This window comes from Pseudomonas shirazica (genome assembly GCF_015168335.1).
GTDB lineage: Bacteria > Pseudomonadota > Gammaproteobacteria > Pseudomonadales > Pseudomonadaceae > Aquipseudomonas > Aquipseudomonas asiatica.
In genome coordinates, this window is sequence record NZ_CP063456.1 from 3,238,176 (window position 1) to 3,295,069 (window position 56,894).

Consider the following 56,894-nt stretch of genomic DNA (forward strand, 5'->3'; position numbering starts at 1 on the left):
TGCCTGCGCAACACCACCACCGACCAGTTCGCCGGTGTGGCCGCAGACGAAATCGTCGATCCGCGCCCGTGGTGCGAAATCGTCCGTCAGTGGACCACCTTCCACCCGGAATTCGCCTACCTGCCGCGCAAGTTCAAGATTGCCATCAACGGCTCGCAGGAAGACCGCGCCGCCATCGAAGTGCACGACATCGGCCTGGAGCCGGTGCGCAATGCCGCTGGCGAGCTGGGCTTCCGGGTACTGGTCGGTGGCGGCCTGGGCCGTACCCCGGTGGTGGGCTCGTTCATCAACGAGTTCCTGCCGTGGCAGGACCTGATCAGCTACCTCGACGCCATCCTGCGCGTGTACAACCGTTACGGTCGCCGTGACAACAAGTACAAGGCGCGGATCAAGATCCTGGTCAAGGCCCTTACCCCGGAAGTGTTCGCCGAGAAGGTCGAGGCCGAAATGGTCCACCTGCGTGGCGGCAGCACCACCCTGACCGAAGCCGAAGTGCAGCGTGTATCGCGCCACTTCGTCGACCCGGCCTACCTGGCCCTGGACAACGTCGACTACGCCGCGCAGGACGCCGAGTACCCAGGCTTCGCCCGCTGGCGCTCGCGCAACACCCGCGCCCACAAGCGCCCTGGCTACGTGGCCGTAACCCTGTCGCTGAAGCCCACCGGCGTTGCCCCGGGCGATGTGACCGACAAGCAGCTGGACGCCGTGGCCGACCTGGCAGAACGCTACAGCTTCGGTTTCCTGCGCACCTCGCACGAGCAGAACATCATTCTTGCCGACGTCGAGCAGCGTCAGTTGCATGCCCTGTGGCTGGAATTGCGCGAAAACGGCTTCGCCACGCCGAACATCGGCCTGCTGACCGACATCATCTGCTGCCCGGGCGGTGACTACTGCTCGCTGGCCAACGCCAAGTCGATCCCGATCGCCGAATCCATCCAGCGCCGCTTCGACGACCTGGACTACCTGTTCGATATCGGCGAGATCGACCTGAACATCTCCGGCTGCATGAACGCCTGCGGCCACCACCACGTGGGCCACATCGGCATCCTCGGCGTGGACAAGAAGGGTGAGGAGTTCTACCAGGTGTCGCTGGGCGGCAATGCCGCGCGTGGCGCGAGCCTTGGCAAGATCCTCGGCCCGTCCTTCGCCCAGGATGACATGGCCGATGTGATCGAGAAGCTGATCGCCGTGTACGTCGAGCAACGTACCGAGGAAGAGCGTTTCATCGACACCTACCAGCGTATCGGCATCGACCCCTTCAAGGAACGCGTCTATGCAGCGAATCATTAAGAACAACCAGATCGTCGACGAAACCTGGCATCTGCTGCCCAAGGAAACGTCCTTTGACGAGCTGACCAACTGCGACGACTACATCGTCCCGCTGCAGATGTGGCGCGACCATGCCCATGCGCTCAAAGCCCGTGACGGCGGGCTGGGCATATGGCTGGACAGTGACGAAGAAGCCGAAGAAATCGGCGAAGACGTGCAGCACTTCCAGGTCATCGCACTGAACTTCCCGGCGTTCACCGACGGGCGCAACTACTCCAATGCGCGCCTGCTGCGTGACCGCTACAAGTTCAAGGGCGAGCTGCGCGCCATTGGCGACGTGCTGCGCGACCAGCTGTTCTTCATGGCCCGTTGCGGCTTTGACGCGTTCGCCATCCGTGCCGACAAGGACCCGGAAGACGCGCTGCAAAGCCTGAAGGACTTCTCGGTGACCTACCAGGCCGCCACCGACGAGCCGCTGCCGCTGTTCCGCCGGCGCTGATCGTCACCTTGCAATGCCAGACGGCCCGCCTATATGGCGGGCCGTTTCGTTTTCCTGTACCGGCCTCTTCGCGGGCTTGCCCGCTCCCACAGGAATGCCACATTCCTTGAAGCCTGTGGTGTACCTGTGGGAGCGGGCAAGCCCGCGAAGAGGCCGGTACAGGAAGAATCTGCTATTCCAGCAACACAGTCACGACTTTGCCGCTGATTCTTGACTGTGAATCAAATGACCTTGGCCCCGCCCCATCTTAATCAATCCCCCTCAAAGCCGCACACTGCTCCCCCACACGAAGAGCGATCGAACCCGAGCGACCAAGCTCGATTCGGCCCACCCCCTCACTCACCAGGAGCAGATCCATGAGCGTTCCATCCTTCGGCCTCGGCACCTTTCGCCTAACCGGCCAAGCCGTCATCGATTCGGTCAAGTCGGCCCTGGAACTTGGCTACCGCGTCATCGACACCGCGCAGATCTACAAGAACGAAGCCGACGTCGGCCAGGCCATCGCCGAAAGCGGCGTCAAGCGCGGCGAGCTGTTCATCACCACCAAGATCTGGGTCGAAAACTACGCCGCCGACAAGCTGGTCCCCAGCCTGCGCGACAGCCTGCAAAAACTGGGCACCGACTACGTCGACCTGCTGCTGATCCACTGGCCAGCCCCAGGCAACGGCGTTGAGCTGCCCGAGTACATGGCCGCCCTGGCCGAAGCCAAGAAGCTGGGCCTGACCCGCCAGATCGGTGTATCCAACTTCAACATCGAACTGACACGCCAGGCCATCGAAGTGGTCGGCGAAGGCGAGATCGCCACCAACCAGATCGAACTCAGCCCCTACCTGCAGAACGGCAAGCTGACCGCGTTCCTCAAGGAGCAAGGCATCACCGTCACCTCGTACATGACCCTGGCCTACGGCAAGGTGCTGAAAGACCCGGTACTGGCCGACATCGCCGCCAAGCACAAGGCCACCGTGGCCCAGGTTGCCCTGGCTTGGGCCCTGCAGCTGGGCTACGCGGTGATCCCGTCGTCGACCAAGCGGGAAAACCTGGCCAGCAACCTGCTCGCACGTGACCTGAAGCTGGACGCTGACGACATGGCACGCATCGCCAAGCTCGAGCGCAACGGCCGTGAAGTCAGCCCTGACGGCCTGGCGCCAATCTGGGATTGATACCATGACCACGCCCCTCGAACGCCTGACCGCTGGCGGTTTCAGCATCGGCCTGGAAGCACCGCTGGACCACGACTGGACGCCCGCCGGCGACCAGGCGCGGCGCCGCGATGGCCGCCAGTTCGGCGAGCCGGACCTGGCCCGCCACGCAGAACTGGCACAACTGGCCGACCGCCTGGGCTACCGCGCCCTGTGGGTCCGCGATGTGCCGCTGTACGACCCGTCGTTCGGCGATGCCGCCCAGGTGTTCGAGGTATGACCCTGAAATCGGCCAACAGCTGGTAGCCGGCCTGACCCAGCAGAACCCGGAATGGATCGGCAGCAACCTCGACGGCTGCCTGGCCCACCCCGGCACACCGGACGACCACCGGCACCGGGTCGCCACCTGGCGCACGGTGGCGGGCAACAAGCCCTACAGCAGCTTCATCCGCCTGGACCTGGCGGACAACCCTGACGAACCGTTGCAACGCTGGCGTTTCGGTTTCCGCGGCGGCCGCAAGGCGCTGGCGGCCGAGCTCCGCGTCCTGCGTACGGGGGCTGGCCTCATCGATCAATGTCGGCGCGTTCAACCTGGGCAATGCCGTAGGCGCGGCGCTGGGTGGTGCGGTGATCAGCCTGGACCTGGACTATGCGGCCGTGCCGATGGCAGGTGGCGTGCTGGCGGCCACCGGGCTGCTGCTGGTGTGGCTGGGTGGGCGTAGCAAGGCTGCCGGGAAAACTGCAGCCGACGCAGCCTGATAGAGCCCCCTTGCCCCATCTCCAGCGGTCTTCATTGTTCCACGCACTGCAATTATGATGTGCCAGGCACACCCATTCTCTGTTCAGCCAGCGGCTACTACTCTCCTACCAGCCAATCGAACTGAGGAGAACCCCGATGTCCCGCCCACCCCTGCCGCCCTTCACCCGCGAAAGCGCCATCGAAAAGGTCCGCCTGGCCGAGGATGGCTGGAACGGCCGCGACCCGGCCAAGGTCGCGCTTGCCTATACCATCGACACCGTGTGGCGCAACCGCGTCGAGTTCCCGCGCGGTCGTGCCGAGGTCGAGGCGTTCCTGACGCGTAAATGGAACCATGAACTGGAGTACCGCCTGATCAAGGAGCTTTGGGCCTTCACCGGCAACCGCATTGCCGTGCGCTATGCCTACGAGTACCACGACGACAGTGGCCAGTGGTACCGCGCTTATGGCAACGAGAACTGGGAGTTTGCCGAGGACGGGTTGATGCAGAACCGCCATTCGAGCATCAACGAGAACCCTATCAGTGAAGCCGAGCGCAAGTTCCACTGGCCGCTGGGCCGGCGCCCGGATGATCACCCCGGGCTCAGCGAACTGGGGCTCTGATCAGCCCTGCGGCAGCATGATTCTGACTTCCAGCCCGCCACCCGGGCGGTTGCCCAGGGACATGCTGCCCCCCTGCTCCAGCACGATGGCACGTGCTGCGGGCAGGCCCAGCCCCACGCCACCGGTATTGCGGTTGCGTGAACCTTCGATACGGTAGAACGGCGCAAATACCTGCTCGTGCAGCTCGGGCGCGATGCCCGGCCCACGATCCTGCACGGTAATCTCGATCTGCCTGGCGTTTACCGCCAACACCACCGTGGGCTCGCAGCCGTATTTCGCTGCATTGTCGATCAAGTTGACCAGCACCCGCTTAATACCCACCGGCCGCCCCGTATACACACAGCGACGCGGCCCGCTGAGGCCGACCTCGACCCCCGCGTCCTTGAAGTCGTCCACCACGGTCAGCAGCAATTCGCCGAGGTCGAATACGGTCGTCTGTTCCAGCCGCGCGTCATCACGGAAGAACCCCAACGCCGCATCGACCATCGCCTGCATCTCGTCGACGTCCTTGAACAACCTGGCCTGTAGCTGGGCATCGTCGATGAACTCGGCGCGCAAGCGCATGCGCGTCAGCGGTGCACGCAAGTCATGGGAAATGGCCGCGAGCATCTGGGTGCGGTCGTTGAGAAAATGCTTGAGCTGCGCCTGGGTGGCATTGAACGCAAGAATGGTCTGACGCAGGTCGTGCGGGCCGACCACCGGAATGGGCGGGGCGTTGAAGTCCTTGCCAAAACGCCGCGCACCTTCGGCAAAGCGCTCCAGCGGCTTGGCCAGGTAGCGGGTGGCCAGCAGCGCGACGACAAGGCTGGAAACCAGCATCAGCCCGAGGATGATCAGGTTGCGCGGCAGTTCGTCCAGGCCCCAGCTACGGCTGGTGGCACGGAACAGTACCCAGGACTTGTCGGTCAGCTCGATCATCAGCGCATAACCACGTTCAGGTGCGTACTCCGGCATGTCGGACGGTGCGAAGGCCTCGACCCTGGCATCCGGGCGCTTGAGCAATGCGCGCAGGATAGGCGTGCCCTCGCTGAACTCGGCATCGACCAGCACGGGTACGCCCGCTTCGTCATGGCGGCGCAGCCAGCGCACGGAGTATGAGCCGTCGCCCGCCGCACTGGCGATGTTGGCGCGCTGCGCCATGGGCGCGACGTCGAGGATGCGAGTGACCGCTGCAACCTTCTCGATCACCCCGCTCTCCAGCAGCGGTGGCTGCGCCCAGACACTCAGCAACAGGCTGAACAGCCCCTTGAGCAGCAACAGGAACAGCATCGCCGTCAGGGTGGTCAGCGCGATCCAGCGGGCAATGGTGATCCTGGGCCGTGGCAGGGCCTGGCGAACCCTGGCGAGCAGCTTCATCGCTTCGCGACCGTGGGCGTGAACAGGTAACCGGCGTTGCGCAGGGTACGGATCAAGGGCTCGTTGCCGTTGTCGGTTTCAAGCTTGCGGCGCAGCCGGCTGACCTGGACGTCGATGCTGCGATCATAGGCGTCGTAGGCATCGCCACGGGCCATGTCCAGCAACTGCTGGCGGCTGAGCACCCGCCGCGGATGTTCGGCGAACACCAGCAGCAGCTCGAACTCACCGTTGGACAAGGGGATCATGACGTTGTCCGGCGAACGCAGCTCGCGCCGCACCACATCCAGCCGCCAGCCGGCAAACTCCAGGGTCGCGCAGGCATGGCCCGCCACGCTCCCGGCCGCTTCGCCGGCACGGCGCAGCACTGCCCTCACCCGGGCCAGCAGTTCACGGGCGGCGAACGGCTTCGTCAGGTAGTCGTCTGCCCCCAGCTCCAGGCCAACCACCCGGTCACTCAACTCGCCCATGGCGGTGAGCATGATCACTGCCACCTTGTGCTCGGCCAGCAAGCGCTGGCACAACACCAGGCCACTGTCGCCAGGTAGCATCACATCCAGAATGACCAGGTCCGGCACCCGCCGCTCGACGGCCTGCCACAGCGCCTTGCCATCCCTGGCCACGTCAACCTCGTAGCCATGCTGGCAGAGAAACTTCTGCAGCAGGTCGAGCACCTCGACATCATCGTCGACTATCAGCAAATGGCTCACAAAAAAGCACCGCAAAACAAGGTTATCAGGCCGTACTTTAAGGCCATCCCCACGTAGCCGTCATATATTTCAACCCGGAAACAAAGTGTCGACGCCGAGACAATCCGGACATTACCAGGCAAAGAAAACTGCGCAGCATCGCTGCCAGTTCTTGCCAGGAATGTATCTATGTCCCGTTCATCATCCGCCTCCCGCTCAGCGCGCTCAGCCGCGCTGGCCTTGTCGCTGCTTGCGGCGGGAGGCTGCAGCCAACGTGCACCGGCCACGGCGGCCTGCGGCAATGTCGCCTATCAGGTCAGTGACCCGGCGGAGCCCGCCAACCGCGCCGTATTCGCTTTCAACCGCACGGTCGACGACTATCTGCTGGCCCCCGTCGCACGGGGCTACACCGCGCTGCCCGGTTTTGCCCGGCAGGGCATGCACAACTTTGCCAGCAACTTCGGTGAGCCGAAGGTGTTCGTCAACGACCTGCTGCAGGGCAATGGCGAACGGGCGATGACCAGCCTCTCCCGCTTCATCTTCAACACCACCCTGGGTGTGGCAGGGCTGGTCGACGTGTCTGGCAAGATGGGGCTGAGCCAGCATCGCTCGGACTTTGGCCAGACTTTCGGGGTGTGGAACATCGCCTCTGGCCCCATCGTCGAGCTGCCGCTGCTGGGCACCCACAACCTGCGCGATGCTACCGGCACGCTGCTGGGTCTGGCACTGGACCCGTTTGGTGGCAACAGCGATACCGTCGAAACCATGGGCAACGTAGCCACGGCCGGCGGCATCGTCGATGCACGGGCCGAAGCACTGCCACTGACCGACCTGCTGCGCACCTGGCCTGACTACTACGTTGCGATGCGTGACTACACCGCGCAGCGGCGCAGCAACCGGCTGGCAGAAGGCAAGGCCGGCGAGCCGGGCACCTGGCCAGTGGATTGCGCAGGGGGTGCACATGAAGAATGATGCCCAAGGCGCCATGCTGCTGTTCAGGCGCCTGGAAGGCGCTGCCCGGCAACCGCTGTTGCTGCATGAACTGGAGGCCCGGGTTTCGGCCGATGGCCGGAGCCTGGTGCTGAGCCGCTATCGCGAACGCTTTACCGCCGAGGGCAAGCCCTACCGACACGAGGCTCACCGCAGCGTACCGATTGCAGCATTGCTGCGCTGGGTGGCGCGGCAGGGTCAATCGTTCTGAAAGGGACCGGCTTCTTCCACCCAGCGCGGGCCCTTGTAGGAGCGGCCTTGTGTCGCGAAAGGGCTGCGAAGCGGCCCCAGCAATTTGTGCATCTGCGCTGAAACTCTGGGGCTGCTTCGCAGCCCTTTCGCGACACAAGGCCGCTCCTACAAGGGATCGTGCATGTTCCTCTGACGGATGTCCGAAACGCGACAGTGGCTGCCTGTTCGGCGTGAGACAGGCAAACCGGGCACTGGCTACCCTTCTTCGGCAAATGCCTTGTTCCCTTTCGCCAGAAGAAGATCGCCCATGACGACCTCCACCGCCTCCATGGCCGCCACCACACCTGCCGACCAACCCCAGGGCTTTCTGGTCCGCATCGTCGGCGCTGCGGCATTCGCCCACCTGCTCAACGACCTGATCCAGGCCGTGCTGCCGTCCATCTACCCGATGCTCAAGAGCGATTTCGCACTCAGCTTTGCCCAGATCGGCTGGATCGCCCTCATCTACCAGGTGACCGCGTCCTTGCTGCAACCCTGGGTCGGCCTGTACACCGACAAGCGCCCGCAGCCCTACCTGCTGCCGGCCGGCATGCTGGTGACGCTGGTGGGCATCGCCCTGCTCGCCTTCGCCAGCAGCTATGAAATGCTGCTGGTGGCCGCCGCGGTGGTCGGCGTGGGCTCGGCGACCTTCCACCCCGAAGCCTCGCGAGTGGCCAGGATGGCCTCCGGCGGGCGCTTTGGCACCGCGCAATCGACCTTCCAGGTCGGTGGCAACACCGGCTCGGCCCTCGGCCCGCTGTTGACCGCTGCCATCGTCATTCCGCACGGCCAGCCGGCCATCGCCTGGTTCATGCTGGCGGCCGCGCTGGCGGTATTCGTGCTGCTGCGGGTGACCGGCTGGACCGTGCGTCACGGCCAGACCCGGCTCAAGACCTTCGCCGGCCAGCAGGCCCCCGGCCTGTCGCGTGGCGCCATGTGGCGCGCCGTGGCGGTCATCGCCGTGCTGATGTTCGCCAAGTTCGTCTACATCGCCTCGTTCACCAACTATTTCACCTTCTACCTGATCGAGCATTTCGGCCTGAGCGTGCAGCACAGCCAGCTGTACCTGTTTGTGTTCCTCGCGGCCGTGGCCCTGGGCACCTTCGCTGGTGGCCCGGTGGGTGACCGTATCGGGCGCAAGGCGGTGATCTGGGTCTCGTTCCTCGGCGTGGCGCCCTTCGCCCTCGCCCTGCCCTACGCCAACCTGGCCTGGACGGCGGTACTGGCGGTGGGCATCGGCCTGGTGATGTCCTCGGCCTTCGCCGCCCTGGTGGTGTATGCCCAGGAGGCCGTGCCGGGCCGGGTCGGCATGGTGTCGGGGGTGATGTTCGGGTTGATGTTCGGTATCAGCGGCATCGGCGCCGCCGGGCTTGGCGAACTGGCCGACCGGCATGGCATCGAGTGGGTGTACCAGATCATCTCGTTCCTGCCGCTGCTGGGGCTGGCCACCGCGCTGCTGCCGGCAACCCGCTCGCGAGCCCGCCCCAGCCGCTGCTGTTAAAGTGGGCGTGCCAGGCTGCCCGTACAAGAGGTCGAAATGCTGAAGCCGCAGCACGAATTGCTGGTGGAGGTGGATGAATGGAACTGGGAGGTGGGCAGCCGTGCGACGGACTACCCGACCGACTGGTTCATCGAGCCCCACAGCCATGCCAAACACCAACTGATCTATGCCACCAAAGGCCTGATGATCGTCGAGTCCGGTAACGAACGCTGGACCGTGCCCCCCAGCCGCGGCGTATGGATGCCTTGCGGCCAGGTGCACGCGATACGCTGCGTGGGCGATGTGAAAATGCGCAGTGTGTTCGTGCGCACCGACGCGGCAGTGCAGTTGCCCCTGCAGAGCAAGGCGATCAGCATCTCGCCATTGCTCAGCGAGCTGATCAAGGCCTCCGTAGGCTTTACCGCGCCGTTTGCCGAAGACTCGCGTGAAGCCCGGGTGATGCGCCTGATCCTCGACGAGATCTGCGTGCTGCCGACCTTGCCGCTGAAGCTGTCGCAGCCCGGCGACAAGCGCCTGCAGGCGATCTGCTCCGCGCTGCACGAGCGGCCTGACGATAACGCCACCGTGGCCGACTGGGGCCAGCAGCTGGGGGTGGACGAAAAGACCATCCAGCGCCTGTTCCGCAAGGAAACCGGCATGACCTTCGGCCAGTGGCGCCAGCAGGCGCGGCTGATGCAGGCACTGGAGCGGATCGCCCTGGGCGAGCGGATCATCGATGTGGCGGGGACGCTGGGGTATGACAGCCCCAGTGCCTTCGCCAGCATGTTCAAGCGCCAGTTCGGTATCACGCCGAGTCAGTTCTTCAAATAGCCTGTAGGAAACATATGAGATCGCCCCCGCGTCGCCTGATCTCGCACAGCAACCCTGTCAAGCCGTGTACAGTACCCTCACAACAAAGCCCCCAGAAGGAGCCCGGCACATGACAGTGACGCTGTCCCCCCTGCAGATCGACTGCGATTTCGACTCCGGCAACATTCAGGTGCTGGATGCCAGCAACCCGGCCCGGGTGCACCTGGCTATCCGCCCGGACACCCACAGCGGCCACTACCAGTGGTTCCACTTCAAGGTCAGCGGGCTGACGCCAGGCCAGGTCCATCGCTTCAGCCTCGACAATGCCTCCGGTTCCTCCTACAAGAACGCCTGGAGCGGCTACAACGCCGTGGCCTCCTACGACCAGCAAACCTGGTTCCGCGTCCCCAGCCAGTTCGACGGCACGGCGCTGTCGTTCGAGGTAAAGGCCGAACAGCCGCACATCTGGTTCGCCTACTTCGAGCCCTACCCGCGCGCTCGTCACAACCAGCTGATCGAACGTGCACGGCAACTGCCGGGGGTGGAATTGCTCGCCAGTGGCCGCAGCGTACAGGGCCGCGACATTCCCCTGCTGCGTGCCGGTGATGGTGCCGCAGGCAAGCGCAAGCTGTGGCTGATTGCCCAGCAACATCCGGGCGAACACATGGCCGAATGGTTCATGGAGGGCGTGATCGACCGCCTGCAGGCCAACGACGAGGTGATCCGGCAGTTGCTGGCCAAGGCCGACCTGTACCTGATCCCCAACATGAACCCCGACGGTGCCTTCCTCGGCCACCTGCGCACCAACTTCAAGGGCAAGGACCTCAACCGTGCCTGGCAGGACGCCAGCGTCGAGCTCAGCCCCGAGGTCTTCTTCGCCCAGGCACAGATGAAGCAACACGGCGTGGATGCGTTCATCGACGTGCATGGCGACGAAGAGATCCCCCATGTGTTCACCGCGGCCTGCGAGGGCAACCCGGGCTACACGCCGCGTCTGGCCAAACTGGAGGAGCAGTTCCGCAGCACCCTGTGCAGCCTGACCCGCGACTTCCAGACCGTGCATGGCTATACCCGCGACGAACCGGGGCAAGCCAACACGACGCTGGCCTGCAATGCGGTGGGGATGGCGCATGACTGCCTGTCACTGACCCTGGAAATGCCGTTCAAGGACCATGACGACGCGCCGGATGCCGTCACCGGGTGGTCGGGGGCACGTTCGAAGGCGTTGGCCGGGGCGGTGCTTGAGACCTTGGCGAAGATGGTTGGCGATTTGCGCTGAGGCCCCTGGCTGACGCGTCCCCTGTGGGAGCGGGCGTGCCCGCGAAGAATCCAATACGGTGTATGGCACCGGCTTCGCCGGTGTTCGCGGCGGTTCGACGCCTCGACACGCCCGCTCCCACAAGGTCCCTCGGCCGATAGCAATCCTGCGCTCAGAACTGCACATCCAGAATCACGCTGTCGGTATAGGTCGCAGCCGGTGGTGTAGCCTGGTCGGTGTAGACCTTGGCGTTGTAGTTGAACACCTGGCTACCGGTGCCGGTCCCCGTGCCGGGGTTCACATCGGCATCGGCGCTGGCCCGTCGCGCAGCCCCTGTCGAACCCCAGCGCACCGCACCGGCGCTCTTGAAAATGTCATAGGCCAGGTAGTTGTTGGCCGCCGACTTCATCCGCCGTCGACCATTGGCCACGTTCTGCCCGTCATCCAGGCCCACCGTGTAGTTGCTGCCCTTGGTGCACGACACGCTCAGGCTCTGGCTCACCGTGCCGAACCCCGCCACCACCGGCGCGCTGGCGAAGTTGATGCTGGGCGTGGTGATCTGGCAGTCGTTGGTCACCGTCATGCTTACCAGCAGGGTCCTGGTACCGGAGCCCTGGTCTCGCCCTATGCAAAGCCCGCCAACACCAATCCCGTCGCAATAGTCCCAGGCCCACTCGACATCGAGGAGTTCCTGATATAGCCCCGCCGATACGTTGCTGCCCACCTGCGTGCGCATGTAGATGGGCACGTTCTTCGGTGTACCGTTGAGCAACCCGAGCAAGTCGAGGATGCCGGTGGTCCTGAATTCGAAGGGGGTGCCACGGGTGATCGGATAGTTGGTTGTGGCGTCGGCATAGAGCGTGTAGGGGATCACATCCCCGGTAGGCCCTACCAGGCCGCTGGTGGTGGAGGTGATCTTGATCTTGAAGGAGTCGGTGCTACTGAGCACGCTGATCACCGAACCGTTGCACTGCAGGCCAGAGTTGGTGCTGGAAGCTGTCTGGACCGTGCCACGTACCTGAGTCGAGTTGAGCGAACCAAACGCCGCAGGCGCAGTCAACACTGACGTGCACTTGGCCCAGGCCGAGCCCGCCCACAACAACAAGGCGCATGCCCACAAACCACGCCAGCAGGCCTTCACTTGCACACCAACGGGCCAATCAACGGGATCGAGCCTTGCGACTCAGGCAGGTCGAACGCCACCTGGCAATGCCCGCCCCCCTCCAACTCAACCTGCAGTCGGTTATGCGGCGTCAGGTTCTCCAGATAAACCAGGCCATCCCAACCGACCACCGCCTGGCTGCCACTTTCTGCATGGGTGACACGGCTGCCCAGCTTGAGTGCCTGCTGTTCGGTGTCCACCAGTTCGACGCTGGCCGCCAGCACGCGCCTGAGCGGGAACTCCAGCAAGTAGCCGCTGCCTCGGCGCACCGCCACCCGCTGTTCCACTTCCGGCGCGAGGATGTCCGGCGGCAAGCCCATGGGGTCGATCTCGTACTTGCCGCGGTAGTAACCGCTGCTGTACGGCACCAGCAGGTGACCATCGGCATCGGTACGGCCGACCTCCTGGTTTTCATAGCGCACCGGCACGTCGGCGTAACCACTGGTGCTGACTAACACGAAGGCATCGTCGATACGGTTGGCAGCGAACAGCCCGGCATCCATCCAAACCAGCGAGCCACTGGCGTCGGCCCAGCGGGTCATCTCTCCACTGCTGCCATACAAACCGGCCTGCAACTGCACCGACTGCAGGCGCCAGGTGACATCGGCCTGGCGGTAGGCGTCGCGCTCGCTACCGGTGGCGTAGCCCAGGTTGTAACCGACACCGCCCCCCACCGGCGTCGCGCGGCTGTAGTTGACCCGCTGCAGGGTTTCGCCTTGCTGGCTGCGCTCCATGCCCAGGGCCAGGGTGCCGTGCAGGTCGAACGGGATCACCAGTTGCGCCTGCACTGCCCACTGGCTGTCCCCCACTTCACGGTTGGCCGACAGATAAACGCTGCTGTTGCCCCACAGCGGCCTGCTGTAGCTCAGGTTGATCAGCCGGGTACGTGTGCCGTCGCCGGCGCGCACATCGAAATAGCCGGCGCCGATGTTGCCGTATTCGTTCAGGTTCAGGCTCAGCGTGACCTGCTCGCTGCGCTGGCTCAGCTGTATGTCCCGGCTGTCGACCCGGGTCAGGTCGGCATAGTCGCCATGGCGTTGCAGGCGCTGGTAGCTGAAGCCGATGCGCTGGCTATTGTACTGGTAGCCGAGGGCGACCTGGTGGCCCTTGTCGCCGTCGAACCGGCTCTGCGCCAGCGCCGCATTGAGCACACCGAAGTTGCCCAGCCGCATGTTGCCACCCAGGCCTCCCAGCATCAGCGATTCGGCGCTTTCGGCATGGGTTTCCAGGGTGAAGATGTCGCTGACCCCGTAGCGCAGGCTGGCCGATGCGACCCCGGGGCCGTAGGCAAAATCGCGCACCCCGTAGTCACGCCGCAGGCTGCCGGCCGCTACCGAATAATCCGCCAGGCCCTGCTGCAGCAGGCTGCTGGTGACGTAGAACGGCAAGGTGGTCGACACCTGCCGGCCAAGGGCATCGGTGGTGACCACCACCGCCTCCCCGGCGCCGTTGATGAACGGCACGTTGGTCAAGGTGTAGGGGCCCGGCTGCAATTCGCTGGTGCTGGACTTGTAGCCATTGATGAACAGGTCCAGCGAGGTCGGTACCGCCGCTTCACCGGAGAACGCCGGCAGCGGATAGGTGACCAGGTCGGGGCGCGCAGCGAAATCGCGCGACAACTGCAGGCCACCGACCCGCACCGAGCTGGTCCAGGGCAAGGCCCCGGTCACCAGGTCACCGGCTTCGTAGGTCAGCAGGCGCTGCTCGTCGGTGAAACGCCAGGTGGTGTCGTAGCGCAAGAAGCCCTGGCGCGTGTCGTCGGTCGGCGCACCATTGAACGACTGGCGCCATTGCCCGGTGCTGGAGAACGTACCCCAGCTGTCGAACAGACGCAGTTCGTTCCAGGCCGCCAGGTAGCTGCCGCCGTCATCGGTGTCGTTCAGGTACAGGTCGTAGTTGAACAAGGCGCCGAAACTACTGCGCGCATCGCTGGCCGGGTACAGGTTGCGGTCGCCCAGCTGCTGGTCGGGCAGCCAGGCCGGCGGCACTTGCAGCAGCAGGCGCTGGTTCTGGCTGTCGTAGTCGGCATGCATCCCCACGATGGCCTCCAGGGCCACCTCGCCCTGCGGGTTGCCTGGCAGCGAGACGCCGGCCGCCCGCAACACCTCGCTGTCCAGGTACAACTGCCCGGCGCGCTGCTGCACCGGTACCAGCTCAGCCCTGGGCACCTGGTTCACCAGCAACTCGAGGTACAACGTGGCATCGGCGATAGCGGACATCTCCGTAGGTGGTGGCGGCAGGTCGTCGGCCAGCACCAGGCCAGGGCCGACCAGGGCGAGCCCCAGGCACCAACGGTGGGTCAGCCACATCACACATGGTTTCCAACCATTGCCGGGTTCTCCACGGCCTCTGCGCGGCATTCAGGCGCAGGCTCATTGGCTTTGGCGGATAGCGTCCGCGCTGCTCTGGCCGTTTACCCTCCCCTTCAGCACACTGCCGGCACTCGGTGTTAGCGGTGCCGGCCAGCGCATGCTGGCCCCCGGCAGCACATAACCCAGCAAGCCATCGGTCAGTGGTTTGCTCTGGCTGCCCTGCTGCACCACCACATCAGTCAGGCGTGCATGCACCGGGCCGGTGTTGCGCAGTTCCACGTACGGCTTGCCCTGCACGGTCACCGCGCGCCAGCTGAGTTGCGGCTTGCCGACGCCCTCGGCATTGCGCTTGCCCTCAGGGCCTGCCTTGCCCCACAGGCCTTCGCCGTATACGAACAGGGGTACCGAGTAGCGCATCTGCAGGCGGATCGCCGCGGTGGTGCCGGGCTCGGCCTTGTCGACCGGGATGGCGGGCGGGATTTCGTCGATGATGATGCGGTAGGCCTGCTCCTGGCCGACTGGCGAGGGGCCGGTGCGGGTCAGGCGGATCAATTGCTTCTGCCCGGGGGCGACGTTGGCCACCGGCGGGCTGCCAATGATCTCGCGCTGTGCCTGATACTGTTCCTGGTAATCACCTTGGCGCCAGGCGAACACCCGCACCTGCAGGTTGGCCGGTGCGGTTCCGCGGTTTTCCAGCCACAGTGCGCCAGCCTTCTGGTCAGCCTCCAACACCGGGTCGATCGGCCAGATCAGCACCGAGGTGGCCGCCCAGGCTGGCAGGCTCGCCAGCCACGATACCCCGATCAATCCTCGCGCCCACTTCGCGCCTGCCCCCATGAAGCTCTCCTTGGATACTGGTCATTGGTGCCGATGCATTCACCAGGTCACCGTCACTTGCACCACATCGGTGTAAGTCCCCGCCGGCATCGTGCCGGTCAGCTGAACCCGCCCGTACACCGGCAGCTTGATCGCCGTCGGGTCGGTATAGCCCACGGCCACGCTCTGGCCGATCCCCAGGCTCTGGCTGTATGCCGCGTCCCGGTACAACTGGTAGGCCAGCACCTGCGTGCCGCCCGTGCGTTTGAGGTTGCGTGTGCCACTGGCACTGTTCTGCCCGCCATCCACGCTCATGCTCAAGGCCACGCCCGGGGTGCACTGGAAGGTCACCGTGGTACCGCCCAACGAGGTGCCGAGAGTTCCGGTGGCCAGTGCCGACTGCGAGCCGTAGTCGAGCGTCCCGTAGCTGGTCACGCCGCCCACCACCAGGCACCCGGCGACGATCTGCGCCGTCACCTGGAAGCTGCTGGTGGTCGCCGCATCCAGAGGCGCGGCCAGCAGCACGCCGAGGCCGCTCAGGCCGCCCGCCAGCCAGCTGCGCATGGTTCAGAACGACAGCTCGACGGACACTGTGTCGGTGTACTCCCCCGCCGGCAGGCCGACCTTGCCGCGCGCCTGGCCATACAGGTTGACGGTCTGGGCCACACCACTGCTGAGCGGCAAGGTGATGGTGCCGTTGATGGCCAACACCTGCGTACGCCCGGCATCGGTGTAGAAGTCGTACGGCACGAAGTTGCCGACGCCATCCGCCAGCGCACGGCTGCCCCCGGCCGACTGGCCATCGTGGGAACCTGCACCCACGCGGATGACTGGTACCGTGCCAGCCGAACAGAGAATGCTGATCGCCCCACCGCCGCCGCCGATTACCTGGCCGTCGGCGGTGTTGAACAAGGCATCGTGAGTGCCGAAGTCCAAGGTACCGAAGTCGGTCCCCGATGTGGCTGAGCTGCCGTTGACCTGACACGCTGCGGTCAAGGTCAGCGTCGACTCGATAGTCCCGGTGGTGGCGGCCTGCGCCTGGTAAGTCAGCATCAGCCCCAGACCGGCGAGGATGCAGCGTGAAAGGTTCGTTCGCATCGAAGTCTCCTTGTGTCATTACCAGTCCAGGGTCACCCTCAGGGTGTCACGGTACAGGCCGGCTGGCAGCGCACGCGGTTGCGCCATTACCACACCGTAGATGGGGATCGGGATCTGCCGGGTACTGCTGATGGTGAAGGCACGCGCCTGGCCGATGCCGTAGCGGCTGTTACCACCTGGGTCGATCGCCAGTTGGTAGGGGATCAGCTCGCGGCCGTTGCTCAGCCGCCGTATGCCGTCACTGCCATTCAGGCCGCCGTTGATGCGCACGTTGAACGCCCGCACCTCGGGCGTACAACTGATCTGCAGGCTGCCTTCGCCGCTCACATCATCAACCCGGCTGCGCAGCGGCTGGTCCCAGTTCGGTCCGCGCTCGCCGAAGTCCATCACGCCGGGGTTACCCACCGTTGCCGGTTGCGTCTCGTTGCTGCTGATCTGGCAAGCGGTGCTGATCACCAGCCGCGCCTGGATGAAACCGGTGCTGGTGCCATGCGCGGCTCCACCGGGCACCAGCAACGGGCCCAGGGAAAGCAGCAGGATCGAGGTGCGGTTCATGGCGTCGCGTCCTTGAGCATGGTTGCATCCCTACCAGGTGACCGTGACTTTGAGCAGATCGGCGTACAGGCCTGCAGGCGGTACCCAGGCCAGCTTGTCGATCCGTGCGTACAACGGCAGCTCGACCGAGCCGCTGTCCGGCACCCGCGCCGAGTGCGCCACATTCACCGCCAGCGGCTCGCGCCAGGCAGCGTCGCGGTAGAGGCGATACGGGATGAGCCGGGCCGTGTCATCGTCACTGGCCAGAAAGCGCAACTCGCCGACGCCGCCATGCTGCCCACCATCGACGCGGACCTGATAGGGGGTGTGGGGATTGCATTCCAGGCGTGGCGGGCGCTGGCTCAGCAGCGCGCCGGTGAGCGGCGCACCAGGGCCATCCAGCCGTGCAGCAGCACCCAGATCGATGCGCCCCAGCGCCTGCGCCCCAGCATCGCGGGGCTGGTTGACCAGCATGCAGCCACGCTGCACCAGCACCCGTACCTCCACCAGGAAGTCCGCCGCCATGGCGCTGCTGCTCAACATAAGGCCCAACAGGGCGGCCAGGTAGCGCTCCTTCACCTTATTATCCTTGTCGATATCTGCTGCCTTGAGCGTAGCAGCGAGGTGGCATCACGATGCTGGCATCGAGCCATTTTTTTGTATTAGCCAAAAAGCGCTACCACTAAAAAAAAGCCGCACGACACAGAACGCATCGCCGACATTCTCCTCAAATGGCCAAAGGCCGTTATCCGGACCGATATTCTGTTAGGGTGTATCCCTTTCATCCTGCCTAGACTCATGCGGCATGCATGGAAGGACACGACAGGAGCGTTTTCATAGATGATTGCAGACAGCACGCTCACCCAAGCCCTCGAGCGCTGCGCCCAGGAGCCGATCCAGCTACCTGGCAGCATCCAGCCCCACGGTTTTCTGCTGGTGCTGGACGAAACCGACATGCGGGTACTCCAGGCCAGTGAAAATGTCGAGCATTGGCTGGGCATACCGGCCAGTGAACTGATAGGTCGCGAGTTCGCCGAACTGGTCAGCGGTGCCTTCGACTTGCGCCTGCACCTGGCCCGCCTGCCGCAGGACGAGGTCTTTCCGTTCCACATCAGCGATGTGCACCTGCGCCAGGACGCTCCATATCGTGGCAACCTGCACCTGCTGGTCCATCGTCACGACCAGGTGCTGATCGCCGAATTCGAACCCCCTCGCCTGCCGGCCGATCTTGTCGGGCAAGGCGACTACTACCCGCTGGTGCGCAGCTTCGTGGGCCGCCTGCACCAGGCCGGCAGCCTCGAGGAACTGCTGCAGCAAGCAGTGCTGCAGCTCAAGCGCATCACCGGCTTTGGCCGGGTCAAGGCCTATCGCTTCGATGCCGAAGGCAACGGCCAGGTGTTGGCCGAGGTGGCCGACCCGGGCTACCCGAGCTACCTGGGCCTGTGTTTCCCCGCTTCGGACATACCGCGCCAGGCGCGCGAGCTGTACCGAATCAACCGCATCCGCGTGATCGAGGATGCCAACTACCAGGCCTCGCCGTTGCTGCCCGCTGCCAACCCACGCACCGGCAAGCCGCTGGACCTGAGCTTTGCCGCGCTGCGCAGCGTGTCGCCAGTGCACCTGCAGTACATGCGCAACATGGGTACCCTGGCATCGATGTCGCTGTCGATCGTGGTCGACGGGCAACTCTGGGGGCTGGTGTCCTGTCACCACGAACAGCCACGCCCGGTGGACCTGCGCACCCGTACCGCCTGCGAACTGCTGGCCAGTGTGCTGTCGCTGCAGATCGAGTCGCGCGAGTCCCACGCCAACACTCGCCAGTTGCTGGAGCTGCGCCAGCACATCGTGCGCATGATCTCGTCCATGGCCGACCATGACAGTGTCGGCGACGGCCTGCGCGACTTGCCCGAAGTACTGCTGGCCTTCGCCGGCGCCCAAGGTGCCGCGGTCATATCCGCCGAACGTTGCGACCTGATCGGCAAGACCCCTCCGGCCGCGCAGGTAAACGCCCTGGTGCACTGGCTCTCCCAGCGTGGCGAAGACAGCGTGTTCCACAGCGACAACCTGTGCCGCGACATCGATGAACTGCCCGAGCTCGCGGCCCATGCAGGCGGTGTGCTGGCAGTGGCCATTTCGCAGATCCACTCGCACTACCTGCTGTGGTTCCGTCCCGAGCAGGTGCGCACGGTGAACTGGGCCGGGCAGCCGAACAAACAGGTCGGGCCGCAGGGCAACCTCGACCCGCGGCACAGTTTCGAAAGCTGGCAGGAAAAACTGCGCGGCTACTGTGAACCCTGGCACCCGCTGGTCATCGAAGGCGTGCAGGAGTTGCGCACGGCAGTGCTCGGCATTGTCCTGCGCAAGGCCGAGGAACTGGCGCAGCTGGCTGGGGAGCTGCGCCGCTCGAACAAGGAGCTCGAAGCGTTTTCCTACAGCGTGTCCCATGACCTGCGCGCCCCCCTGCGCCATATTGCCGGCTACTCCGAACTGCTCGGCGAAATCGAGGGCCAGAGCCTCAGCGAGCGCGGCAGGCGTTTTTTGCAGCACATCGAGGAAGCCGCGCATTTTGCCGGAAGCCTGGTCGACAACCTGCTCAACTTCTCGCAAATGGGCCGCTCGGCCCTGCGCCTGTCCGAGGTCGACCTCAACGCCCTGGTCGAGGCCATTCGCAGCGAACTGGCGCCCGACTACCAAAACCGCGAAATTGTCTGGGACATCGCCCAACTGCCCAAGGTGGTCGGTGACCCGGCGTTCATCAACATGGCCTTGCACAACCTGCTGGCCAACGCCATCAAATACACACGTGGGCGCACACCGGCGCGCATCGGCATCAGCGCCGTGCAACATCCGGGCGAAACCGAGATCTGTATTCGCGACAACGGCGTGGGCTTCGACATGGCCTACGCCAACAAACTGTTCGGCGTGTTCCAGCGCCTGCACCGCATGGAAGACTTCGAAGGCACCGGGATCGGCCTGGCCAGCGTGCGTCGCATCATCGAACGCCATGACGGCCGGGTCTGGGCCCATGGCAAGGTTGGCCAGGGTGCAACCTTCCACTTCACCCTCCCGCGCCATCCCGCAACTACCTGAGGCACCGCTACCATCATGCTCAAACCCATCCTGCTGGTCGAAGACAACCCACGGGACCTGGAGCTGACGCTCCTGGCGCTGGAGCGCAGCCAGTTGGCCAACGAGGTCATCGTGCTGCGTGACGGTGCCGAGGCACTCGACTACCTGCTTCGGCGCAATGCCTATGCCGAACGTGACGATGGCAACCCCGCCGTGTTGCTGCTGGACCTGAAACTGCCAAAGGTCGACGGCCTGGAGGTGCTGAAGGAAGTGCGCGCCACCGCCGAGCTGCGCAGTATCCCGACGGTGATGCTGACGTCCTCGCGCGAGGAGCCCGACCTGCTGCGCGCGTACGAGCTGGGGGTGAACGCGTACGTGGTCAAGCCGGTGGAGTTCAAGGAATTCGTCGCCGCCATTTCCGACCTGGGGATATTCTGGGCGGTACTCAACGAACCACCGCCCGGCTCGCTGCGCCTGAACCGGCGTGGCAGCATCTGAGGTGCCCGCGACGATGCAGCCAACGCCGCTGAAACTGCTGATGGTCGAAGACAACTCGATGGACGCCGAGCTGACCCTGATGCGCCTGGAACGCAGCGGGTTGCAGGTGCAGGCGCAGCTGGTGTTCGACCATGCCGGTGTCGAGCAAGCCCTGAGCGAGGCCCACTTCGACCTGATCTTGTGCGACTGCGTGCTGCCGGGCTCGTCCGGCACCGATGTGCTGGCCATCGCCCAGCGCCTGGCACCCGACATTCCGTTCATTTTCCTGTCTGGTATCTATGGCGAAGAACATGCGGTGGAAATGATCCGCCTGGGCGCCACCGACTATGTGCTGAAGAAGAACCTGCCTCTGCTGCCCAAGGCCGTGCGCCGGGCCCTGACCGAAGTGCAGGAGCGCCAGCGCCGGCGCCGCGCCGAAGAGGCCCTGGCAGACGTCGAGGCACGTGCACGCATTGCCATCGACGCTGCCGGCATGGGCACATGGGACATGCGCCCGCAGGAAGGCCTGTTGTTGTGGGATGACCGCTGCAAGACCCTGTTCGGTCTACCCACCGATACTGAAATGAGCCTCGAGGTGTTTTACGCCGGCATCTACCCCGACGACCTGCCGCAGGTGCGCGAGGCGGTGGAACAGGCCATGTGCCCGGAAGGTGGCGGCCTGTATCGGGTCGAATTCCGCATCGCCCAACCCGACGGCCTGGAACCGCGCTGGTTGCTCAGCAGCGGCCAGAGCCGGTTCGTCAACGACCAGTGCGTGCGCTTTTCCGGGGTGTTGCAGGACATCCACACCCAACGCCTGGCCACCCAGGCACTGCGCCAGCTCAACGAAATGCTGGGGGAAAGGGTCGAGCGCCGCACCCGCGAACGCGACCGTGCCTGGGAGCTGTCGCAAGACTTGCTGGCCGTGCTCAACAAGGACCTGACCCCAGTCGCGCTGAACCCCGCCTGGGAAGCCAGCCTGGGCTTGTCCCGAGAACGTCTGAGCCAGTCGTCCTTGCTGCACCTGCTGCCCGAGCATGACCAGGAACTGATGCTCACCGAACTGGCCGCCCTCGCCCATGGTCGCACCAGCGCCCGCTTTGTCGGGCGTATCCTGGATGCCGGTGGTCAGCAGCGCTGGTTGTCTTGGGTGGTGGTGCCGGAAGACACCCTGCTGTACGTGGTGGCACGCGACATCACCAGCGAGCGCGAAGCCGCCCTGGGCCTGGCCGAAGCCAACGCCCGCCTGCGCGAGCAGATCGCCGAACGCGAACGCATCGAGGCCGCGCTGCAGCAGATGCAGCGCCTGGAAGCGGTCGGCCAGCTTACCGCCGGTGTGGCTCACGACTTCAACAACCTGCTGACGGTAATCCTCACCGGCGCCAGCTTCCTTGAGCGCGACCTGGCCAAAGCCGACCTGGAAAAGGCCAGTGCGCGGCTCAAGCACATCCGCGAAGCCGGCGAGCGCGGCGCCAAGCTGACCTCGCAGTTGCTGGCTTTCTCCCGCCGCCAGCGCCTGGAGCCGGTGGCGCTGAACCTCAACCGCACCCTGGCCGGGCTGGAAGAGTTGCTGCGCCGCACCTTGGGCGGCAATGTCTCGGTGCGCCTGGACCTGGAACCAACCTTGTGGCAGGCCCTGACCGACCCGACCCAGACCGAAATGATCATTCTCAACCTGGCGATCAATGCCCGCGATGCCATGCCCGACGGTGGCCAGCTGACGCTGTCGACCCGCAACACCCGGATCGACGCACGTCCACAGCGCCCGGAAGACCCGGACCCTGGCGAGTACGTGATGCTGAGTATCCGCGATACCGGCTGCGGCATGAGCGAAGAGGTGTTGGCCAAGGTGTTCGAACCGTTCTTCACCACCAAGGATATCGGCAAGGGTTCGGGCCTGGGCCTGGCCCAGGTATTCGGCTTCGCCAAACAGTCCGGGGGTGGCGTGCGCATCGACACCACGCCGGGGCGTGGTACGCAGGTGGCCGTGTATCTGCCGGCAGTCAAGGGTGAAGCCGTCAACGAACCGATGCCGTCGCTGCTCAGCCACTCGACTAGCGAAAGCGGTTGTAATCGCACCGTGCTGCTGGTGGATGACGACCATCTGGTACGCGACATGCTTGGTGATGTGTTGCGCCAGTACGGCTACCAGGTACGCCAGGCGCACAGTGGCGAACAGGCTTTGGCCTTGCTGGATGAGCAGATCGACCTGCTACTGAGCGATTTCGCCATGCCCGAGTTCAACGGTGCGCAACTGGCCCTGGCGGCGCGCGAGCGCTACCCGCACCTGCCGGTGGTGCTTCTTACCGGTTATGCAGAGTTGCAGGGACTGGAGTTGCCGGGCAGCCTGGTGATCCAGAAGCCGGTACAGGCCGATGAACTGGCCCGCTTGCTGAACGAGATGCTTGGAACGGCCAGGTGACCGAACAGAGCCTTCGGCAAAACCTGCGGAAACGAAAAAGCCCAGCGCTTGTATTTCCAAGCACCGGACCGAGATACGTTTGAAGCAAGAAAATGGCAGGGGCGGCTGGATTCGAACCAACGCATGGCAGGATCAAAACCTGCTGCCTTACCGCTTGGCGACGCCCCTGTATCGGATGCAGCATCTGCTGCTCTGACAATTCCAACTGAGTGACAACTGGGTTGTTGTCTTGGAATGCGCGGCACTTTAACAACAAACTTTCGGTCTGTGAACCCCCTGATGAAAAAAAATTACCAAAAAACAGCGAGTTAGTCATTTTCGCGGTTGGCGAGGCGACCATCCGTCGCTTTCCGCCCGCTTGGCTTCAACACAATCGCATTCCTCCCTTCCAATCAGATGAACCATCTGCATTGACCAAGGAGGACCCCATGCCTGTCTCCCACGATCTTTACCAGGACTTGCACTACCCGCGCGAAATCGTCCAGCAGCGCCGACAGCAGGACAAGGCACTGGACCGTCTGCTGGACGAATACATGGACATCGACAATCAGGTGCTGGCCGCCGAGTCGATTTCGGCGGGCAACTTCGAGGATGAAGACTTGCGCCGCCTGAAAGAACGTCGGCTGGCAGTGAAGTACATGATCGAGCGCCAACTGGAGCAAAAGGCCTGAACTAACCCTGCAACATGGCCAGCGTCAGGGCGTCCGGCTCACCGTCGTAGAACTGCACCAGCGCCAGCTGGAACAACGGGTTGCCGGGCGCGGCCTGGGCGAACAGGGTCAGGCACGAGCGCAGCTTGAGGTAGTCAGGGCTGCCGAGCATTTCACGGGCACTCTTGTCATGGTGCTGCAGCAGCGCAGTCACGCACGCTTGCAGGCGCGGGCCGAGCAGCGGATGAGCCAGGTAGGCACGGGCTTCGTCGATACCGGCCAGCGCATAGCGTTCGGCCATGGCGCTGTGGCCCAGGCCATCGAGCTGCGGAAACACGTACCACATCCAGTGGCTGCGCTTGCGCCCGGCCTGCAGCTCTTGCATCACCTGGTCATACACAGGGTTCTGCGCCTCTACGAAGCGCTGCAGATCAAAGTCGGCGTGCATGCTCGCCCCTCCTCGCACCGGTTCCAGCCTTTACTGTACGCCTGCATGGCGAACCTATCTCGTCAGGCGATGATTGCCGCGCACTTTCTGTATTAGTCAAAATGGCCGCCCTCGGGCAAGCTGCACCCTGCCCTGCCATCGCCCAAGGAGCTTTGCTTTTGCCTGCCTGGATCCCTACCCCGCTACGCCAGCTTGGCCAACGCCTGCGCGGCGCCGCCGCCAACCAGAGCGAACTGCTCGGCTGGTTCGAGGACAAGGCGCACAGCCGCGGTTACCAACTCAGCGACGGCCAACGCCGGGTAATCCACTGCATGGCCGAACAGCTGGCGCAGCTCGAACAAGGCCAGCCACGCAGCCTGTACCTGTACGGTTCGGTGGGCCGTGGCAAGAGTTGGCTGCTCGACGGCTTTTTCCAGGCCGTGCCGGTGCAGGCCAAGCTGCGCCTGCACTTCCATGACTTCTTTGCCCGCCTGCACCAGGGCATGCACCGCCACCGGGCGCTGGATGATGCACTGGGCGCGACCCTCGACGAGCTGGTGGGTGATTGCCAGGTGCTGTGCTTCGACGAATTCCATGTGCACGACATTGGCGATGCCATGCTGCTCACACGGCTGTTCAATGCGTTGTTCAGCCGTGGCGTATTCCTGCTGGTGACGTCCAACTATGCACCCGAAGGGCTGCTGCCAAACCCGCTGTACCACGAGCGCTTCCTGCCGGTGATCCGCCTGATCAACAGCGCGATGGAAGTGCTGGAAGTGGGTGGCGATACCGATTTCCGCAGCCTGCCGGCCAACCGCGAACATCAGCGCTTTACCCGGGGCCACTATGTCTGGCCGGGCAATGCAGCGCAGCGCCAGGCGCTGAATGTGCCCGAGCCGCAGCCGGTGATGCTGGAAGTGAACAAGCGCCCGCTGCGCGCACTGGCGGTGGACGGCCGGCGGGTGGTGCTGGGCTTTGACGACCTGTGCGAAAAGGCCACGGCAGTGATCGACTACCTGGTGCTGGCCGGGCAATACGATGAGTGGATCATCGATGGGCTGGATGACTTGTCGGAATGTTCCCTGGCGGCGCAGCAGCGCTTCGTCAACCTGGTGGATGTGCTGTATGACCAGGACCGGCAGGTGCTGGTGATCGGCAAGCGGCCACTGGAAGAAAGCCTGGGCGGGCCGCTTGCCGACCTGATGCGTACGCGCAGCCGGTTGGGCCAGCTGCATCAGGTAGGACCCTAGAACTGCTTTGCCCGGGCCGGCCTCTTCGCGGGCACGCCCGCTCCCACAGGTATTGCACAGTTCTCAAGGCCTGTGACATCCCTGTAGGAGAGGGTTTACCCGCGAAGAGGCCAGCAAGGTCAAACCCTCAGCCAGCCCTGGGCAAATCCGCCAGCACCGCCTCGATCTCCCCCAGCACCGCCGGGTCATCCAGGGTCGAAGGCGGCACATAGTCCTGCCCGTCGGCAATCTTGCGCAGCACCGCCCGCAGAATCTTCCCGGAGCGGGTCTTGGGCAGTCGCTTCACCAACCGCACCCGGTTGAAACACGCCAACGCGCCAATCTCCTCACGCACGCTGCCCACCAGGTCCACCAGCAACTGCGCCTCGGCAATGCCCTCGCCGTCCTTGAGCACCACCAGCGCCAACGGCACCTGCCCCTTGATCTCGTCATGCACGCCAATCACCGCGCACTCGGCCACTGCCGGGTGGCGTGCCACCAGGTCTTCCATCTCGCCGGTGGACAGCCGGTGCCCGGACACGTTGATCACGTCATCGGTGCGCCCCATGATGTAGACGAAGCCGTCATCGTCCAGGTAGCCACCGTCACCCGTGTGGTAATACCCCGGGTAAGTCCGCAGGTAAGCCTGCAGGTAACGCTCGTGGTCGCCCCAAAGCGTCTGGCTGCACCCGGGCGGCAATGGCAGGGCGATGACGATCGAACCCTGGTGGTTCGGCCCCAGCAGGTTGCCCTCGTCATCCAGCACGCGCACGTGATAGCCCGGCACCGCCCGGTTGCTCGACCCGGGCTTCGCCGCACTGCCTTCCAGCCCTACGCAGGGCGCGGTGACCGGCCAGCCGGTCTCGGTCTGCCACCAATGGTCGTGCACCGGCTTGCCACTGACCCGTTCCAGCCATTCGTGGGTGCTGGAATCCAGTTTCTCGCCAGCCAGGAACAGCTGGCGCAGCGAGCTCAGGTCGTGCTTGCGGATCAGCTCGCCCTCAGGGTCTTCCTTGCGGATGGCGCGCATGGCCGTAGGGGCGCAGAACAATGCGTTGACCTTGTATTGCTCCACCACCCGCCAGTAGGCCGAGGCATCCGGGGTGCGGATCGGCTTGCCTTCGTAGAACACCGTGGTGCAGCCGCTCATCAGCGGCCCATAGACGATCAGCGAATGGCCAACCACCCAGCCCACGTCGGATATGCCCCACCACACATCGCCGGCCTGCATGCCGTAGATATGGCGCATGGCGTAGCACAGCGCGACGGCATTGCCGCCGTTTTCCCGCACGATGCCCTTGGGTTTGCCGGTGGTGCCAGAGGTGTACATGATGTACAGCGGATCACCCGCATCCAGTTCCACCGGTGGCACCGGCTCGGCTTTGGCCAATGCCGCCTGCCAGTCCAGGTCGCGGCCTGGCTGCAGCTGGGCACGCGCCTGCGGGCGCTGCAGCACCAGCACGTTGCGCGGCTGGTGGCGGGCCAGTTGCAGGGCACGATCGACCAGCGGCTTGTATTCGATTACCCGGTCGAACTCCAGCCCGCAGGACGCCGTCAGCAGCAGCGTCGGCCGGGCGTCGTCGATGCGCAAGGCCAGCTCGTTGGCGGCAAAGCCACCGAACACCACCGAGTGCACTGCGCCAATCCGCGCGCAGGCCAGCATGGCCATGGCCGCCTGCGGCACCATGGGCATGTAGATGATCACGCCATCGCCCTTGTTCACCCCCAGCTGGCGCAACAACCCGGCCAGGCGCGCCACCTCGTCACGCAGCTGGTGGTAGGTGTAGGCCTGTTGCACACCGGTCACCGGCGAGTCGTAGATCAGCGCCAGTTGCTCGCCACGGCCCTGCTCGATCTGGTGATCGAGGGCCAGGTAGCAGCTGTTCAGGCGGCCATCGGCAAACCAGCGGTGGGTACCGTCGGCATTTTCTTGCAGCGTGAGGGCTGGCTTGCGGTGCCAGGCCAGGTGCGCGGCCTGCTCCGCCCAGAAAGCGGCAGGGTCGGAAATGGAATGGGCGTAGCTGTGCTGGTAGCTCATATCGAAAGAAACCCGGTACTTGTTGTTATTGAAGGGCGAAACTTGAGTATGGACCGCTACACCCGCGCCGCCATGGGACTAAAGTCACAACCGACCTGCAAATTTGCAGACAACGCAAAAACGCCCCATAACGGTGCAAAGCCTCTAGAATAGGCCACCCCTTCAGCCACCGAGCAGCTCATGGATATCGATCAGGCCCGTACCTTTCTGGAAATCGTGCGTTGCGGCAGCCTGGTCGCCGCCGCCGAACGCCTGTTCGTGTCACAAACGGCGATCACCGCGCGGGTGCAGCGCCTGGAGCAGCAACTGGGCTGCCAGCTGTTCGTGCGCAGCCGCAACGGCGCCAGCCTGACCAGCGACGGCGAGGCATTCGTCAGTTACGCCAACCAGATGGTGCAAACCTGGGAAGCGGCGCGCCGCGACCTGCCGCTGCCCGAAGGCTGCCAGCAAGTGCTGCACGTGGGCGGTGAGGTGAGCCTGGGCAACCCGATGCTGCTCGACTGGGTCGGTGCCCTGCACCGCGAACTGCCCAGCCATGCCATCCGCAGCGAGGTGAGCGACGGCGAATCGCTGCTGCGCAAGGTCGAGATGGGCCTGCTGGATGCCGCGCTGGTCTACCAGCCGATCTACGGCCCGGGCCTGCAGGTGGAGCAGTTGATGGAGGAGAAGCTGATCCGTGTGCGCCGCGTCGACCAGCCGGACCCGTACATCTATATCGACTGGGGAGAAGCCTTCCGTCGCCAGCACGATGCCGCCCTGCCCGACTGCGCGCGCCCGGCGCTGAGCTTCAACCTGGGCCCGCTGGCCTTGCAGTTCATACTCGACCAGGGCGGCAGTGGCTACTTCCGCACGCGGGTAGTGCAGGCCTATCTGGACAGCGGGGTGTTCGAACGAGTACCGCAGGCGCCGGAATTCACCTACCCGACCTTCCTGGTGTACCCGCGTAAACGCGACAGCGAAGCCCTGCAACAGGCCTTCGCCATCCTGCGCCGTCTGGTGGCCGCCGGCGCCAGCGACTGGTCACAACGCTGGGACCCGCTTATCTGAAGCCTCGGCCTCGCTGAGCAACTGGCGCTTGAGGCCGGCGATCAGATCGGTCTGGGTGATCACCCCCACCAACTGGTCGGCATCGAGCACCGGCAGGCAATGCAGGCCCTGTTCGCACAGCAGTGGCAGCAAGCGCTCCAGCGGGTGCTGGCTGCTGACGCTGATTACCCGGCGGCTCATCACCTGCTCCATGCGCACCGTCTTGCGGCCGAACAACCCACGCCAACTGAAGCGGCCACGCTGCATGGCCGGGCCGACCAGATCGCTGAGGCTGACTACTCCCACCAGCTTGCCCTGCTGCAGCACCGGCAGGGTTTTCAGGTGGTGGCTGGCCAGCAGTTTCCAGGCCTGCTCCAGGGTAGTGTCGGGCGTGGCGAACTGCACGTCGCGGGACATCACCGAGGCCGCGGTGATGCCGCCGAGGCTGCGCTGCAGGGCGTGTTGCTCGGTGGCCAGGATGATGCGTTCCAGTTCGTCACGGGTGACATCGACGAACTCGCCCAGTTCTTCCAGAGCCTGGTCCAGGTCTTCCCCACGGATGCCGACCCGCTCGCTGGGCAGCGGGTCATGGGTGTGGTGCAGGTCCTTGCGCGGCACCGCGCCTTTCGGGTAGCGCACGCCGGTGAGGTGGTTGTAGAGGATCGCCACCGCTACCAGGATCAACGCGTTGAGCAGCACCGGCTCCAGCAGGTGGTCGCCCATGGCGGTAAGCCCGGGGTCGGCCAGCACCGCGCTCACCGCCACCCCGCCGCCTGGCGGGTGCAGGCAGCGCAGCAGGCACATCACCAGAATCGAGATACCCAGGGCTGCAGCGGCAACCCACAGCTGCGGGCCGAAGCCCTGGCGCATGGCCAGGCCGACCGCACCGGCCAGGGCGTAGCTGCCCAGCACAGGCCAGGGCTGGGCCAACGGGCCGGAGTGCACGGCGAACACCAGCACGGCCGAAGCTGCCAGCGGGCCGAGCAGGTGCAAGGCAATGCTGGGGCCGTAGGCCATGCTGGTCAGCCAGCCGGCGAGGAAAAGGCCGAACAACGCGCCGATACCGGCACGCAACCATTCTTTGGGGGGAATATTCAGGGGCGCTGGCAACAGCCGCTGCAAACGACTTTCGAAACGCGAGGCAGGCATGTAGGTAATCGGAATCTGTAGTTTTTTCTGGTTAAAAAGAAAGCCCAGCCGAGGTGGCCTGGGCCTCGTATTGCGGTCGCAATAGCACAAGGGGCTCCGTCCGTGGAGAGATGGAAACCACAGGGTTTCGTGGGGGAATTTTGCCGGGTGGGGTGAGATTGGGCTAATTCAAAAAAATGCGGCTGTACTGCAATTTTTTTGCAGTGGTGATATGGCCCACGGGGTCATGCTTGTCGGCTCCCACAATGGGGCTGCTTTGCAGCCCATCGCCGGCAAGCCAGCTCCCACAGGGCCCTGCACATGGCTTGAGGTCGATGCGAGCGGCGTGGGAGCAACTGTCTTGCTCAAATTCTAAAAGTTGGCGCGCTCCCACAGGTACAGCGACAACCTCGAGAGCAACGCTGTACCTGTGGGAGCTGGCTTGCCGGCGATGGGCCGCAAAGCGGCCCCGGCATTACCGAGCCTTGCGCGGCAAGTCGATGCTTACCCGCAAGCCGCCCAACGGGCTATCCAGCAGCGCCAGGCGCCCGCCCCAGGCCTCGACGATATCGCGCACGATGCCCAACCCCAGCCCGTGCCCGTCTACCTGCTCGTCCAGCCGCGAGCCGCGCTCCAGCACCTGCTGCCGCTGGCCCTCGGGGATACCGGGGCCATCATCATCGACCCACACCTGGTAGCCATCGGTACTCGGCGCGATACCCAGCCGCACCTCGCTGTCGGCCCACTTGCAGGCGTTGTCCAGCAGGTTGCCGAGCAGCTCCAGGATGTCCTCGCGGTCCCAAGGCAGCAGCAGCCCGGGCGGCACATCCCTGGCCAGCAGCAGGCCCTCGCCATGGATCATGCCCAGTGTCCCCAGCAGCCCCGGCAGCTCGACGTCGCAGTCGAACTGCGCACCAGGCAGCGCATCCCCCGCCAGGCGCGCACGGTTCAGCTCACGCGCCAGGCGCTGCTGAATCTGCTCCAGTTGCTCGCGCATCTGCACGCGAACATCCGGTAGGTCTTTCAGGCGCTCGCTGGAGGCCAGGCTCAGCAACACCGCCAGCGGCGTCTTCAATGCATGGCCCAGGTTGCCCAGGGCATTGCGCGAGCGGCGCAGGCTGTCTTCGGTATGGCTCAGCAGGTGGTTGATCTGCCCCACCAGCGGCGCCAGTTCGCTGGGCACTTCGGCATCCAGCTGCGAGCGCTGGCCCTGCTGCAACTGGGCGATCTGCTGGCGTGCCCGCTCCAGCGGCCGCAGCGAGCGAGTCACGGTGATGCGCTGCAACACCAGCACCAGGATCAGCGCCACCAGGCCCATGCCCAGGCCGATCTGCTGCAGGCGCCGGAAACCTTCGCGTACCGGTGAATAATCCTGTGCCACACTGATCGAGATGTCCTGGCCCAGGCGCCGGTAGTCGGCACGCAGGGCAAGCAGTTGCTGGCCTTCCGGGCCGAGTTCGTGGCTGTCGGAAAGGCCCGGCGCGGCGGGTTTGGGCATGTCCAGATCCCACAGCGACCGGGAACGCCAGGTGCCTTTATCGAAATCGATGCGGAAGTAATAGCCGGAAAACGGCCGCTGGTAGGCGGCCGAGATACGCCGCTCATCCAGCTGCAGGCCCGAAGGCCCGCGCACCAGGGCCACCAGCAGGTTTTCGCTTTCCTTGCGCAGGCCATTCTCCAGGTAGCGCTGCAGGCCGACCTCGAACAACCACAGGGTCAGCTGCGCAAGCACCAGGCCGACCACCACCAGCACCGCCACCAGGCCCAGGCTCAGGCGCGCCTGGATCGACTTCACGCGGCGCTCCCGGCGTAGATGTAGCCCTGCCCGCGGCGGGTCTCGATGACGCTGCGGCCCAGCTTGCGTCGCAAGTGGTTGACGTGCACTTCCAGCACGTTGGAGTCGCGCTCGGTTTCACCGTCGTAGAGGTGCTCGGCCAGGTGGCTCTTGGACAGGATCTGCTGCGGATGCAGCATGAAGTAGCGCAGCAGGCGGAACTCGGCGGCGGTCAGCTGGATATCCACGCCGTCACGGTTCACGCACTGCCGGCTTTCGTCCAGGTGCAGGCCGGCCGCTTCCAGCGTCGGCTGGTTGGCCAGGCCACGGGCACGGCGCAACAACGCCTGGATGCGCAGCTGCAGCTCTTCGGGGTGAAAGGGTTTGCTCAGGTAGTCATCCGCCCCGGCCTTCAGCCCTTCGATACGCTCGGCCCACGAGCCACGGGCAGTAAGGATCAACACCGGCGTGGCCAGGCCGGCGGCACGCCACTGGGCCAGCACCTCCAGGCCCGGCAGGCCCGGCAGGCCAAGGTCCAGGATGATCAGGTCGTAGGGTTCGCTCTGGCCCTGGTACACCGCGTCGCGGCCATCGGCCAGCCAGTCCACGGCGTAGCCCTGGCGCTGCAGGCCTGCGGTAAGTTCATCGGCCAACGGTACATTGTCCTCGACAAGCAACAGGCGCATTCAGTCGTCTTCCTCGTCTTTTAGCAGGGCACCGCTGCTGGCATCGAGTTTGATCTCGCGCACCACGCCTTCAGCTGTCAGCAACTCGACTTCGTATTCGTAGCGATTGTCGTCTTCTTCCAGCTCGGCCTCCAGCAGGCGCGCCCCGGGGTGACGCCCCAGGGCGGTTTCCAGCAGATGCTCGAGCGGCAGGATGATGCCCTTCTGGCGTAGTTCCAGGGCTTCGTCCTGATCGAGGTCTCGGGCAACGGCCAGGGAACACACGGCCAGCAGCGCCAGCGCGAAGTAGCGCGCCGGCCGCAGTAGGTGGATCATCAGTTGTCCCGCTCGTCCTTCAGCACTTCACCGGTCTTGGCGTCCAGCGCCACGTCCCATTCGACGTTCTGCGTGTCGCGCAGCTCGACCTTGTAGATGTAGCGACCGTACTCATCTTCAAGTTCCGAGTCGGTGACGGTGGCACCTGGGTGCTTGGCCACGGCGGCGGCCTTGAGTTCGTCCAGCGACTTGACGGTCTTGGCATCTACCAGCTTGACCACTTCGTCGGGCTGCACATCCTTGGCGATGGCGGAATGGGCGCCCAGGGCAAGGGCGGCGGCTACGGTGAACAGGGCAGTCATGCGTTTCATCGTTCTTCTCTCCTGAGAACTGTACAAGTTGTCTACGGGGTTAAGATTAACCACCGGTCCTTAATTCAACCTGAAAACAACTGGCGCCATGATAGCGCAGCTCCCACCCGTTCATCACAGGCCTCGGCAATGGCACAAATACCTGTGCATGCCTTGAACCCTTTACAATGACTCGCCTGCCGCCCAAGAGACCCGCCATGAGCGCCATTCACATCAAATACCCCGCCCTCACCTTCAAGGCCGGCCAACGTGCCCTGCGGCAGGTCCGCGAGCGCGGCCTGCAGGCGGCCGACGTCGGTGTGCTGCCGGGTGCGGCTGGCGGGCCGAAGCCGCTGGGCATCCAGGGCCTGGACCTGGCGCTGTTCGGTGAGTGGCTGCCGTCGGCGCCACGCCAACGTGCGCTGATCGGCGCCTCGATCGGCGCCTGGCGCTTTGCCAGTGCCTGCCTCGACGACCCGGTAGCAGGCATCCGTCGCCTGGGCGAACTGTACACCGAGCAGGATTTCGCCAAGGGCGTCACCCCGGCCGAAATCAGCCGCAGCTGCCAACACATGCTCGATGACCTGCTGCAAGGCCGCGACGGCCAGCTGCTGGCCAACCCGCACTATCGCCTGAACATCCTGGTGGTGAAGAGCCATGGCCAGCTCGCCCACGACCATCGCGGCCGCCTGGGCCTCGGCCTGGGTTCGGTGATCGCCAGCAACCTGCTCGGCCGCTCGCGCCTGGCACGGCACTTCGAGCGCATCATCCTGCACGACGGCCGCGCCACGCCGCCGCTCGACGCACTGACCGACTTCCCCTCGCGCTGCCTGCCGCTGGACCTGGCCAACCTGCGCCATGCCCTGCTTGCCTCGGGCTCCATCCCCATGGTCATGGAAGGCGTGAAAGACATCCCTGGCGCAGGTGCAGGCACCTACCGCGACGGCGGCCTGCTCGACTACCACCTCGACCTACCCTACCGCGGCGACGACCTGGTGCTGTACCCGCACTTCACCGACAAGGTCGTACCCGGCTGGTTCGACAAGGCCCTGCCCTGGCGCAAGGGCGATGCCACGCGCCTGCAGAACGTGCTGCTGATGACGCCCTCGCCGCAGTACCTGGCGGCCCTGCCCTACGGCAAGCTGCCCGACCGCAATGACTTCAAGCGTTTCATGGGCGATGCGCCTGGCCGCAAGCGCTACTGGTACAAGGCCATTGCCGAGAGCCAGCGGCTGGGCGACGAGTTGCTGGAGCTGATTGCCACCGGGCGGTTGCATGAACGCCTGCAAGCCTTGTAGCGGCCATGCTGGTAGACTGCGCGCATTCTTGATTCACATAGAGTTATGACAGCGTGGAAATCTTCAAGGAATTCACATTCGAATCGGCCCACCGCCTGCCGCACGTCCCTGCCGGGCACAAATGCGGTCGCCTGCACGGCCACTCGTTCAAGGTCGGCCTGCACCTGACCGGCCCGCTCGACCCGCACACCGGCTGGATCCGCGACTTCGCCGAGATCAAGGCGGTCTTCAAGCCGATCTACGAGCAACTGGACCACAACTACCTGAACGACATCCCGGGCCTGGAAAACCCTACCAGCGAAGTGATCGCCAAGTGGATCTGGGACCAGGTCAAGCCGCTGCTGCCGGAACTGTCGAAGGTGCGCATCCACGAAACCTGCACCAGCGGTTGCGAATATACCGGCGACTGATTTGGTAAACGCACCAGCCCATTCGCGGGCAATGCCCGCGAAGAGGCCGGCAGCTTCCCCAACAAAGCTTCAGCCCTGCCCCGCCTCCAAGGCATCGCGCAGGAAACCGGGGGCGATGTAGCGCTGGTAATGCGCCTCGGACAGCAGGAAGAACTCGCGGTCGATGGCGTCGCGCAACTGCGGCAGTTCCCAGTCGCGAAACTCCGGCAACAGCACCATGCCATAGGCTTCCAGGTCACGGATCATCCGCGCCCCGCGGGCAATCAGCTGGTACGCCCAGCAATATTCCGACTGCTGCTCGACAAAGCGGATGGAACGCTGCTCCAGTTGCTGGCGCAGCAAACCTTTGTCGAACACCTCCAGCTTGGCCATCATCACCTGCACCAGCAGCTGCTCCAGGCGCAGCCACACGGCGCGCTTCTGCGCATCGTCGTAGCCGTTCCAGCTGATCACTTCGTGGTGAAACCGCTTGCAGCCACGGCAAACCGTGTCTCCGTAAACCGTGGAGCACAGGCCGACACAAGGGGTCTTGATGGACTTGTTGGACATGAAAAACAACAGCTTGGCGATGGAACACGAACCCATGTTAGCCCTTTGTCTAACCAGGGTCACTCGTTAAAGTCATCTTCGCCGCCTTACCTTCGGGCTTTTTTTGCCGTAGAATCATCCCGCCTTTTCAAAGGCAACAATGTCCGTTGGAAGCTGTTTTCAAAGCGTCACGAGCACAGTTCATCCGGTAGAACGGCGTTGGCCCGGGCCATGCATCCCTCGCATGCCCGTGCCAGCCCTCATCAGCTCCCCGTTCTGCAGGCGTAAAACTTTGAAAGCAGCTTCTGTAAGGATTCTTTGCGACTCTGGCTGGGCGGCCCACAAAGCCGTGGCAGCGCATGGGTGCATTGAATGCTGGATGAGCGTCCCGGACCCCCTTTAGGGACCACTGATGAGGGAAATAACTGTGCTTGAAGCCTACCGCAAACACATCGAAGAGCGTGCCGCCCTGGGTATCGTGCCCCAGCCGCTGAACGCCGAACAAACTGCAGGCCTGGTCGAGCTGCTGAAAAACCCGCCGGCCGGCGAAGAAGCCTTCCTCGTAGACCTGATCACCCACCGCGTACCGCCAGGGGTCGACGAAGCTGCCTATGTCAAGGCCGCTTTCCTCTCCGCCGTCGCCAAAGGCGAAGCCAAGTCGCCTCTGATCGACCGCAAGCACGCCACCGAACTGCTGGGCACCATGCAGGGCGGCTACAACATCGAAACGCTGGTCGCACTGCTGGATGACGCCGAACTGGGCGCCGTCGCGGCCGAACAGCTCAAGCACACCCTGCTGATGTTCGATGCCTTCCATGACGTGGCCGAAAAAGCCAAGGCCGGCAACGTTCACGCCAAGGCCGTGCTGCAATCCTGGGCTGCCGGCGAGTGGTTCACCTCGCGTCCGGCCATCGCCGACAAGTACACCCTGACCGTGTTCAAGGTGCCTGGCGAAACCAACACCGACGACCTGTCCCCTGCCCCGGACGCCTGGTCGCGCCCTGACATCCCGCTGCACGCACTGGCCATGCTGAAGATGGCCCGCGACGGCATCGAGCCGCAGCAGCCTGGTTCGGTCGGCCCGCTGGCCCAGATCGAAGCGGTCAAGGCCAAGGGTTACCCGGTTGCCTACGTCGGTGACGTGGTCGGTACTGGCTCTTCGCGCAAATCCGCCACCAACTCGGTGCTGTGGTTCTTCGGCGACGACATCCCGTACGTACCGAACAAGCGCGCCGGTGGTTTCTGCTTCGGTACCAAGATCGCCCCGATCTTCTACAACACCATGGAAGACGCCGGCGCCCTGCCGATCGAATTCGACTGCACCAACCTGGCCATGGGCGACGTCATCGACGTTTACCCGTTCAAGGGCGAAGTGCGCCGTAACGGCAGCGACGAACTGGTCACCACCTTCGAGCTGAAAACCGAAGTGCTGCTGGATGAAGTCCGCGCTGGCGGCCGTATCCCGCTGATCGTCGGCCGTGGCCTGACCGAGAAGGCCCGTGCCGAACTGGGCCTGGGCGCATCAGACCTGTTCAAGAAGCCGGAGCAGCCTGCCGATTCGGGCAAGGGCTTCACCCTGGCACAGAAAATGGTCGGCCGTGCCTGCGGCCTGCCAGAAGGCCAGGGCGTGCGCCCAGGTGCCTACTGCGAGCCGAAGATGACCACCGTCGGCTCCCAGGACACCACTGGCCCGATGACCCGCGACGAGCTGAAGGACCTGGCGTGCCTGGGCTTCTCCGCTGACCTGGTGATGCAGTCGTTCTGCCACACCGCGGCCTATCCGAAGCCGATCGACGTCACCACCCACCACACCCTGCCAGACTTCATCCGCACCCGTGGCGGCGTGTCGCTGCGCCCGGGCGACGGCATCATCCACAGCTGGCTGAACCGCATGCTGATGCCTGACACCGTAGGTACCGGTGGCGACTCGCACACCCGCTTCCCGATCGGCATCTCGTTCCCGGCCGGTTCCGGCCTGGTGGCCTTCGCCGCCGCCACCGGCGTCATGCCGCTGGACATGCCAGAATCCGTGCTGGTGCGTTTCAAGGGCAAACTGCAGCCAGGCATCACCCTGCGTGACCTGGTCCACGCCATCCCTTACTACGCCATCCAGAAGGGCCTGCTGACCGTCGAGAAGAAGGGCAAGAAGAACATCTTCTCCGGCCGCATCCTCGAGATCGAAGGCCTGAACGAGCTGACCGTCGAGCAAGCCTTCGAGCTGTCCGACGCCTCTGCCGAGCGTTCCGCTGCCGGTTGCACCATCAAGCTGCCAGAGAAGGCCATCGCCGAGTACCTGCAGTCCAACATCACCCTGCTGCGCTGGATGATCGGCGAAGGCTACGGCGATGCCCGCACCCTGGAGCGCCGCGCCCAGGCCATGGAAGCCTGGCTGGCCAAGCCTGAGCTGCTGTCGGCCGACGCCGATGCCGAATACGCCGAGATCATCGAAATCGACCTGGCCGAAGTGAAAGAGCCTGTGCTCTGTGCACCGAACGACCCGGACGATGCCCGCCTGCTGTCTTCGGTACAGGGCGAGAAGATCGACGAAGTGTTCATCGGCTCGTGCATGACCAACATCGGCCACTTCCGCGCTGCCGGCAAGCTGCTGGACAAGGTCAAGGGCGGTATCCCGACCCGTCTGTGGCTGGCTCCGCCAACCAAGATGGACGCTCACCAGCTGACCGAAGAAGGCTACTACGGCATCTACGGCAAGGCCGGCGCACGCATGGAAATGCCAGGCTGCTCGCTGTGCATGGGTAACCAGGCACGTGTGCAGACCGGTTCGACCGTGGTCTCCACCTCGACCCGTAACTTCCCGAACCGTCTGGGCGACGCCACCAACGTGTACCTGGCATCGGCCGAGCTGGCCGCTGTCGCTTCGATCATCGGCAAGCTGCCGACCGTTGAAGAGTACATGCAGTACGCGAAGGACATCGACAGCATGGCTGCCGACGTTTACCGCTACCTGAGCTTCGACCAGATCGCCGAGTTCCGCGAAGCGGCAGCCAACGCCAAGATCCCGGTGGTTCAGGCGTAAGCTGAGTTGTAAGATGTAAAAGAAAGCCCCGGCAGAAATGTCGGGGCTTTCTTGTTTTGCCCGCACCAGCCGAGATCCCTGTAGGAGCAGCCTTGCGCTGCGAAGAGGCCAGCAAGGCGACAGACTCTCCTGAGCTTTAATGGCCTCTTCGCACCGCAAGGCTGCTCCTACAGGGGTTGCACAGGCCTTGAGCGCTGTGCAGGCCGACTCAGATCACGAACAGGTCGACAAACCTGTGCACCGCCATCTGCTCCAGCTTCTGCTGGTCCTTGCACACATCCACGATCTCCCCACACCGCTGCCGCGCAAAGCGCGTCGCCAGGTTTTCCCTGAACTTGGCCTCCAGCAACGGTATGCCCTCCCCTCGCCGCCGGCGATGCCCGATCGGGTATTCCACCACCACCTGCTCGGTACTGCTGCCATCCTTGAAGAACACTTGCAGTGCGTTGGCGATCGAGCGCTTGTCCGCCTCCAGGTACTCACGGCTGAAGCGCGGGTCTTCAACCACCTCCATCTTCTCGCGCAGGCGGTCGATGCTTGGGTGATTGGCATGGAAGGCATCTTCATAATGCTCGGCCACCAGATGACCGAAAATCAGCGGCACTGCCACCATGTACTGCAGGCAGTGGTCGCGGTCAGCGGCATTGGCCAGCGGACCGCTCTTGGAAATGATGCGGATCGCCGACTCCTGGGTGGTGATGACGATACGGTCGATTTCGTGCAGGCGGTTACGCACCAGTGGGTGGAGGGCTACCGCCGCCTCGCAGGCAGTCTGAGCGTGGAACTCGGCGGGGAAACTGACCTTGAACAGCACGTTTTCCATCACATAGCTACCCAGGGCCTGCGGCAAGCGCAGCTCTTGCTGCCCGGCAGGCTTGAGCGCCAGGTCCTTGTTGGTGTGACTGAACAGCACATCGTAGAAGCCCCACTGCGGCGCGGTGAGCACGCCAGGCACGCCCATCTCGCCACGCAGGGCGATATCGGCCAGGCGCACGCCACGGCTGGAAGCGTCACCAGCGGCCCACGATTTGCGCGAGCCAGCGTTGGGTGCATGGCGGTAGGTACGCAGCGCCTGGCCGTCGACGAAGGCATGGGAAAGAGCGCTCAGCATCTGCTCACGGTTGGCCCCCATCAGCCTCGCACACACCGCGGTTGAGGCCACCTTGACCAGTATCACGTGGTCGAGGCCAACGCGGTTGAAGGCGTTTTCCAGCGCCATCACGCCCTGAATCTCGTGAGCCATGACCATGGCTTCGAGCACATCACGCATCAGCAGCGGTGCCTCACCTGCGGCCACGTGCTTCTGCGACAGGTGATCGGCAACGGCCAGGATGCCGCCAAGGTTATCCGAGGGGTGGGCCCATTCGGCGGCCAGCCAGGTATCGTTGTAGTCCAGCCAGCGCACCGTGCAGCCGATGTCCCAGGCAGCCTTGACCGGGTCGAGGCGGTAGGCGGTGCCGGGCACGCGGGCGCCGTTGGGCACCACGGTGCCTTCCACCTGGGGGCCTAACAACTTGGTGCATTCGGGGAAGCGCAGGGCCAGCAGGCCGCAGCCGAGGGTATCCATCAGGCAGTTGCGCGCGGTATCCAGGGCTTCGGCGGATTCGACCCGGTACGTGAGGGCGTAATCGGCGAGGGTTTGCAGCACCCGGTCATAGTCTGGGCGGGCGTTGAGGTCTACGTTGGCGCTCATATCCAGCTCCCTTCAGAATTGCCGGGGCTGCTTTGCAGCCCTTCGCGACACAAGGCCGCTCCTACAGGTACCGCGCACACCGTGTAGGAGCGGGCTTGCCCGCGAAGGGGCGCAAAGCGGCCCCAACGAACTAAAGCCGAGCGCCAGTGGTGCGTTAGAAGCTATCGCCAGGCACGCGAACCCAGCCCTCCATCAGCACGCGAGCACTGCGGCTCATGATTGCCTTGGTCACTGTCCATTCACCATTCACCTGGCGCGCCTCGGCCCCCACCCGCAGGGTGCCCGAGGGGTGGCCGAAACGCACGGCGCTGCGCTCGCCCCCGCCTGCGGCGAGGTTGACCAGCGTGCCCGGAATGGCCGCCGCGGTACCGATGGCCACCGCGGCCGTCCCCATCATTGCATGGTGCAGCTTGCCCATCGACAAGGCCCGTACCAGCAGGTCGATATCACCTGCCTGCACCGCTTTGCCACTGGACGCAGTGTAGGTGCTCGGCGGCGCGACGAAAGCCACTTTCGGCGTGTGCTGACGCCCGGCAGCCTGGTCGACGTTGTCGATCAGGCCCATGCGCACGGCGCCATGGGCGCGAATCGTCTCGAAGCGCAGCAGCGCCTGCGGATCGCCGTTGATGGCGTCCTGCAGTTCGGTGCCGGTGTAGCCGATATCCGCCGCATTGACGAAGATGGTCGGGATGCCGGCATTGATCAGGGTCGCCTTGAACGTACCGACACCCGGCACCTCGAGGTCATCGACCAGGTTGCCGGTGGGGAACATCGCCCCGCCGTCGCCATCTTCATCGGCCGCCGGATCTAAGAATTCCAGCTGCACCTCGGCGGCCGGGAAGGTCACCCCGTCCAGCTCGAAGTCGCCGGTTTCCTGCACTTCACCTTCGGTGATCGGCACATGGGCGATGATGGTCTTGCCGATGTTGGCCTGCCAGATGCGCACGGTGGCGATGCCATTGCGCGGAATGCGCGCCGGGTCGACCAGGCCGCTGCTGATGGCGAACGAACCGACCGCGGCGGAGAGGTTGCCGCAGTTACCGCTCCAGTCGACGAAGGCCTTGTCGATGCTGACCTGGCCGAACAGATAGTCGACGTCGTGCTCAGGCTTGATGCTCTGCGACAGGATCACGGTCTTGCTGGTGCTCGAAGTGGCACCGCCCATGCCGTCGATCTGCTTGCCGTAAGGGTCGGGGCTGCCGATCACCCGCAGCAGCAGTGCGTCGCGGGCCGGGCCGGGGATCTGCGCCTGCTCGGGCAGGTCTTGCAGGCGGAAGAACACGCCTTTGCTGGTGCCGCCACGGATGTAGGTGGCGGGGATTTTTACTTGCGGTACATGAGCCATGGATGTGCTGTCCTGTCTGATAGACATGAAAACCCAGGGCTGCCATGCAGCCCATCGCCGGCAAGCCAGCTCCCACAGGAACCCAGCTGGCTGCAGGATTGTGCAATCCCTGTGGGAGCTGGCTTGCCGGCGATGGGCCGCAAAGCGGCCCCCTGCAATTAGGCGGTCGCTTCCAGGAAGTCCTGGGCGAAGCGTTGCAGCACCCCGCCGGCCTCGTAGATCGACACTTCCTCGGCGGTGTCCAGGCGGCAGGTCACCGGCACCTCCAGGCGCTCGCCGTTGGCGCGGGTGACCACAAGGGTCAGCGTCGCCCGCGGCGTACGCGCGCCCAGCACGTCATAGGTTTCGCTGCCATCCAGGCCGAGGGTCTTGCGGTCGGTGCCCGGCTTGAACTCCAGCGGCAGTACGCCCATGCCCACCAGATTGGTACGGTGAATACGCTCGAAGCCTTCAGCGACGATCGCCTCGACACCGGCCAGGCGCACACCCTTGGCCGCCCAGTCACGGGACGAACCCTGGCCGTAGTCGGCACCGGCGACGATGATCAGCGGCTGCTTGCGCTCCATGTAGGTCTCGATCGCCTCCCACATGCGGGTGACCTTGCCTTCCGGCTCGATACGCGCCAGCGAGCCCTGCTTCACGCTGCCGTCTTCCTTGCGCACCATTTCGTTGAACAGCTTGGGGTTGGCAAAGGTGGCGCGCTGGGCGGTCAGGTGGTCGCCACGGTGGGTAGCGTAAGAGTTGAAGTCCTCCTCCGGCAGGCCCATCTTCGCCAGGTACTCGCCGGCAGCACTGTCGAGCATGATGGCGTTGGACGGCGACAGGTGGTCGGTGGTGATGTTGTCCGGCAGCACTGCCAGCGGGCGCATGCCGCGCAGGGTCCGTTCACCGGCCAAGGCACCCTCCCAGTACGGTGGGCGGCGGATGTAGGTGCTCATCGGGCGCCAGTCATACAACGGCGCCACCTTCGGCCCACGGTCTTCCTCGATGGCGAACATCGGGATGTACACCTTGCGGAACTGCTCCGGCTTGACCGCGGCACGTACCACGGCGTCGATTTCTTCGTCGCTGGGCCAGATATCCTTGAGGCGGATTTCCTTGCCATCGACCACGCCCAGTACATCCTTTTCGATGTCGAAGCGAATGGTACCGGCGATGGCGTATGCCACCACCAGTGGCGGCGAAGCGAGGAAGGCCTGCTTGGCATACGGGTGGATGCGCCCGTCGAAGTTGCGGTTACCCGACAGCACGGCAGTGGCGTACAGGTCACGGTCGATGATCTCTTGCTGGATCACCGGGTCCAGGGCACCGGACATGCCGTTGCAGGTGGTACAGGCGAAGGCGACGATGCCAAAGCCGAGCTGCTCAAGCTCCTTCTCCAGCCCGGCTTCTTCCAGGTACAGCTGCACGGCCTTGGAACCAGGCGCCAACGACGACTTGACCCACGGCTTGCGGGCCAGCCCCAGTTTGTTGGCATTGCGCGCCAGCAGGCCTGCGGCAATCACGTTGCGCGGGTTGCTGGTGTTGGTGCAGCTGGTGATGGCAGCAATGATCACCGCGCCATCTGGCATCTGCCCTGGCACTTCTTCCCAGCTGCCGGCGATGCCTTTGGCCGCCAGGTCGCTGGTGGCGACGCGGGCATGCGGGTTGGACGGGCCGGCCATGTTGCGCACCACGCTCGACAGGTCGAAGCTCAGCGTGCGCTCGTAGACTGCACCGCCCAGGCTGTCGGCCCACAGGCCGGTGGCCTTGGCATAGGTTTCCACCAGCTTGACCTGTTGCTCTTCGCGACCGGTCAGGCGCAGGTAGTCGATGGTCTGCTGGTCGATGGCGAACATCGCCGCAGTGGCGCCATATTCCGGGGCCATGTTGGAAATGGTGGCGCGGTCGCCCAGGGTCAGGGCACGTGCACCCTCGCCGTGGAACTCCAGGTAGGCGCCGACGACTTTCTGCTTGCGCAGGAATTCGGTCAGGGCCAGCACCAGGTCGGTGGCGGTGATGTTCGGCGCCAGCTTGCCGGTCAGCTCGACGCCGACGATTTCCGGCAGGCGCATCCACGAGGCACGGCCGAGCATCACGTTCTCGGCCTCCAGGCCACCCACGCCGATGGCAATCACGCCCAGGGCGTCGACATGCGGGGTGTGGCTGTCGGTGCCGACGCAGGTATCCGGGTAGGCCACGCCACGGTCGTTGTGGATCACCGGCGACATCTTCTCCAGGTTGATCTGGTGCATGATGCCGTTGCCCGGCTGGATCACGTCGACGTTCTTGAACGCCTTCTTGGTCCAGTTGATGAAATGGAAGCGGTCTTCGTTGCGGCGGTCTTCGATGGCGCGGTTCTTTTCGAAGGCCTGCGGGTCGAAACCACCGCACTCGACGGCCAGCGAGTGGTCGACGATCAGCTGCACCGGCACCACAGGGTTGACCTGGGCCGGGTCGCCGCCTTTGTCGGCAATGGCGTCACGCAGGCCGGCGAGGTCGACCAGTGCAGTCTGGCCGAGAATGTCGTGGCACACCACGCGGGCCGGGAACCACGGGAAGTCGAGGTCGCGCTTGCGCTCGATCAGCTGGCCCAGCGAGGCGTCGAGGGTAGCCGGGTCGCAGCGGCGCACCAGGTTCTCGGCGAGTACGCGAGAGGTGTAAGGCAGGCCATCGTAGGCGCCGGGCTTGATGGCCTCGACCGCCGCGCGGGCATCGAAGTAGTCCAGGTCGGTGCCTGGCAGGTGCTTGCGGAATGCAGTGTTCATATCGTTATCAGGCTCGGTCACGGTACGGTCGTGGATAGCTTTCTAGTTGCAGCCCTGTGTCAGCTGTTCCGGCCTCATCGCCGGCAAGCCGGCTCCCACAGGTATTGCACTGCTCCTGAGGCTGGTGCAGTCCCTGTGGGAGCCGGCTTGCCGGCGATGAGGCCGGAACAGACCCCCACAGGTACGGCCTGTCAGCGCTGTTCGATCGGCACGAACTGGCGCTGCTCGACGCCGACATACTCGGCGCTCGGGCGGATGATGCGGTTGTTGGCGCGCTGTTCGAAGACGTGCGCCGCCCAGCCGGTCAGGCGCGAGCAGACGAAGATCGGGGTGAACAGCTTGGTCGGGATGCCCATGAAGTGGTACGCCGAGGCGTGGTAGAAGTCGGCGTTGGGGAACAGGCGCTTCTGCTCCCACATGGTCTTGTCGATGGCTTCGGAGACCGGGTACAGCACCTTGTCACCGACTTCGTCGGCGAGCTGTTTCGACCAGCCCTTGATCACCTCGTTGCGCGGGTCGGACTCTTTGTAGATGGCATGGCCAAAGCCCATGATCTTGTCCTTGCGCTCGAGCATGCGCAGCAGCTCGGCAGTGGCTTCCTGCGGGCTCTGGAAGCGTTCGATCAATTCCATCGCCGCCTCGTTGGCACCGCCGTGCAGCGGGCCGCGCAGGGAGCCGATGGCAGCGGTGACGCAGGAGTACAGGTCGGACAGGGTCGAGGCACAGACGCGAGCGGTGAAGGTCGAGGCGTTGAACTCGTGCTCGGCGTAGAGGATCAGCGACACGTTCATGACCTTGACGTGCAGCTCGCTCGGCTTCTTGCCGTGCAGCAGGTGCAGGAAGTGGCCACCGAGGGTGTCTTCGTCGCTGGTGCAGTCGATACGCACGCCATCGTGGGTGAAGCGATACCAGTAGCACATCACCGCCGGGAACAGCGCCAGCAGGCGGTCGGTCTTGTCGCGCTGGGCCTCGAAGGTCAGTTCGGGCTCCAGGGTACCCAGCACCGAGCAACCTGTGCGCATCACGTCCATCGGGTGGGCGTCACGCGGGATGCGCTCGAGCACTTCCTTCAGGGCTTGCGGCAGGTCGCGCAGGCCCTTGAGCTTGCGCTTGTAGTCGGCCAGTTCGGCTTTGTTCGGCAGCTCGCCGTACAGCAACAGGTAGGCGACTTCCTCGAATTCGGCACCGGCTGCCAGGTCACGCACATCGTAACCGCGGTAGGTCAGCCCGGCACCGGCCTGGCCCACGGTCGACAGCGCGGTCTGGCCGGCCACCTGGCCGCGCAGGCCTGCGCCACTGAGTACTTTTGCTTCGGCCATGGTGTTTCTCCTTTCTTGAACTTGTTATGGATTCTTTCTGGCTAATTCGGGGGTGGCTGTATCGGCCCTATCGCCGGCAAGCCAGCTCCCACAATGTCCTGCACAGGGCTCGAACCTTGTGCGGTACCTGTGGGAGCCGGCTTGCCGGCGATGAGGCCCTCACAGGCTCAACCTTTTTTCTGGGCAAACAGCGCATCGAGGCTCTGCTCGAAGGCGTGGTAACCAATGGCATCGTAGAGCTCCATGCGGGTCTGCATGGTGTCGATCACGTTCTTCTGCGTGCCGTCGCGGCGCAGCGCGGTGTACACGTTCTCGGCTGCCTTGTTCATGGCGCGGAACGCCGACAGCGGGTACAGCACCAGCGACACGTCGACCGAGGCCAGCTCCTCGGTGGTGTACAGCGGCGTGGCGCCGAACTCGGTGATGTTGGCCAGGATCGGTGCCTTCACCCGGTCGGCGAAGGTCTTGTACATCTGCAGCTCGGTGATGGCTTCAGGGAAGATCATGTCGGCACCGGCCTCGACGCAGGCGGCGGCGCGGTCCAGGGCGGCGTTCAGGCCCTCCACGGCCAGGGCGTCGGTACGCGCCATGATCACGAAGCTGTCATCGGTACGGGCATCGACTGCGGCCTTGATGCGGTCGACCATTTCCTGCTGGCTGACGATTTCCTTGTTCGGGCGGTGGCCGCAGCGCTTGGCGCCAACCTGGTCCTCGATATGGATGGCGGCAGCGCCGAACTTGCTCATCGAGCGCACGGTACGGGCGACGTTGAAGGCAGAGGCACCGAAACCGGTGTCGACATCCACCAGCAGCGGCAGGTCGCACACGTCGGTGATGCGGCGCACATCGGTGAGTACATCGTCCAGGCCGCTGATGCCCAGGTCCGGCAGGCCCAGCGAACCGGCGGCGACGCCGCCACCGGACAGGTAGATGGCCTTGAAGCCGGCGCGCTTGGCCAGCAGGGCATGATTGGCATTGATGGCGCCAACCACCTGCAGCGGATGTTCAGCGGCAACGGCGTCGCGGAAACGCTGACCGGGGGTGCTCTTCACAGTCATTTCTCACCTCGTGGGCTGTTGTTGTGGGCGTCCAGATAGTGACGCTCGATATTGCGCTTGGACGCGCCGATGTGGCGGCGCATCAGAAGTTCGGCCAGCTCGCCGTCACGGTCGGCGATGGCATCGAGAATGCGGTGGTGTTCGGCAAAGGCCTGGCGCGGCCGGTTGGGCGTGGCGGAAAACTGGATGCGGTACATGCGCACCAGCTGGTACAGCTCGCCGCAGAGCATCTTGACCAGGGTCTGGTTACCGCTGCCCTGGATGATCCGGTAATGAAAGTCGTAGTCGCCTTCCTGCTGGTAATAGCCCAGGCCGGCCTGGAACGCGGCATCGCGCTCGTGGGTGTCGAGCACCCGGCGCAGTTCGTCGATGTCGGCCTGGCTCATGCGTTCGGCGGCCAGGCGGCAAGCCATGCCTTCCAGCGATTCGCGAATTTCGTACAGCTCGATCAGTTCGGCATGATTGAGCGACACCACCCGCGCCCCCACATGCGGCACGCGCACCAGCAGGCGCTGGCCTTCGAGGCGGTGGATGGCCTCGCGCAGCGGCCCGCGGCTGATGCCATAGGTACGCGCCAGCTCCGGCTCGGAAATCTTGCTGCCGGGGGCGATATCGCCCTTGACGATGGCCGCCTGGATGCGCCGGAAGACGTTTTCGGACAAGGTTTCCGTTTCGTCTGTCAGCACCGGGCTGGGGGTGGATAGGTCCTGCATATTGTCGACACCTTGAAAATCTCTTTGCCAGAAATTAGCGAATTAGACCGAAGCAGTCAAAGACAAAATCAATATTGTCGACAATCGTCTAAGAACGAACTAATGCCAGCCCGGTGCTGTCAGATCGCGCACCGCTGGCGTCAAGGCGCCGGCGTGATAGAATGCCGCGCCTCCGATGGAGTATGGATAGCCTGTCTGTCATCCATTCATGCTGTTGACAGATGAACGAGGAAGCTTGCGCAGTCGCTGCCAGTCGCCTTGCCCTGAACACGGCTCTGAACATGGCTTTGAAAACAGCCCCGAACCTTGCACTGCACCGCGCCAGGAATATGAGACTTACACCCGCATCATTGCTGCTCTGCCTCACCCTGCTGCCGGCCCTTGGCCAGGCCGCAGGCAAGACCGTGTACGGTCTCAACGAATATGCACGCCTGGGCGACCTGGACCTGGAAGTGGCCGCCAAGCTCGACACCGGCGCCAAGACCGCGTCGCTCAGCGCCCGCGACATCAAGCGTTTCAAGCGCAACGGCGAAAGCTGGGTGCGCTTCTACCTGGCCATCGACGCCGCCCATTCGCACCCTATCGAACGCCCGCTGGCACGCGTAAGCAAGATCAAGCGCCGGGCCGGCGACTATGATGCTGAATCGGGCAAGGCCTACACCGCGCGCCCGGTCATCGAACTTGAAATCTGCATGGGCCAGGCCATGCGCACCATCGAAGTCAACCTCACCGACCGCAGCGCCTTCCAGTTCCCGCTGCTGATCGGCTCCGAGGCGCTCAAGCACTTCGACGCGCTGGTCGACCCAAGCCTTAAATACGCGGCCGGCAAACCTGCCTGTGCCACCGACGCTCCCAAAGCAGAGTAATCCCGATGCGCTCTCTTACCCTCCATCTGAAAGTCCTGATCACCGTGCTGGTGCTGTTGGGCGTGGCGGTCACGGCTTATCAGATCTTCGTACTCGGCATCCCGGTAACCGAGGATGAAACCGACGACCTGTGGAACATCGACGCCAAGGTCGAGTTCGTGGCCAGCACCAAGGACCCGGTCAAGGTGCAGATGTTCGTGCCACCGCTGAACCGCGACTACGTCAGCCTCAACGAGAGCTTCATCTCCAACAACTACGGGGTGAGCGTCAACCGTGCCGACGGCAACCGCAAGGTTACCTGGTCGGCCCGCCGCGCCAGCGGCAACCAGACCCTCTACTACCGCCTGGTGCTGACCAAGCGCTACAGCAACGAGAAGACCACGGTCAAAGGCCCGACCTTCCGTGACAGCCTGGCAGTGGAAGGCCCCGAAAAGATCGCCGCCGAGGCCCTGATGGCGCCGATCCGCCAGCATTCGGCCGACGTCGAGACCTTCGTCAGCGAGACCATCAAGCGGGTCAACAACCTCAACGACGACAACGTCAAGCTTCTGCTGGCCGGCGACACCTCGGCCATGAAGAAGGCCCAGGTCATCGACCTGCTGCTGTCGATCGCCCACGTACCGATGGAGAAGGTGCACACCATCCGCCTGGTGGCCGACACCCCGCAAACCCCGGAACTGTGGCTGCGCAGCTTCAACGGTACCGACTGGCTGTACTTCAACCCGGACACCGGCGAGCAGGGCCTGCCCAGCGATCGCCTGCTGTGGTGGACCGGTGACGACAACCTGATCACCGTCGATGGCGGCAAGAAGGCCAACGTTACCTTCAGCATGAACAACAGCGAGATGAACGCCATCCGTCTGGCCAAGCTGACCGACGAGAATACCGACGCCGACTTCCTAGAATATTCGCTGTACGGCCTGCCGCTGCAGACCCAGCAAACCTTCATGATCATGGTGATGATCCCGATCGGTGTGCTGGTGATCCTGGTGCTGCGCAACCTGGTCGGCCTGCAGACACTGGGTACCTTCACCCCGGTACTGATCGCCCTGGCCTTCCGCGAGACCCAGCTGGGCTTCGGTATCGTGCTGTTCACGGTAATCACCGCCCTGGGCCTGTCGCTGCGCTCGTACCTGGAACACCTGAAGCTGCAGATGCTGCCACGCCTGTCTGTGGTACTGACCTTCGTCGTGGTGCTGATTGCCGCCATCAGCCTGTTCAGCCACAAGCTGGGCCTGGAGCGCGGGTTGTCGGTAGCGCTGTTCCCGATGGTGATCCTGACCATGACCATCGAGCGCCTGTCCATCACCTGGGAAGAGCGTGGCGGCGGCCATGCCATGAAAGTGGCCATCGGCACCCTGTTCGCCGCTTCCCTGGCGCACCTGTTGATGATGGTGCCGGAGCTGGTGTACTTCGTGTTCACCTTCCCGGCCGTGCTGCTGATCCTGGTGGGCTTCATGCTGGCAATGGGTCGCTACCGCGGCTACCGCCTGACCGAGCTCGTGCGCTTCAAGGCATTCCTGAAGAAGGCTGACGCCTGATGTTTGGCCTGATCAAGACGTGGAAAGCCCTGGAGGCCCGGGGCATCATGGGTATCAACCGGCGCAACGCGGACTACGTGCTGAAGTACAACAAGCGCCACCTGTACCCGATCGTCGACGACAAGATCATCACCAAGGAGCGCGCCCTGGCGGCCGGCATCCATGTGCCGGAAATGTACGGCATCATCGAGACCGAGAAAGAGATCGAGAAGCTCGACCAGATCATCGGCGGGCGCAACGATTTCGTCATCAAGCCGGCGCAGGGCGCTGGCGGTGACGGCATCCTGGTGATCGCCGACCGCTTCGAGGACCGTTACCGCACGGTATCGGGCAAGATCATCAGCCACGAGGAGATCGAACACCAGATCTCGAGCATCCTCACCGGCCTGTACTCCTTGGGCGGCCACCGCGACCGCGCACTGATCGAGTACCGGGTCACCCCCGACCAGATCTTCAAGAGCATCAGCTACGAAGGCGTGCCGGACATCCGCATCATCGTGCTGATGGGCTACCCGGTGATGGCCATGCTGCGCCTTCCGACCCGCCAGTCCGGCGGCAAGGCCAACCTGCACCAGGGCGCCATCGGCGTGGGTGTCGACCTGGCCACCGGCGTTACCCTGCGCGGCACCTGGCTGAACAACATCATCAGCAAGCACCCGGACACCACCAATGCGGTGGATGGCGTGCAGTTGCCGAACTGGGACGGTTTCATGAAGCTGGCGGCCGGCTGCTACGAGCTGTGCGGCCTGGGCTACATCGGTGTCGACATGGTGCTGGACCAGGACAAGGGGCCGCTGATCCTCGAACTCAACGCCCGCCCGGGCCTGAACATCCAGATCGCCAACGACTGCGGCCTGACCCAGCGCACCCACGCCATCGAGGCGCACCTGGAAGCGCTGGCCAAGGATGGCATCAGCGAAGATGCCGAACAGCGCGTGCGAGTATCGCAAGGTTTGTTCGGGCACGTGCATCCGCGCTAGCAACCCGGGGGGCCGCTTTGCGGCCCATTCGCAGCACAAGGCTGCTCCTACAGGTTTACGCTATCTCCTGCAGGAGCAGCCTTGTGCTGCGAATGGGCTGCAAAGCAGCCCCCCGGCGCCAAACACAATGTTGAATGTCGCGCCCAGCGCTAGGCGCATTTCCTGCACAGGTCTACAATCGCTCTCCTCGCTTTTACATCGCCGTCCACACTGATGCCGACCTGTACGCTCCACCCCCTGCCCTACCAGCCCGACCCTGCCGCCTTTTTCGCCCGCCTGCGCCAGGCCCCCGGTGCGATCCTGCTGGACAGCGCCCGCCCCGGCGCCGAACGCGGGCGCTTCGACCTGCTCAGCGCCTGGCCGCTGCAACACCTGCAGGCGCAGCCCGACGAAGATGGCCGCACCTTCCTCCAGCGCCTGCGCGCCGGCCTGGCACAGCTGGGCCATGCGCAGTTGCCCGCAGGCAGCGAGCTGCCGTTTGCCGGCGGCCTGATCGGCTACCTGAGCTATGACTTCGGCCGCCGCCTGGAACACCTGCCCAGCCTGGCCGTGGACGACCTTGGCCTGCCGGACGCGCAACTGGGGCTGTATGCCTGGGCGCTGGTGACCGACCACCAGTGCGCGATCAGCCAACTGGTGTTCCACCCGAGCCTGCCGGACAGCGAACGGGAACGCCTGATCGCCCTGTTCGAAGGTGTCGACAACGCGGAAAGCGGCAGCTTCCAGCTACTCGCGCCGATGGCCGGCGACCTGCAGCCCGAGCAGTACAAGGCCGCCTTTGACCAGGTGCAGCGCTACATCCAGGCCGGCGACTGCTACCAGATCAACCTTACCCAGCGCTTCCGCGCGCCCTGCCAGGGCGACCCGTGGCACGCTTACCAGGCCCTGCGCAAAGCCTGCCCCACCCCCTTCTCCGGCTACCAGCAACTGGCCGACGGCAGCGCCCTGCTGAGCTTTTCGCCCGAACGCTTCATCCGCGTCAGCCAGCGCCAGGTGGAAACCCGGCCGATCAAGGGCACCCGCCCGCGCGCCAGCAACCCGGCAGAAGACATGCGCAATGCCGAGGAGCTGCTGCACAGCCCCAAGGATCGCTCGGAAAACCTGATGATCGTCGACCTGCTGCGCAACGACCTGGGGCGTACCTGCGAGATCGGCTCGGTGAAGGTGCCGGAGCTGTTCAGCCTGGAGAGCTACCCCAACGTGCACCACCTGGTCAGCAGCATCACCGGCCAGTTGGCCAGCGACAAGGATGCCCTTGACCTGATCGGCGACAGCTTCCCCGGCGGTTCGATCACCGGCGCGCCGAAGATCCGCGCCATGCAGATCATCGATGAACTGGAGCCGGCACGCCGGGCGCTGTACTGCGGCTCACTGCTCTACGTGGATGTGCGCGGCGAGATGGACAGCTCGATTGCCATTCGCAGCCTGCTGGTCAAGGGTGGGCAGGTCAGTTGCTGGGGCGGCGGCGCGGTGGTGGCCGACTCCGAGTGGCAGGCCGAATATGAAGAGTCGATTGCCAAGGTGCGGGTGTTGATGGAGACCTTGCAGGGCTTGTGATCGGCGGCGCCTGCTTCGCGGGCTCGCCCGCTCCCACAACTGGCAGATGTGCGCTGTACCTGTGGGCGCAGGCGCCACCGACTCCAGGCCCGCCTAACCCGGCATTTTTTGTTACCATCACCTCACTACGAGCGCACAGCGCCACAGCCAAGATGGAAACCGCCTGATGAGCCAACCCTTCGACGTCGCCGCCCTGGCCGCGACCTATGCCAACAAGTCCCCGCAGGACATCCTCAAGCTTGCCTTCGAGCACTTCGGTGATGACCTGTGGATTTCCTTCAGCGGCGCCGAGGACGTGGTGCTGGTGGACATGGCCTGGAAGCTGAACAAGCAGGTCAAGGTGTTCAGCCTCGATACCGGCCGCCTGCACCCGGAGACTTACCGGTTCATCGACCAGGTCCGCGAGCAGTACAACCTGCCGATCGAAATCCTCAGCCCCGACCGCGCCAAACTCGACCCGTTCGTCAAGGAAAAGGGCCTGTTCAGCTTCTACAAGGACGGCCACGGCGAGTGCTGCGGCATCCGCAAGATCGAGCCGCTGCGTCGCAAGTTGGCCACCGTTAGCGCCTGGGCCACCGGCCAGCGCCGCGACCAGAGCCCGGGCACCCGCAGCCAGGTGGCTGCAGTGGAAATCGACAGCGCGTTCTCCACGCCCGAACGCACCCTGTACAAGTTCAACCCACTGGCGCAGATGACCAGCGAGGAGGTGTGGGGTTATATCCGCATGCTGGAGCTGCCGTACAACAGCCTGCACGAGCGCGGCTTCATCAGCATCGGCTGCGAGCCCTGCACCCGCCCGGTGCTGCCAAACCAGCATGAGCGCGAAGGGCGTTGGTGGTGGGAAGAGTCGACGCAGAAGGAATGCGGGTTGCACGCGGGCAACCTGATCAGCAAGGCTTGAAATAGCCGGGGCTGTTTCACAGCCCATCGCGACACAAGGCCGCTCCTACAGGGGAATGTGATCTCCTGTAGGAGCGGCCTTGTGTCGCGATGGGCCGCAAAGCGGCCCCCTGCAATTCCGGATCAGTGCACCGGCAGCTCGACGCCTTCGAACAGATCTTCCAGCTCCTGCTTGTTATGGCACTGAATGGCCTTGGCCATCACTTCACGGGTCAGGTGCGGGGCGAACTTCTCAATGAAGTCGCACATGAAACCACGCAGGAAAGTGCCGCGGCGGAAGCCGATCTTGGTAATGCTGGCTTCGAACAGCTCGCTGGCATCCAGGGCCACCAGGTCGCTGTCGAGTTTGGTGTCCACCGCCATCTTGGCGACGATTCCCACGCCCAGCCCCAGGCGCACATAAGTTTTGATCACGTCGGCGTCAGCCGCGGTAAACACAACTTTCGGCGTGAGGCCGCGGTGGTTGAACGCTTCGTCCAGCTTCGAACGCCCGGTGAAACCGAACACGTAGGTAACGATCGGGTATTCGGCGACCGCTTCCAGGGTAAGCTTTGGCAGCTTGGTCAACGGATGGCCCTGCGGCACTACCACGCAGCGATTCCACTTGTAGCACGGCATCATGATCAGGTCGCCGAACAGCTCCAGCGCCTCGGTGGCGATGGCAAAGTCGACCGTACCGTCCGCAGCCATTTCGGCAATCTGCATGGGCGAACCCTGGTGCATGTGCAAGGACACTTCCGGGTACTGCTTGATGAAGTTGCTGATCACCGGCGGCAAGGCATAACGCGCCTGGGTGTGGGTGGTGGCGATGGACAGCGTGCCCTTCTTCTCGTTGGAGAACTCCTGGGCAATCTGCTTGATGCTTTCGACCTTGCGCAGGATTTCGCCGGCGGTATTGATGATGCGCTCACCGGCCGGGGTAACGCGGGTCAGGTGCTTGCCGCTGCGGGCAAAGACTTCAACACCCAGTTCATCCTCGAGCAGGCGGATCTGCTTGCTGATACCTGGCTGGGAGGTATACAGGCTCTGCGCCGTCGCGGAGACGTTGAGGTCATGGTGCGCCACTTCCCAGATGTAGCGCAGTTGTTGAAGCTTCATAGGTTTCCCTCGGTTCAGCGATGAGTCCGCGGCAGCAGGCGGCGACGATATATAACTATATTAGTGGTTCTGGAAATAAATCTAGAACTATTTTGTTACATACCACCCCGAAATGGCCTACGGCCATCTTCATGCTTTCCTACGCCCCAAATGCTGCGCCAGCGGCACCATGTATACCGGTACCGGCGACAGCTGCAGCAGCCGTACCGCTGTGCGCCCCAATGGCACATCCACGCCGGCGCCGGCACTATGGCTACCGAAAATCAGCAGATCGACGCTCAGCCGCTGTGCCTGGTCGAGGATCACCTGCGCTGGGTCGCCCTGGCGTACCCGCACTGCCTTGATCACTGCCAGGTCAGCCTCCTCGCCAAGTTCGTCGCGAAAGTTTTCCAGCACACGCTGCTCGATATTGGCCATCACCGTATTCACCCCCTGGCTGTGCAACTGGTCGAGCGTCTGTTCATCCAGGTAGCTCTGCAGGAGAGATTCAGCGAACTGGCCCATGGGCTCCACCGCATGGATCACATACAACTCGGCGCCAAATGTGCGCGCCAGCGCCAGCGCGTGTTGCATGACAAAAGGGGCGTAGACACCGAGGTCGGTGGCATACAGCATGGAGTGGATCATTCGACCTCCTCGACTGCCGCTGCGGCAGAGCAAGCTTCAGCTTAGCAGCGCGCCGGACGCACGCTTTGCCGTCCGGCGCGCTGCCGATGCGGGCTGGAGCGCCCCGACGGGGCCAGAGCCACCCTCAGCGGGGCTGTTGGCCCCGGTCGATGAAAGCCAGCGCCTGATACAGCATCTCCATGCGCGGCAAGTGGCAGCCTGCCGCACGCGCCTGTGCCAACGGCTCGGCATAGATGGCCTGCAGCTCCAGCGGGCGCTTGTGGACATGGTCGTGGTACATGCTGGGCCAGTAGTCGGGCATGCGCTCGGTCACCTGGAACAGGTGCTCGGCATATCCCTCGGGCAACACATGGCCACATGCCGCCGCGCCTTGTACTACCTCCGCCATCAAGGCCTGGATCAGGGCACGGCCATTACTGTCGGCCATCAACGGCGTGGTGCTGGCTCCGAGCAGCACCGACAGGCCGTTATAGGGCACATTCCATACCAGCTTCTGCCAGCGTGCCTGGGCCAGGTCGGGCATGGCCTGCGAGTCGATGCCCGCAGCCCGGAACAGCTCAGCACCCTCATTGACCAGCGCGGCACCGCCATCGTTTGCCGGCCCGCTGTGGTAGCCGAGGTTGACCGCGCCCAGGGCCTGGTGGCGAATCACGCCGGGCGCCTGGCGGTTGACGCAGATGAAACACAGGCCGCCGAGCAGGTGCATGTCGCTGCGCAAGGCCGGACGCAACTGCTCCTCCACGCCCAGACCATTCTGCAACAGCACCACCTTGGCGCCCGGTGCAGCCGCCTGCACGATCAGCGGCGCCAACTGGTCATTGCTGGTGGCCTTGGCACCCACCAGCAGCCAGTCGCAGGGCGGCATGCCGGCGGCACTGGAATAGGCCTGCACCTTTGTCTGCAGTTTGCCATGCTCGGCACTTTCCAGGGTCAACCCCTGCTTGCGGACAACCTCGTACTCGCTGCGCAAAAGAAAATGCACATCGAAGCCGGCCCGGGCCAGCATCAACCCATAGAAGCCGCCGATGGCGCCACTGCCGATGATGCCGATACGTGGTGTGTGCGGGTGCATGCCGATCTCCTGGTAAAAGTCAGCCCTCTTTTTACACAGGTTGCGCGGCGCTGGGCAGCCCATGCACGGCAAACACCTGCCATCTCGGAAAAACCCCACACGGACTGGGCCCAGCCCATTGTCGCGCCACCTGTAACGCGCTAAGGTTCGGCTCCCCGCTGCGATTATTCTTGCTGCTGGGCCGCACGGGGATAGTTGGCGGCCGGCACCCGTGACCTGACGAGTAACACGATGGCTGATTTACCGATCGATGACTTGAACGTTGCCTCCAACGAGACCCTGATCACACCCGATCAGCTCAAGAAGGAAATCCCCCTCAGCGCCAAGGCCCTGCAGACCGTGACTGCCGGCCGTGAAGTGGTGCGCAATATTCTCGACGGCAAGGACCATCGCCTGTTCGTCGTGGTCGGCCCTTGCTCGATCCACGACATCAAGGCCGCCCACGAGTACGCCGAGCGCCTGAAAGTGCTGGCCGAGGAAGTGTCCGACACGCTGTACCTGGTCATGCGCGTGTATTTCGAAAAACCGCGTACCACCGTCGGCTGGAAAGGCCTGATCAACGACCCGTACCTGGATGACTCGTTCAAGATCCAGGATGGCCTGCACATCGGCCGCAAGCTGCTGCTGGACCTGGCCGAAATGGGCCTGCCGACCGCCACCGAAGCGCTCGACCCGATTTCCCCGCAGTACCTGCAGGACCTGATCAGCTGGTCGGCCATCGGCGCCCGCACCACCGAATCGCAGACCCACCGCGAGATGGCTTCGGGCCTGTCCTCGGCAGTCGGTTTCAAGAACGGCACCGACGGCGGCCTGACCGTTGCCATCAACGCCCTGCAGTCGGTATCCAAGCCGCACCGCTTCCTCGGCATCAACCAGGAAGGCGGCGTGTCGATCGTCACCACCAAGGGCAACCCGTACGGCCACGTGGTACTGCGCGGCGGCAACGGCAAGCCGAACTACGACTCGGTCAGCGTCGCCCTCTGCGAACAGGACCTGGCCAAGGCCAAGATCAAGGCCAATATCATGGTCGACTGCAGCCACGCCAACTCCAACAAGGACCCGGCCCTGCAACCACTGGTGATGGAGAACGTCGCCAACCAGATCCTCGAAGGCAACCAGTCGATCATCGGCCTGATGGTCGAGAGCCACCTGAACTGGGGCTGCCAGTCGATTCCGAAGAACCTGGACGAGCTGCAGTATGGCGTGTCGATTACCGATGCCTGCATCGACTGGTCGGCTACCGAGAAGACCCTGCGCAGCATGCGTGCCAAGCTTAAGGATGTGCTGCCGCAGCGTAAGCGCGGCTGATGCAATAAAAGAGCGGGGCCGCTTCGCGCCCCATCGCGACACAAGGCCGCTCCTACAGGGTTATGCGATTTCCTGTAGGAGCGGCCTTGTGTCGCGATGGGGCGCGAAGCGGCCCCGCTTTTTTATACAGAATCAGACCTTGCTCGAATGCCGCTGCTGGCGCTCCATGTAGCGTTCCACGTACGAGCAGGACGGAATCACCGTGTAGCCCATCTGCTCAGCATACTCCAGGGCCCGCTCGGTCAGGGCGGCAGCAATCCCGCGGC

General features: G+C 64.2%; 53 protein-coding genes and 1 tRNA gene (2 of these 54 cut by a window edge). 26 read left to right on the plus strand and 28 right to left on the minus strand.

What is annotated here, in order from left to right:
• The 6 genes from IMX18_RS14945 to IMX18_RS14970 all read left to right on the plus strand — a co-directional run.
• Window positions 1–1,290, plus strand: the 3' portion of a protein-coding gene (locus IMX18_RS14945; RefSeq protein WP_013971944.1) for a nitrite/sulfite reductase. The gene continues 363 nt to the left of window position 1, outside the view; the window shows 1,290 of its 1,653 coding nt (coding positions 364–1,653); the start codon falls outside the window, past its left edge; its stop codon occupies window positions 1,288–1,290.
• Complete coding sequence (locus IMX18_RS14950; RefSeq protein ID WP_013971943.1) at window positions 1,274–1,768, plus strand: DUF934 domain-containing protein; 495 nt, start codon at window positions 1,274–1,276, stop codon at window positions 1,766–1,768. The genes IMX18_RS14945 and IMX18_RS14950 overlap by 17 nt, the downstream gene beginning before the upstream one ends.
• A 356-nt stretch (window positions 1,769–2,124) precedes the next feature.
• On the plus strand, window positions 2,125–2,928 hold the full coding sequence (gene dkgB / locus IMX18_RS14955; protein ID WP_015269745.1) for a 2,5-didehydrogluconate reductase DkgB: 804 nt from the start codon (window positions 2,125–2,127) through the stop codon (window positions 2,926–2,928).
• A gap of 4 nt (window positions 2,929–2,932) precedes the next feature.
• Window positions 2,933–3,187 carry an LLM class oxidoreductase gene (locus IMX18_RS28090; protein WP_052329211.1) on the plus strand — a complete coding sequence of 85 codons (255 nt, stop codon included), beginning with the start codon at window positions 2,933–2,935 and terminating at the stop codon, window positions 3,185–3,187.
• Window positions 3,188–3,534: 347 nt separating this feature from the next.
• Entirely contained in the window at window positions 3,535–3,666 is a 132-nt protein-coding gene (locus IMX18_RS28235) for a hypothetical protein (protein WP_263011078.1), read from the plus strand.
• Between the two features lie 136 nt (window positions 3,667–3,802).
• Window positions 3,803–4,267 (plus strand): nuclear transport factor 2 family protein, encoded by a 465-nt coding sequence (locus IMX18_RS14970; RefSeq protein WP_217190581.1) that lies wholly within the window; start codon window positions 3,803–3,805, stop codon window positions 4,265–4,267.
• On the opposite strand, the gene IMX18_RS14975 is transcribed toward IMX18_RS14970, so the two are convergent.
• On the minus strand, window positions 4,268–5,623 hold the full coding sequence (locus IMX18_RS14975) for an ATP-binding protein (protein WP_061302714.1): 1,356 nt from the start codon (window positions 5,621–5,623) through the stop codon (window positions 4,268–4,270).
• The gene (locus IMX18_RS14980; protein WP_054572708.1) at window positions 5,620–6,330 is read right to left on the minus strand and encodes a response regulator; all 711 of its coding nucleotides are present in this window, start codon (window positions 6,328–6,330) and stop codon (window positions 5,620–5,622) included. The genes IMX18_RS14975 and IMX18_RS14980 overlap by 4 nt, the downstream gene beginning before the upstream one ends.
• Before the next feature lie 168 nt (window positions 6,331–6,498).
• On the opposite strand from IMX18_RS14980, the gene IMX18_RS14985 reads away from it, so the two are divergent.
• The 5 genes from IMX18_RS14985 (at window position 6,499) to IMX18_RS15005 (ending at window position 11,099) form a co-directional block, all read left to right on the plus strand.
• Window positions 6,499–7,281, plus strand: coding sequence for an MlaA family lipoprotein (locus IMX18_RS14985; protein ID WP_061302716.1), 783 nt, complete (start codon window positions 6,499–6,501; stop codon window positions 7,279–7,281).
• A complete protein-coding gene (locus tag IMX18_RS14990; RefSeq protein WP_061302719.1) occupies window positions 7,271–7,510 on the plus strand; it encodes a hypothetical protein in 240 nt (79 codons plus the stop codon). The genes IMX18_RS14985 and IMX18_RS14990 overlap by 11 nt, the downstream gene beginning before the upstream one ends.
• 288 nt (window positions 7,511–7,798) lie before the next feature.
• Window positions 7,799–9,031: an MFS transporter gene (locus IMX18_RS14995; RefSeq protein WP_100413128.1), complete on the plus strand. Its 1,233-nt coding sequence runs from the start codon at window positions 7,799–7,801 to the stop codon at window positions 9,029–9,031.
• Window positions 9,032–9,067: 36 nt separating this feature from the next.
• Entirely contained in the window at window positions 9,068–9,841 is a 774-nt protein-coding gene (locus IMX18_RS15000) for an AraC family transcriptional regulator (protein WP_061302721.1), read from the plus strand.
• Between the two features lie 109 nt (window positions 9,842–9,950).
• Window positions 9,951–11,099 carry a M14 family metallopeptidase gene (locus tag IMX18_RS15005; protein ID WP_015269738.1) on the plus strand — a complete coding sequence of 383 codons (1,149 nt, stop codon included), beginning with the start codon at window positions 9,951–9,953 and terminating at the stop codon, window positions 11,097–11,099.
• Between the two features lie 151 nt (window positions 11,100–11,250).
• Here IMX18_RS15005 and IMX18_RS15010 read toward each other — a convergent pair whose 3' ends face one another.
• The 7 genes from IMX18_RS15010 to IMX18_RS15040 form a co-directional block, all read right to left on the minus strand.
• A complete protein-coding gene (locus tag IMX18_RS15010) occupies window positions 11,251–12,219 on the minus strand; it encodes a Csu type fimbrial protein (protein WP_191472937.1) in 969 nt (322 codons plus the stop codon).
• The gene (locus IMX18_RS15015; protein ID WP_015269736.1) at window positions 12,216–14,549 is read right to left on the minus strand and encodes a fimbria/pilus outer membrane usher protein; all 2,334 of its coding nucleotides are present in this window, start codon (window positions 14,547–14,549) and stop codon (window positions 12,216–12,218) included. Before IMX18_RS15015 ends, IMX18_RS15010 begins: the two co-directional genes overlap by 4 nt.
• A gap of 63 nt (window positions 14,550–14,612) precedes the next feature.
• On the minus strand, window positions 14,613–15,389 hold the full coding sequence (locus tag IMX18_RS15020) for a fimbrial biogenesis chaperone (protein ID WP_054573135.1): 777 nt from the start codon (window positions 15,387–15,389) through the stop codon (window positions 14,613–14,615).
• 39 nt (window positions 15,390–15,428) lie between these two features.
• Window positions 15,429–15,932 carry a Csu type fimbrial protein gene (locus IMX18_RS15025; protein WP_054573134.1) on the minus strand — a complete coding sequence of 168 codons (504 nt, stop codon included), beginning with the start codon at window positions 15,930–15,932 and terminating at the stop codon, window positions 15,429–15,431.
• Window positions 15,933–15,935: 3 nt separating this feature from the next.
• Entirely contained in the window at window positions 15,936–16,466 is a 531-nt protein-coding gene (locus tag IMX18_RS15030) for a Csu type fimbrial protein (protein WP_054573133.1), read from the minus strand.
• A gap of 18 nt (window positions 16,467–16,484) precedes the next feature.
• Window positions 16,485–17,021, minus strand: coding sequence for a Csu type fimbrial protein (locus IMX18_RS15035; RefSeq protein WP_054573132.1), 537 nt, complete (start codon window positions 17,019–17,021; stop codon window positions 16,485–16,487).
• 30 nt (window positions 17,022–17,051) lie between these two features.
• Entirely contained in the window at window positions 17,052–17,579 is a 528-nt protein-coding gene (locus tag IMX18_RS15040; RefSeq protein WP_137137317.1) for a Csu type fimbrial protein, read from the minus strand.
• A 261-nt stretch (window positions 17,580–17,840) separates the two neighbouring features.
• Between IMX18_RS15040 and IMX18_RS15045 the strand changes: the two genes are divergently transcribed.
• Genes IMX18_RS15045 through IMX18_RS15055 form a run of 3 tightly spaced genes read left to right on the plus strand, consistent with a single transcriptional unit; the run spans window position 17,841 to window position 22,968 of the window.
• Complete coding sequence (locus IMX18_RS15045) at window positions 17,841–20,090, plus strand: ATP-binding protein (protein WP_015269731.1); 2,250 nt, start codon at window positions 17,841–17,843, stop codon at window positions 20,088–20,090.
• Window positions 20,091–20,105: 15 nt separating this feature from the next.
• Complete coding sequence (locus IMX18_RS15050; protein WP_054573130.1) at window positions 20,106–20,567, plus strand: response regulator; 462 nt, start codon at window positions 20,106–20,108, stop codon at window positions 20,565–20,567.
• Between the two features lie 13 nt (window positions 20,568–20,580).
• The gene (locus IMX18_RS15055) at window positions 20,581–22,968 is read left to right on the plus strand and encodes a hybrid sensor histidine kinase/response regulator (RefSeq protein ID WP_054573129.1); all 2,388 of its coding nucleotides are present in this window, start codon (window positions 20,581–20,583) and stop codon (window positions 22,966–22,968) included.
• A 93-nt stretch (window positions 22,969–23,061) separates the two neighbouring features.
• Here IMX18_RS15055 and IMX18_RS15060 read toward each other — a convergent pair.
• A tRNA-Gln gene (locus tag IMX18_RS15060) sits at window positions 23,062–23,136 on the minus strand.
• 260 nt (window positions 23,137–23,396) lie between these two features.
• Between IMX18_RS15060 and IMX18_RS15065 the strand changes: the two genes are divergently transcribed.
• The gene (locus IMX18_RS15065; RefSeq protein ID WP_013971925.1) at window positions 23,397–23,639 is read left to right on the plus strand and encodes a DUF465 domain-containing protein; all 243 of its coding nucleotides are present in this window, start codon (window positions 23,397–23,399) and stop codon (window positions 23,637–23,639) included.
• A 1-nt stretch (window position 23,640) separates the two neighbouring features.
• Here IMX18_RS15065 and IMX18_RS15070 read toward each other — a convergent pair whose 3' ends face one another.
• The gene (locus IMX18_RS15070) at window positions 23,641–24,066 is read right to left on the minus strand and encodes a DUF1810 domain-containing protein (protein ID WP_003256418.1); all 426 of its coding nucleotides are present in this window, start codon (window positions 24,064–24,066) and stop codon (window positions 23,641–23,643) included.
• A gap of 158 nt (window positions 24,067–24,224) precedes the next feature.
• Between IMX18_RS15070 and zapE the strand changes: the two genes are divergently transcribed.
• Entirely contained in the window at window positions 24,225–25,295 is a 1,071-nt protein-coding gene (zapE, locus tag IMX18_RS15075; RefSeq protein ID WP_015269727.1) for a cell division protein ZapE, read from the plus strand.
• A 127-nt stretch (window positions 25,296–25,422) separates the two neighbouring features.
• On the opposite strand, the gene IMX18_RS15080 is transcribed toward zapE, so the two are convergent.
• Window positions 25,423–27,312 carry a propionyl-CoA synthetase gene (locus IMX18_RS15080; protein ID WP_015269726.1) on the minus strand — a complete coding sequence of 630 codons (1,890 nt, stop codon included), beginning with the start codon at window positions 27,310–27,312 and terminating at the stop codon, window positions 25,423–25,425.
• A 180-nt stretch (window positions 27,313–27,492) separates the two neighbouring features.
• Between IMX18_RS15080 and IMX18_RS15085 the strand changes: the two genes are divergently transcribed.
• Window positions 27,493–28,359, plus strand: coding sequence for a LysR family transcriptional regulator (locus IMX18_RS15085; RefSeq protein WP_015269725.1), 867 nt, complete (start codon window positions 27,493–27,495; stop codon window positions 28,357–28,359).
• On the opposite strand, the gene IMX18_RS15090 is transcribed toward IMX18_RS15085, so the two are convergent.
• From IMX18_RS15090 to IMX18_RS15110, 5 genes are all read right to left on the minus strand, one after another.
• Window positions 28,333–29,487, minus strand: a complete 1,155-nt coding sequence (locus tag IMX18_RS15090; RefSeq protein ID WP_015269724.1) for an HPP family protein — start codon at window positions 29,485–29,487, stop codon at window positions 28,333–28,335. The two genes, IMX18_RS15085 and IMX18_RS15090, sit on opposite strands and share 27 nt — an antisense overlap.
• A gap of 454 nt (window positions 29,488–29,941) precedes the next feature.
• Window positions 29,942–31,261, minus strand: a complete 1,320-nt coding sequence (locus IMX18_RS15095) for an ATP-binding protein (protein ID WP_054573835.1) — start codon at window positions 31,259–31,261, stop codon at window positions 29,942–29,944.
• On the minus strand, window positions 31,258–31,926 hold the full coding sequence (locus IMX18_RS15100; protein ID WP_013971919.1) for a response regulator transcription factor: 669 nt from the start codon (window positions 31,924–31,926) through the stop codon (window positions 31,258–31,260). The genes IMX18_RS15095 and IMX18_RS15100 overlap by 4 nt, the downstream gene beginning before the upstream one ends.
• Window positions 31,927–32,241: a PepSY domain-containing protein gene (locus IMX18_RS15105; protein WP_013971918.1), complete on the minus strand. Its 315-nt coding sequence runs from the start codon at window positions 32,239–32,241 to the stop codon at window positions 31,927–31,929.
• On the minus strand, window positions 32,241–32,552 hold the full coding sequence (locus IMX18_RS15110; RefSeq protein ID WP_015269722.1) for a PepSY domain-containing protein: 312 nt from the start codon (window positions 32,550–32,552) through the stop codon (window positions 32,241–32,243). The genes IMX18_RS15105 and IMX18_RS15110 overlap by 1 nt, the downstream gene beginning before the upstream one ends.
• A 197-nt stretch (window positions 32,553–32,749) precedes the next feature.
• Between IMX18_RS15110 and IMX18_RS15115 the strand changes: the two genes are divergently transcribed.
• Complete coding sequence (locus IMX18_RS15115) at window positions 32,750–33,829, plus strand: patatin-like phospholipase domain-containing protein (protein WP_100413138.1); 1,080 nt, start codon at window positions 32,750–32,752, stop codon at window positions 33,827–33,829.
• Between the two features lie 53 nt (window positions 33,830–33,882).
• Window positions 33,883–34,239, plus strand: coding sequence for a 6-carboxytetrahydropterin synthase QueD (queD, locus tag IMX18_RS15120; protein ID WP_015269720.1), 357 nt, complete (start codon window positions 33,883–33,885; stop codon window positions 34,237–34,239).
• 69 nt (window positions 34,240–34,308) lie between these two features.
• Here queD and IMX18_RS15125 read toward each other — a convergent pair whose 3' ends face one another.
• A complete protein-coding gene (locus IMX18_RS15125; RefSeq protein ID WP_015269719.1) occupies window positions 34,309–34,788 on the minus strand; it encodes a DUF1289 domain-containing protein in 480 nt (159 codons plus the stop codon).
• A gap of 406 nt (window positions 34,789–35,194) precedes the next feature.
• Between IMX18_RS15125 and acnB the strand changes: the two genes are divergently transcribed.
• The gene (acnB, locus tag IMX18_RS15130) at window positions 35,195–37,804 is read left to right on the plus strand and encodes a bifunctional aconitate hydratase 2/2-methylisocitrate dehydratase (protein WP_015269718.1); all 2,610 of its coding nucleotides are present in this window, start codon (window positions 35,195–35,197) and stop codon (window positions 37,802–37,804) included.
• A 208-nt stretch (window positions 37,805–38,012) separates the two neighbouring features.
• On the opposite strand, the gene prpD is transcribed toward acnB, so the two are convergent.
• The 6 genes from prpD to IMX18_RS15160 all read right to left on the minus strand — a co-directional run bounded on the left by prpD (window position 38,013) and on the right by IMX18_RS15160 (window position 46,679).
• Window positions 38,013–39,497, minus strand: coding sequence for a 2-methylcitrate dehydratase (gene prpD, locus IMX18_RS15135; RefSeq protein ID WP_137138081.1), 1,485 nt, complete (start codon window positions 39,495–39,497; stop codon window positions 38,013–38,015).
• A gap of 154 nt (window positions 39,498–39,651) precedes the next feature.
• Window positions 39,652–40,842: a 2-methylaconitate cis-trans isomerase PrpF gene (gene prpF / locus IMX18_RS15140; RefSeq protein ID WP_054572632.1), complete on the minus strand. Its 1,191-nt coding sequence runs from the start codon at window positions 40,840–40,842 to the stop codon at window positions 39,652–39,654.
• 158 nt (window positions 40,843–41,000) lie between these two features.
• Window positions 41,001–43,589, minus strand: coding sequence for a Fe/S-dependent 2-methylisocitrate dehydratase AcnD (gene acnD / locus IMX18_RS15145; RefSeq protein WP_015269715.1), 2,589 nt, complete (start codon window positions 43,587–43,589; stop codon window positions 41,001–41,003).
• Between the two features lie 191 nt (window positions 43,590–43,780).
• Window positions 43,781–44,908, minus strand: a complete 1,128-nt coding sequence (gene prpC, locus IMX18_RS15150) for a bifunctional 2-methylcitrate synthase/citrate synthase (RefSeq protein ID WP_015269714.1) — start codon at window positions 44,906–44,908, stop codon at window positions 43,781–43,783.
• 167 nt (window positions 44,909–45,075) lie between these two features.
• The gene (gene prpB, locus IMX18_RS15155; RefSeq protein WP_003259689.1) at window positions 45,076–45,966 is read right to left on the minus strand and encodes a methylisocitrate lyase; all 891 of its coding nucleotides are present in this window, start codon (window positions 45,964–45,966) and stop codon (window positions 45,076–45,078) included.
• On the minus strand, window positions 45,963–46,679 hold the full coding sequence (locus IMX18_RS15160) for a GntR family transcriptional regulator (protein WP_013971909.1): 717 nt from the start codon (window positions 46,677–46,679) through the stop codon (window positions 45,963–45,965). Before IMX18_RS15160 ends, prpB begins: the two co-directional genes overlap by 4 nt.
• Before the next feature lie 329 nt (window positions 46,680–47,008).
• On the opposite strand from IMX18_RS15160, the gene rloA reads away from it, so the two are divergent.
• The 5 genes from rloA (at window position 47,009) to IMX18_RS15185 (ending at window position 52,524) form a co-directional block, all read left to right on the plus strand.
• Window positions 47,009–47,545: a retropepsin-like aspartic peptidase RloA gene (gene rloA / locus IMX18_RS15165; protein ID WP_023662146.1), complete on the plus strand. Its 537-nt coding sequence runs from the start codon at window positions 47,009–47,011 to the stop codon at window positions 47,543–47,545.
• Between the two features lie 5 nt (window positions 47,546–47,550).
• Entirely contained in the window at window positions 47,551–49,086 is a 1,536-nt protein-coding gene (gene rloB, locus IMX18_RS15170) for an osmotic stress tolerance membrane protein RloB (RefSeq protein WP_013971908.1), read from the plus strand.
• Window positions 49,086–50,066 carry an alpha-L-glutamate ligase-like protein gene (locus tag IMX18_RS15175; protein ID WP_013971907.1) on the plus strand — a complete coding sequence of 327 codons (981 nt, stop codon included), beginning with the start codon at window positions 49,086–49,088 and terminating at the stop codon, window positions 50,064–50,066. Before rloB ends, IMX18_RS15175 begins: the two co-directional genes overlap by 1 nt.
• Window positions 50,067–50,279: 213 nt before the next feature.
• Complete coding sequence (gene pabB / locus IMX18_RS15180) at window positions 50,280–51,623, plus strand: aminodeoxychorismate synthase component I (RefSeq protein WP_217190579.1); 1,344 nt, start codon at window positions 50,280–50,282, stop codon at window positions 51,621–51,623.
• 166 nt (window positions 51,624–51,789) lie between these two features.
• The gene (locus tag IMX18_RS15185; protein WP_015269712.1) at window positions 51,790–52,524 is read left to right on the plus strand and encodes a phosphoadenylyl-sulfate reductase; all 735 of its coding nucleotides are present in this window, start codon (window positions 51,790–51,792) and stop codon (window positions 52,522–52,524) included.
• A gap of 122 nt (window positions 52,525–52,646) precedes the next feature.
• On the opposite strand, the gene cysB is transcribed toward IMX18_RS15185, so the two are convergent.
• The 3 genes from cysB to IMX18_RS15200 form a co-directional block, all read right to left on the minus strand.
• Window positions 52,647–53,621, minus strand: coding sequence for an HTH-type transcriptional regulator CysB (gene cysB, locus IMX18_RS15190; protein ID WP_013971904.1), 975 nt, complete (start codon window positions 53,619–53,621; stop codon window positions 52,647–52,649).
• A gap of 129 nt (window positions 53,622–53,750) precedes the next feature.
• Complete coding sequence (locus IMX18_RS15195; protein ID WP_015269711.1) at window positions 53,751–54,248, minus strand: universal stress protein; 498 nt, start codon at window positions 54,246–54,248, stop codon at window positions 53,751–53,753.
• Between the two features lie 124 nt (window positions 54,249–54,372).
• A complete protein-coding gene (locus IMX18_RS15200) occupies window positions 54,373–55,320 on the minus strand; it encodes a putative 2-dehydropantoate 2-reductase (RefSeq protein ID WP_137138077.1) in 948 nt (315 codons plus the stop codon).
• Window positions 55,321–55,551: 231 nt separating this feature from the next.
• On the opposite strand from IMX18_RS15200, the gene IMX18_RS15205 reads away from it, so the two are divergent.
• On the plus strand, window positions 55,552–56,628 hold the full coding sequence (locus IMX18_RS15205) for a 3-deoxy-7-phosphoheptulonate synthase (protein ID WP_013971901.1): 1,077 nt from the start codon (window positions 55,552–55,554) through the stop codon (window positions 56,626–56,628).
• Between the two features lie 132 nt (window positions 56,629–56,760).
• On the opposite strand, the gene IMX18_RS15210 is transcribed toward IMX18_RS15205, so the two are convergent.
• A protein-coding gene (locus IMX18_RS15210; RefSeq protein ID WP_003259781.1) for a GNAT family N-acetyltransferase crosses the window boundary here: on the minus strand, window positions 56,761–56,894 show its final stretch. The gene runs 148 nt beyond the window's last position; 134 of the gene's 282 nt are visible here — the last part of the coding sequence; the start codon falls outside the window, past its right edge; its stop codon occupies window positions 56,761–56,763.

Bases quoted from the DNA above. Each gene is read 5' to 3' on its own strand.
- IMX18_RS15030 (WP_054573133.1), bottom strand. From the start codon at position 16,466: ATGCGAACGAACCTTTCACGCTGCATCCTCGCCGGTCTGGGGCTGATG.
- IMX18_RS14970 (WP_217190581.1), top strand. From the start codon at position 3,803: ATGTCCCGCCCACCCCTGCCGCCCTTCACCCGCGAAAGCGCCATCGAA.
- IMX18_RS15025 (WP_054573134.1), bottom strand. From the start codon at position 15,932: ATGCGCAGCTGGCTGGCGGGCGGCCTGAGCGGCCTCGGCGTGCTGCTG.
- IMX18_RS15100 (WP_013971919.1), bottom strand. From the start codon at position 31,926: ATGCGCCTGTTGCTTGTCGAGGACAATGTACCGTTGGCCGATGAACTT.
- rloA (WP_023662146.1), top strand. From the start codon at position 47,009: ATGAGACTTACACCCGCATCATTGCTGCTCTGCCTCACCCTGCTGCCG.
- IMX18_RS15105 (WP_013971918.1), bottom strand. From the start codon at position 32,241: ATGATCCACCTACTGCGGCCGGCGCGCTACTTCGCGCTGGCGCTGCTG.
- IMX18_RS15015 (WP_015269736.1), bottom strand. From the start codon at position 14,549: ATGTGGCTGACCCACCGTTGGTGCCTGGGGCTCGCCCTGGTCGGCCCT.
- IMX18_RS15080 (WP_015269726.1), bottom strand. From the start codon at position 27,312: ATGAGCTACCAGCACAGCTACGCCCATTCCATTTCCGACCCTGCCGCT.
- IMX18_RS15045 (WP_015269731.1), top strand. From the start codon at position 17,841: ATGATTGCAGACAGCACGCTCACCCAAGCCCTCGAGCGCTGCGCCCAG.
- IMX18_RS14950 (WP_013971943.1), top strand. From the start codon at position 1,274: ATGCAGCGAATCATTAAGAACAACCAGATCGTCGACGAAACCTGGCAT.
- IMX18_RS15200 (WP_137138077.1), bottom strand. From the start codon at position 55,320: ATGCACCCGCACACACCACGTATCGGCATCATCGGCAGTGGCGCCATC.
- IMX18_RS15175 (WP_013971907.1), top strand. From the start codon at position 49,086: ATGTTTGGCCTGATCAAGACGTGGAAAGCCCTGGAGGCCCGGGGCATC.
- IMX18_RS15035 (WP_054573132.1), bottom strand. From the start codon at position 17,021: ATGAACCGCACCTCGATCCTGCTGCTTTCCCTGGGCCCGTTGCTGGTG.
- IMX18_RS14975 (WP_061302714.1), bottom strand. From the start codon at position 5,623: ATGAAGCTGCTCGCCAGGGTTCGCCAGGCCCTGCCACGGCCCAGGATC.
- IMX18_RS15205 (WP_013971901.1), top strand. From the start codon at position 55,552: ATGGCTGATTTACCGATCGATGACTTGAACGTTGCCTCCAACGAGACC.
- prpB (WP_003259689.1), bottom strand. From the start codon at position 45,966: ATGACTGTGAAGAGCACCCCCGGTCAGCGTTTCCGCGACGCCGTTGCC.
- pabB (WP_217190579.1), top strand. From the start codon at position 50,280: ATGCCGACCTGTACGCTCCACCCCCTGCCCTACCAGCCCGACCCTGCC.
- cysB (WP_013971904.1), bottom strand. From the start codon at position 53,621: ATGAAGCTTCAACAACTGCGCTACATCTGGGAAGTGGCGCACCATGAC.
- IMX18_RS15110 (WP_015269722.1), bottom strand. From the start codon at position 32,552: ATGAAACGCATGACTGCCCTGTTCACCGTAGCCGCCGCCCTTGCCCTG.
- IMX18_RS15050 (WP_054573130.1), top strand. From the start codon at position 20,106: ATGCTCAAACCCATCCTGCTGGTCGAAGACAACCCACGGGACCTGGAG.
- IMX18_RS15065 (WP_013971925.1), top strand. From the start codon at position 23,397: ATGCCTGTCTCCCACGATCTTTACCAGGACTTGCACTACCCGCGCGAA.
- IMX18_RS14990 (WP_061302719.1), top strand. From the start codon at position 7,271: ATGAAGAATGATGCCCAAGGCGCCATGCTGCTGTTCAGGCGCCTGGAA.
- dkgB (WP_015269745.1), top strand. From the start codon at position 2,125: ATGAGCGTTCCATCCTTCGGCCTCGGCACCTTTCGCCTAACCGGCCAA.
- IMX18_RS15070 (WP_003256418.1), bottom strand. From the start codon at position 24,066: ATGCACGCCGACTTTGATCTGCAGCGCTTCGTAGAGGCGCAGAACCCT.
- IMX18_RS15005 (WP_015269738.1), top strand. From the start codon at position 9,951: ATGACAGTGACGCTGTCCCCCCTGCAGATCGACTGCGATTTCGACTCC.
- IMX18_RS15085 (WP_015269725.1), top strand. From the start codon at position 27,493: ATGGATATCGATCAGGCCCGTACCTTTCTGGAAATCGTGCGTTGCGGC.
- IMX18_RS15115 (WP_100413138.1), top strand. From the start codon at position 32,750: ATGAGCGCCATTCACATCAAATACCCCGCCCTCACCTTCAAGGCCGGC.
- IMX18_RS15195 (WP_015269711.1), bottom strand. From the start codon at position 54,248: ATGATCCACTCCATGCTGTATGCCACCGACCTCGGTGTCTACGCCCCT.
- prpF (WP_054572632.1), bottom strand. From the start codon at position 40,842: ATGGCTCATGTACCGCAAGTAAAAATCCCCGCCACCTACATCCGTGGC.
- IMX18_RS15055 (WP_054573129.1), top strand. From the start codon at position 20,581: ATGCAGCCAACGCCGCTGAAACTGCTGATGGTCGAAGACAACTCGATG.
- prpC (WP_015269714.1), bottom strand. From the start codon at position 44,908: ATGGCCGAAGCAAAAGTACTCAGTGGCGCAGGCCTGCGCGGCCAGGTG.
- IMX18_RS14985 (WP_061302716.1), top strand. From the start codon at position 6,499: ATGTCCCGTTCATCATCCGCCTCCCGCTCAGCGCGCTCAGCCGCGCTG.
- IMX18_RS28090 (WP_052329211.1), top strand. From the start codon at position 2,933: ATGACCACGCCCCTCGAACGCCTGACCGCTGGCGGTTTCAGCATCGGC.
- IMX18_RS14995 (WP_100413128.1), top strand. From the start codon at position 7,799: ATGACGACCTCCACCGCCTCCATGGCCGCCACCACACCTGCCGACCAA.
- IMX18_RS15000 (WP_061302721.1), top strand. From the start codon at position 9,068: ATGCTGAAGCCGCAGCACGAATTGCTGGTGGAGGTGGATGAATGGAAC.
- IMX18_RS15125 (WP_015269719.1), bottom strand. From the start codon at position 34,788: ATGTCCAACAAGTCCATCAAGACCCCTTGTGTCGGCCTGTGCTCCACG.
- IMX18_RS15185 (WP_015269712.1), top strand. From the start codon at position 51,790: ATGAGCCAACCCTTCGACGTCGCCGCCCTGGCCGCGACCTATGCCAAC.
- IMX18_RS15020 (WP_054573135.1), bottom strand. From the start codon at position 15,389: ATGGGGGCAGGCGCGAAGTGGGCGCGAGGATTGATCGGGGTATCGTGG.
- rloB (WP_013971908.1), top strand. From the start codon at position 47,551: ATGCGCTCTCTTACCCTCCATCTGAAAGTCCTGATCACCGTGCTGGTG.
- IMX18_RS15160 (WP_013971909.1), bottom strand. From the start codon at position 46,679: ATGCAGGACCTATCCACCCCCAGCCCGGTGCTGACAGACGAAACGGAA.
- acnD (WP_015269715.1), bottom strand. From the start codon at position 43,589: ATGAACACTGCATTCCGCAAGCACCTGCCAGGCACCGACCTGGACTAC.
- prpD (WP_137138081.1), bottom strand. From the start codon at position 39,497: ATGAGCGCCAACGTAGACCTCAACGCCCGCCCAGACTATGACCGGGTG.
- IMX18_RS15090 (WP_015269724.1), bottom strand. From the start codon at position 29,487: ATGCCTGCCTCGCGTTTCGAAAGTCGTTTGCAGCGGCTGTTGCCAGCG.